30 protein-coding genes and 1 pseudogene are annotated in these 42,582 nt (G+C 57.9%); 29 read left to right on the top strand and 2 right to left on the bottom strand.

The genetic code is table 11. From position 1 onward, the window contains the following. From AC1EKE_RS07745 to AC1EKE_RS07675, 15 genes are all read left to right on the top strand, one after another. Positions 1-735, top strand: a 735-nt coding sequence (locus AC1EKE_RS07745) for a tetratricopeptide repeat protein (protein ID WP_480308930.1), incomplete at its 5' end; no start/stop codon positions are given. 168 nt (positions 736-903) lie between these two features. Then, complete coding sequence (locus AC1EKE_RS07740) at positions 904-2,457, top strand: Mfa1 family fimbria major subunit (RefSeq protein WP_296163716.1); 1,554 nt, start codon at positions 904-906, stop codon at positions 2,455-2,457. A 165-nt stretch (positions 2,458-2,622) separates the two neighbouring features. Further along, the gene (locus tag AC1EKE_RS07735) at positions 2,623-3,579 is read left to right on the top strand and encodes a FimB/Mfa2 family fimbrial subunit (RefSeq protein ID WP_296163682.1); all 957 of its coding nucleotides are present in this window, start codon (positions 2,623-2,625) and stop codon (positions 3,577-3,579) included. A gap of 8 nt (positions 3,580-3,587) precedes the next feature. Continuing rightward, entirely contained in the window at positions 3,588-5,324 is a 1,737-nt protein-coding gene (locus tag AC1EKE_RS07730; RefSeq protein ID WP_296163668.1) for a fimbria major subunit, read from the top strand. Positions 5,325-5,338: 14 nt separating this feature from the next. After that, complete coding sequence (locus AC1EKE_RS07725) at positions 5,339-6,820, top strand: hypothetical protein (RefSeq protein ID WP_480308929.1); 1,482 nt, start codon at positions 5,339-5,341, stop codon at positions 6,818-6,820. After that, the gene (locus AC1EKE_RS07720; protein WP_480308928.1) at positions 6,817-8,259 is read left to right on the top strand and encodes a hypothetical protein; all 1,443 of its coding nucleotides are present in this window, start codon (positions 6,817-6,819) and stop codon (positions 8,257-8,259) included. Before AC1EKE_RS07725 ends, AC1EKE_RS07720 begins: the two co-directional genes overlap by 4 nt. A gap of 100 nt (positions 8,260-8,359) precedes the next feature. Next, positions 8,360-12,379 (top strand): FimB/Mfa2 family fimbrial subunit, encoded by a 4,020-nt coding sequence (locus tag AC1EKE_RS07715; RefSeq protein ID WP_480308926.1) that lies wholly within the window; start codon positions 8,360-8,362, stop codon positions 12,377-12,379. A 668-nt stretch (positions 12,380-13,047) separates the two neighbouring features. Beyond that, a complete protein-coding gene (locus AC1EKE_RS07710) occupies positions 13,048-13,605 on the top strand; it encodes a four helix bundle suffix domain-containing protein (protein WP_480308924.1) in 558 nt (185 codons plus the stop codon). A 452-nt stretch (positions 13,606-14,057) separates the two neighbouring features. Next, entirely contained in the window at positions 14,058-15,407 is a 1,350-nt protein-coding gene (locus AC1EKE_RS07705) for a Na(+)-translocating NADH-quinone reductase subunit A (protein WP_480308923.1), read from the top strand. Between the two features lie 53 nt (positions 15,408-15,460). Continuing rightward, entirely contained in the window at positions 15,461-16,696 is a 1,236-nt protein-coding gene (locus tag AC1EKE_RS07700; protein WP_288966578.1) for an NADH:ubiquinone reductase (Na(+)-transporting) subunit B, read from the top strand. 23 nt (positions 16,697-16,719) lie between these two features. After that, complete coding sequence (gene nqrC / locus AC1EKE_RS07695) at positions 16,720-17,448, top strand: NADH:ubiquinone reductase (Na(+)-transporting) subunit C (protein WP_480308922.1); 729 nt, start codon at positions 16,720-16,722, stop codon at positions 17,446-17,448. 2 nt (positions 17,449-17,450) lie between these two features. Then, complete coding sequence (locus AC1EKE_RS07690; protein WP_070466798.1) at positions 17,451-18,077, top strand: NADH:ubiquinone reductase (Na(+)-transporting) subunit D; 627 nt, start codon at positions 17,451-17,453, stop codon at positions 18,075-18,077. Between the two features lie 46 nt (positions 18,078-18,123). After that, positions 18,124-18,741: an NADH:ubiquinone reductase (Na(+)-transporting) subunit E gene (gene nqrE / locus AC1EKE_RS07685; RefSeq protein ID WP_296164665.1), complete on the top strand. Its 618-nt coding sequence runs from the start codon at positions 18,124-18,126 to the stop codon at positions 18,739-18,741. Between the two features lie 46 nt (positions 18,742-18,787). Then, positions 18,788-20,041, top strand: a complete 1,254-nt coding sequence (gene nqrF / locus AC1EKE_RS07680; RefSeq protein WP_480308920.1) for an NADH:ubiquinone reductase (Na(+)-transporting) subunit F — start codon at positions 18,788-18,790, stop codon at positions 20,039-20,041. Positions 20,042-20,318: 277 nt separating this feature from the next. Further along, entirely contained in the window at positions 20,319-20,702 is a 384-nt protein-coding gene (locus AC1EKE_RS07675; protein WP_480308918.1) for an MmcQ/YjbR family DNA-binding protein, read from the top strand. Here AC1EKE_RS07675 and AC1EKE_RS07670 read toward each other — a convergent pair. Next, positions 20,696-21,901: an ATP-binding protein gene (locus AC1EKE_RS07670; protein WP_480308916.1), complete on the bottom strand. Its 1,206-nt coding sequence runs from the start codon at positions 21,899-21,901 to the stop codon at positions 20,696-20,698. The genes AC1EKE_RS07675 and AC1EKE_RS07670 overlap by 7 nt on opposite strands. 292 nt (positions 21,902-22,193) lie before the next feature. Here AC1EKE_RS07670 and lgt point away from each other — a divergent pair. The 7 genes and pseudogenes from lgt to AC1EKE_RS07635 all read left to right on the top strand — a co-directional run. After that, a pseudogene (gene lgt / locus AC1EKE_RS07665) lies at positions 22,194-23,012 on the top strand (prolipoprotein diacylglyceryl transferase); the annotation flags it as partial. Between the two features lie 245 nt (positions 23,013-23,257). Next, entirely contained in the window at positions 23,258-24,472 is a 1,215-nt protein-coding gene (locus AC1EKE_RS07660) for an FprA family A-type flavoprotein (RefSeq protein WP_296164559.1), read from the top strand. Positions 24,473-24,499: 27 nt separating this feature from the next. Continuing rightward, a complete protein-coding gene (gene nagB / locus AC1EKE_RS07655; RefSeq protein ID WP_296164562.1) occupies positions 24,500-25,291 on the top strand; it encodes a glucosamine-6-phosphate deaminase in 792 nt (263 codons plus the stop codon). A gap of 86 nt (positions 25,292-25,377) precedes the next feature. Further along, on the top strand, positions 25,378-28,266 hold the full coding sequence (locus AC1EKE_RS07650) for a cation-translocating P-type ATPase (RefSeq protein WP_480308915.1): 2,889 nt from the start codon (positions 25,378-25,380) through the stop codon (positions 28,264-28,266). 249 nt (positions 28,267-28,515) lie between these two features. Further along, the gene (gene gyrA, locus AC1EKE_RS07645) at positions 28,516-31,104 is read left to right on the top strand and encodes a DNA gyrase subunit A (RefSeq protein WP_480308913.1); all 2,589 of its coding nucleotides are present in this window, start codon (positions 28,516-28,518) and stop codon (positions 31,102-31,104) included. Positions 31,105-31,262: 158 nt separating this feature from the next. Further along, the gene (locus AC1EKE_RS07640; protein ID WP_296161826.1) at positions 31,263-32,495 is read left to right on the top strand and encodes a tetratricopeptide repeat protein; all 1,233 of its coding nucleotides are present in this window, start codon (positions 31,263-31,265) and stop codon (positions 32,493-32,495) included. A gap of 320 nt (positions 32,496-32,815) precedes the next feature. Further along, positions 32,816-33,454, top strand: a complete 639-nt coding sequence (locus tag AC1EKE_RS07635; RefSeq protein ID WP_296161839.1) for a hypothetical protein — start codon at positions 32,816-32,818, stop codon at positions 33,452-33,454. A gap of 206 nt (positions 33,455-33,660) precedes the next feature. Here the strand turns inward: AC1EKE_RS07635 and AC1EKE_RS07630 are convergent, their stop codons facing one another. Then, positions 33,661-33,867 carry a hypothetical protein gene (locus AC1EKE_RS07630; protein WP_480308911.1) on the bottom strand — a complete coding sequence of 69 codons (207 nt, stop codon included), beginning with the start codon at positions 33,865-33,867 and terminating at the stop codon, positions 33,661-33,663. A gap of 24 nt (positions 33,868-33,891) precedes the next feature. Between AC1EKE_RS07630 and AC1EKE_RS07625 the strand changes: the two genes are divergently transcribed. From AC1EKE_RS07625 to AC1EKE_RS07595, 7 genes are all read left to right on the top strand, one after another. After that, the gene (locus AC1EKE_RS07625) at positions 33,892-34,995 is read left to right on the top strand and encodes a DUF4837 family protein (protein ID WP_296161848.1); all 1,104 of its coding nucleotides are present in this window, start codon (positions 33,892-33,894) and stop codon (positions 34,993-34,995) included. Next, positions 34,992-36,104 (top strand): 4-hydroxythreonine-4-phosphate dehydrogenase PdxA, encoded by a 1,113-nt coding sequence (gene pdxA / locus AC1EKE_RS07620; RefSeq protein ID WP_480308910.1) that lies wholly within the window; start codon positions 34,992-34,994, stop codon positions 36,102-36,104. Before AC1EKE_RS07625 ends, pdxA begins: the two co-directional genes overlap by 4 nt. Then, the gene (locus AC1EKE_RS07615) at positions 36,101-37,075 is read left to right on the top strand and encodes a diacylglycerol/lipid kinase family protein (protein WP_480308908.1); all 975 of its coding nucleotides are present in this window, start codon (positions 36,101-36,103) and stop codon (positions 37,073-37,075) included. The genes pdxA and AC1EKE_RS07615 overlap by 4 nt, the downstream gene beginning before the upstream one ends. A gap of 15 nt (positions 37,076-37,090) precedes the next feature. Then, positions 37,091-37,678: a ribosome biogenesis GTP-binding protein YihA/YsxC gene (gene yihA / locus AC1EKE_RS07610; protein WP_296162552.1), complete on the top strand. Its 588-nt coding sequence runs from the start codon at positions 37,091-37,093 to the stop codon at positions 37,676-37,678. An 11-nt stretch (positions 37,679-37,689) separates the two neighbouring features. Beyond that, positions 37,690-40,065 (top strand): glycoside hydrolase family 95 protein, encoded by a 2,376-nt coding sequence (locus tag AC1EKE_RS07605; RefSeq protein WP_480308907.1) that lies wholly within the window; start codon positions 37,690-37,692, stop codon positions 40,063-40,065. 111 nt (positions 40,066-40,176) lie between these two features. Beyond that, entirely contained in the window at positions 40,177-41,097 is a 921-nt protein-coding gene (dapA, locus tag AC1EKE_RS07600; RefSeq protein WP_480308906.1) for a 4-hydroxy-tetrahydrodipicolinate synthase, read from the top strand. A gap of 78 nt (positions 41,098-41,175) precedes the next feature. Beyond that, the gene (locus AC1EKE_RS07595) at positions 41,176-42,396 is read left to right on the top strand and encodes an MFS transporter (protein WP_480308905.1); all 1,221 of its coding nucleotides are present in this window, start codon (positions 41,176-41,178) and stop codon (positions 42,394-42,396) included. Positions 42,397-42,582 lie beyond the last annotated feature (186 nt).

The following is a 42,582-nucleotide window of genomic DNA, read 5'->3' as shown; positions in this document are numbered from 1 at the left end:
GCCTCACCTGAGGGCAAGGCGCAGTATAATAAGGCACTCTCCGAGCGCCGTGCGAAGTCCTTTGCCGACTACCTCAGTCGCACCCACGGCATCAAGCGGACTGACATGACCATCGCCGGACGTGGTGAGGACTGGGCAGGCGTGGAGAAGCTCGTCCGTGAGTCCGACCTCAGCTATAAGGCTGACCTGCAGCAGATCATCGACAACTATGGCGGTGACGCCCGCGACCCGAAGGTGCGCGCCCTCAATGGCGGTGCCCCCTTCCGCGAGCTGGTGTCTGACGCCGGTCTCTATGCCAAGGTGCGTCGCACGGACTATGCCTTTGCCTACACCGTCCGGGGATTCAACCTCGAGGAGGCACGGGAGCGGATCAAGACCGCACCGAAGCTCCTCAGCCTTAACGAGATGTACCTCGTAGCCAATAGTTATCCGGTCGGCAGTGAGGACTTCAAGGAGGTCTTCGCCATTGCCGAGAAGTACTTCCCCAATGAGCCCGCTGCGCTGACCAACGCTGCCGCTGCTGAGCTCGTGAGCGGGAATGCCGCAGCCGCCCTCACCCGACTGAGTCAGGTCAAGGCTCCAACAGCCGAGACGCTCAACAACCGCGGTATCGCCCTTGCCCTCACCGGCAAGTACGATGAGGCGGAGAAGTGCTTCAGCGAGGCCATCGCCAAGGGCGACAAGCGTGCCGCCGACAACCTCGCCGAGCTCCGCAAGCTCCTCGAGAGCCTCTGATAGGGACTTATCTACCGGGCACAGCGGTGCCCGGTAGACTACTTGACATATATTAGGACTTCACATCGCACTGTCCGACTCGTCCGATAATAAGCGCCGTCCGATACGACTGAAATTACATTACTATATTACTAACAACAGTTTCTTTTTCACTAACTCAAAACAATTATGAGAAAAGTAACAACTACCGTTGCAGCGGCTCTCGTAGCTCTCAGCTTCGCTGCCTGCAACAAAACCAACAACGAGGCTACCCCTGAGGTCGCTCAGGGCAACACCTACGCCTCTCTCACCATCGGCGCCGGCAACGAGCTTCGTGCTGAGACTGACAATGTAGGTCGTGCCGAGGAGGGTGCTGTCAAGAGCATCTCTCTGATCTCTAACGAGCCTACTCTGGAGTTCACCACCCTTGGTACTGACTTCAAGCAGATAGGTGAGTACTACAAGACCAATGCATTCAAGACCAAGGCAGGATCTCGTGCCTTCGCTCTTGTACTCAACAAGGGTGGCATCACTCTGCCCGGAGTTGTCAACGCTGCTGCTGAGTTTGTTTCTGCTGATACAGAGACTGCTGCAACCTATGCTGATGACACCAAGGGCTTCGTTATGACCTCTAAGGTCGCCACCTTCGTCGTACAGCCCAAGATCAGCGAGGAGGATGTCAATGCTCTCAACGCTCCCGATGAGAATAAGAACGGCTTCCAGCTGAATGCTGAGCGCGTCGTGGCTCAGGGTATCGTCACCACTCCTCTCAACACCTCTGAGGCTATTACTACCACGGACAACCTCGGTGACCTCACCGGGCTGAAGTATGGTGGTGCCATGGGTGCTAAGAAGACCTACGTCTTCGGAAACTACGCCGGTGAGCGCAAGATGGGTGCTGCTAATAAGTATGCTAACTTCAAGTCTCTCGTAGATGGTGTAGTTACCACTGCAACCTATGACGATGACGCCACCACGGATAAGGCTAATCGTGAGAAGTTCCAGTTCGCTGAGCTGACTGACCGCGCTCTCGTTGCTAAGGTGGCTGACTACAGCACGCCTTTCGCTAAGGCCGGTTACTACTTCTTCGAGAACTCCGTTGCCAACCCTGCAGATGCGGCTAACCTCGGTGCACACCGTAACGCATATGCTAAGGTATACGGTGTATACACTCCGAAGGAGGTCATGACCATCAAGAATGTCTTTAAGGCACAGAAGGGCACCAATAAGTACTTTGATCCCGCTACCGCCGAGCCTAAGGATCAGGCTGACGGTGGTCAGGAGGGTGTTGTAGTGCAGACTCTCGTCAAGGCTGAGAGCTTCGCTCCCGGTACTTCCTTCTTCCTCGGTGAGACCGATGGTGTCTTCTACGCCAGCGCAGAGGCTGCTAAGCTTAGCGTTACCGCTCCCGGTCAGAAGTCTTACATGTACGAGAATGGTAAGTGCGTCTATCGTATGCCCTGGAACCAGGTCAAGAGTGGTAAGACCACTATCTACGCTGATACTCGCCGTAACAACATCTACGTCGTTAACGTTACTGCCTTCGAGAAGGTTGGTATGAACTACGACCCGAACGATACCGAGGATCCGAACATCCCGAAGCCCAATAACCCCGACGAGCCTACCACTCCTCCTGATGGTGGTGATCCCTCTTGGGACGAGGCTGAGACCTTCGCTGCATTCTTCACGCAGATCCTCCCCTGGAACGTTGTTGATCGCGACGTTACCCTCTCTAAGCACTGATCATCTCTCACGAGAGATCTTCCCGATTAAGTCCGGCGCTTAGCCGGCATAGGGCAGGCGGGCTTGACCGCCCACCTGCCCACGATATAGAGAATGACTCCCCCCATCCACTAAGGGAGAGCGAAGCTTTGAAAATGTAAGTGCATGGGAAACCATGAGACAGATATGAGGAAGAGACTTTTACCACTCACGATAGTTACCTCGCTGCTCGGAGTGATGGGATTACTCCTAACCGGGTGTCACCCCTGCGTCTACGAGGATCTGAGCGACTGTCCGCAGATCGTCAGGCTGCAGATGCAGTACGCTGTTCCGTGCGGGGGCTCTGTGCCCGATAAGTATGCCCCGCTTGCCAAGGGAAGGGACTTCCGTGTGATGGCCTTCCGCACCGATGGCTCGAGGGTCAAGCTGGAGCTACCCGAGCAGAAGACGCCTCCTACCACAGCGAACTCCTTCTGTGATGTGGTGGTGAGAGAGTATGGTAAGCTCACCTTTGTCTCGCTCCTTGCCGAGGACTTCACCCCCTATCGTCTCGATGAGGTTACCTCTATAGATCAGCTGCTCCTCGCCCTCGAGACGACCCCGCAGACGCACGCTGACCTGCCGGATATCTGGTACGGGATCAGTGACAAGTACGACAATACCGGCTATGCGTCCCGAGGTACCGTCACCGATACATTGGTGATGGGGATGGAGGAGAAGCTCCATACGCTCAATTTCTCCGTCAAGGGCCTCCCCGCCGGAGCCTACACCCTCGAGGTGACCACGCCGGAGAATGCCCTCCTCGCAAGTGGTCTCCCCCAGGCCGGTGAGGTGACCTACCGTCAGCCCCTTCACGTCGTCAGCGATGAGGTATTTGGTACAGTGTCGATGGATCTCTTCCGCATTGTCGCTGACAGAGCAGCGGAGACGAAGCTGGCACTGAGCGACAGCGAGGGTAAGGTCCTTTACGAGACCACCTTCGGTGACTACTTCCATCTCACCCCTCGGATGAAGGTCAACTTCTGCCGGCGCCCTATTGATATGATCGTCGAGCTTGAGCCTACCGACCAAGGGACCTGGATGATGGTCGCCGTCACTGTCAAGCAGTGGAACTTGGTTTACCGGAACGTGATACTGAAGTGATGACTGCCATGAGATATTTCGACCACTACATAGCGACCCCTCTCCTTGCGCTGACGCTGCTCCTCGCCTCCGGGTGTCGCAGCAACGTCTCCACAAGTGAGCCCGCGACGGAGAGCACCTCGTCGACTATGGTCACTCTCCGTACTTCGGTCATTGGCACCATGTCCCCTCGTGCTGTCTCGGAGAGTAATGCTGATCCGCTCAATGGGAGCGGAGAGGGAGCGGTCCATATGCTCAACCTCTGGCTCGCCAAGGAGGGCTGGATGCAGGCTACCCCCGACACGAGGAATGCACCCATCTACCAAGCGACGTTTAAGGTCAATGGGGTGCAGAATCCCTCTGAGAAGAGAGACTACACCATCCTCCTCAATGGTCACACCCTCCCCCTGAATACCCTCTCGCGCAGTGAGCAGACCACTATAGGTCTCGATCAGATCAGCCTACTGATGGATGAGAAAGGCTTCACCATGACCGGAGCTGTCAATCTCAGTGCCGATATCAAGCCCGATGTGGTGACACCGGCAAGACCGGGCGATAATGTCTTCCCCAAGGATGAGCCTCTCCCTGTCGAGCGTGTCGTCTCCAAGGCTCAGCTCTACAAGAAGTCCGGCTTTACCCCCACCGGGGTCCCCGGCACGATCGCCAACCTGCACTGGGCTGTCGCCGGTAGCGGCAAGCAGGTCTACCTCTACCGATATCATGCCGGTGAGCGCACCATGGGGATAGATGGCCTTTACGATGGACTCAGCACCGCCTCCGCTGAGAGCGGCCTGATGAAGCTCTCGGATGTGATCAAGAATCCCGATGACAAAGGCAACTTTGCCTGGAAGAAGCTGTCAGCAACAGCGAGCGGGAAGCAGTCTGTCGCCGACGGGATCTACTTCTACGAGCATGCACTCGAGGAGACCAAGGGGCAGAGCAAACCCTATCCCCGCACGATCGGCTACGACAAGGTCACCTATGCCAAGGTCTATGGTGACCTCGGCAAGATAAGCAAGGGAAAGAGAGGCGAGTTCAATGAGAAGGCCTTCCCCTACTTCTCTGCTATGAGTCGCGTGGTCTACACAGAGAAAGATGCACGGAAGCTCACGACATCTGAGTTGCCAAATGCGCCCGGTACCTTTAAGAGGAGTTTAGAGACTTGGGAAAAGATGAGGAAGCACGTTAAGGATGCTTCTTCGGAGGACTTTATGAAGGATCGCTGGTACTGGATCTGTGTCACGGAGATACCGAGTTGGGATATGGCGAAGAAAAAGGAGCTCTTCGATTCGTCACGCTTCTCCATACCTGATCTGATGGACTCTCACGAGGGAGATACGTTCTTCCTGATGCACGACACGCCCGGCACCTTCTACGTCGGAGCCAATGGCATCATCTACGATACGCTCCTCGCTGCCAGGGCAGATGGCAATAAGAGCGCCCGGAAGTATGCCGGTGGGCGGATGGTCTACCTCACGCCCCTCAATGCTCAGGGCGAGCCCAATAAGATCTACAACTGCGATACCCGACGCAATAACATCTACGACCTCGAGATACAGGGAGTCAATGGTCTGGGGTACAATTACGACCCGGTCGATCCCAAAGATCCCTACATCCCTAAGCCCGACGACAACCCCCTCGAGCCCGATCCCGATCCTGAGATCCCACCGATCAACAATCCGGAGATCACCATCAGGGTCAAGGCAACGGTGCTCAAGTGGAATTACATCCACCAGTCCTACGATCTGCTGGGCAAAACGAAATAACGAGTGAGAATAGCATGAATAGCAATCACAGCATATACACAGCCCCTCTCCTGAGGCGGCTCTGCCGGTCAGCGCTCCTCGCCACAGCCCTGCTCGTCCTCGGTGCGTGCCACAGCAGCTTGGTTCCCACCCAGGAGGAGATAGACGCCGCCTGCCCCCGCACCGTGCGCATCATGGCGGCGGTGGAGGGCTACGCCGGTACCCACACCGGCACTCGTGCTGTAGTGGTCAATACCAGCACCGCTACCGATACTTTTGAGAAGCTCACCAGGGATGCTGAGGGTGGTGAGAAGGCGATCCGTGACATCTTCCTCTTTGTCATCCCCGAGTTTGGCTCAGAGGCCTCGCAGGTGATCTATTACTACGGGTCAGGAGATGATAGTGGTATAACCGGAGATAAGCTTAATGGAACCAATGTGGTGGCCAAGTCCTTTACTACCAATAACGACGGAGAGGCGGTCATGGAGCTGGCCCTTAAGCCGGGTCGCTACACCTTTATCACCGTGGCTAATTCTGTTGCACTCCGGAATGCTGCAAAGGATAAGGGAACTGTGACAGTTAGTGCACTTATGGGTCTTACTCACAGCAACCGTACCTTTGTCGCTAGACCGGATCAGACAGAGGTCTACATTGGCAATAGTTCTAAGCATCAGGATTTCCCGATCCTCGGGCAGCAGGTGATCACCGTGCCCTCAGAGGCACCGACCAAGCCCTTAGAGCCGGTGATTAATATGGAGCGCATCTTTGCCCGGGTCGATCTCTTCCTCACCACGACAGAGAGTAAGGGCGGTGAGTACCTCCAGTCTCACAAGGACAAGAGTGGCACAGAGACCCTTCGTCGTCCCTCCGACTATCGACTCAAGGGGATGAAGATCCTTGCGACTACCACTGCGACTGGTACCAGTTACTCCTATCCCATCCTGCCCTCCGCCGGAGAGTACACCGCACTCGAGGAGGTTATCCGGTCTGTGGGCTATACCTCGCCTACCATACTTGCGGATAAGGGCATCACCTCTAACGGAGGATGGGAGGACGGAAGTAACCTATCCGAGTCCCAGGCGTGGCAGAATGTTATCAATAAGGGCACCAAGGGAGGCCTCCGGAAGCTCTGGCACACGCCACTCTTCTACACCAAAGTCTGGAATGACGCCGACGAGAATCCTTACCACCTCTACCTCCCCAGCCTCTATCTCGGGCAGGTAGGTGAGACCGAGGCAGGAGCCTCCTCTGTCCGTATCGAGCTGACCTTCAGGCGTCTCTCCGATAGTAAGGACTACGTCTACCGGATCCCGATCCACAACGAGACCGGTGCCTCAGACTACTACTCCATCCGCCGCAATACGATCTACGACATCGACCTCACCTTCTACGGCGACGAGCTGCAGGTACAGCAGAGTGGGGTGCTGGTTTATCCTTGGAAGCGTGTGGATCAGACGTTTGAGGTTAATCCAGACGATGAGGGTGTAGATCCACTTTGGAAACAAGATAAGCCATGAAGACAACACATATTTTCTCGTCTCTTGTAGTAGCACTCGCTTTCCCTCTGCTCCACTCTTGCCAGAAGAGTACTATCGACTTGGTAGAGCCGACGCAGGGTGAGGAGTTGAGTAGCACCTACAAGCTGGAGAAGCCCCTTACCGTCTCCTTCCTCGTAGGTCCCAATAAGCAGATCCGCCCTGTAGAGGCTGTCACGCGCGCTGTGGGTGACCTCAGTCGAGACTACACCCAGGATAAGGATAAGGCGACGGTGAATAGTGCTCCAAGTAAGACAGTGAGCGATAAGACCCCTGAGTATTATATCTATGGGGAGACAGGCGGCGCAAACGTCTATAAGTCTGACTGGATCCGGAACATTCACATCCCTGAGTTGCGCGACGAGGACTATAAAGTAACCGGAAATATTCCTGTCCCTTATCAGGGAGGCATCTCGTCAGGATCTCGCACAGATGAGAATAGCGAAGTCACCATCACCTTTTATAGCTTGCCTAAGGATGGTACACTCACTTTCCTTGCTAATTCTTACCTTAAGGCAGACTTTTGGAGTAAAGAATACGGCTATCTTGATCTGAGTAGCCCCTTTATTCCTGTGACGGAGACCAAGGCAATGTACTCAGCGACGTATCTTGCTCAGTGGACGGAAAGATTAGCAAAGACTGAGGATTACTTCGGTCCCGGTGCCAATGAAGGATGGAAGCCCGTTAATTATTCATACGATAGAGATCCGGATAAGTCTGTATTCGAGAGTGCCTACATCCCTATGTATGGGCGGCTCTACCATGTTGCTCCCTCAGCCAACAAAGATAAGCTCATAGGCTCTGAGAAGAAGAGCGATACCCCCAAGGAGATCAATACCATCTACCTTGAGCGCGCTGTAGCTGTTGTTACTGTGGGCTGGGATCTCCCCAGTCAGGTCTCCTCAGACTTTGATTATTTTGTGGATGAGGTGTATTGGGCTAAGATGCCAAATGTTGTCTCCATCGTCCCCAACAACTGGGATGCCATACAGACTTTTATGACACAAAACTTAGGTCCCTTGGTGCCTAAGGGCGAGAAGCAAAAAGTCATCCCTGCCTACTGGGACTACCGAAATAACTTATCTACTTGGAAGGGCGGAGGCGTCAATGATCGTGGCTATATGATAGCGGATCGTGTGGGATATAATGCTTTCTTTGTCCCTGAGAATTTAGGTGACAAGCCTAATACCATCTACGTGGTGCTCAGTCAGTTTGATCCTAAGACCGGCAAGGCTGCTGAGCAACGCGGCACCAAGGTCTTTGAGCTGCCCTACGGCGAGAAAGACCCCACGACCGGCCTTCTGGAGGTACACCGAAACACTTGGTACAACCTCCACATCAAGCTTAAGCAGACCCCGTCGGGTCCTATGCCGTACATTGTCGAGACGTGGGAGGATCAGCCGGTAGATATCCCCTGGTAAGCGATTATCCGAAGAGCCCATCGGCGCAGACACCACGGACCATCTATGGCTGTCTCGCTGATGATACATTGATATAATAATGATACATACATATACTGACATGAAACCCTTTTACTCGAGATATGTCGCTTCGCTGGGGGCTCTCCTCCTGCTGGCGCTCTCCCTTGTCGGATGTCGAGACACGCTACTGGATCGCACCCAGCCGGATCCCACCTCTCCGGAGCAGATCGGGGATGGCGGCAGTGATCGACTGGATGGCGCTGTCACGGTGTCTCTCACCTATGACACCCCTGCACTCAGGACTCCCACCACTCGCGCCGCACTCACCGTAGATCAGGAGAGTGAATTCAAGCCCGCCACCACCCGCGTGATGATCTTTAAGAGTACCGGAGAGTATCTCAGAGATGCCAAGGTGACAAAGATCACCCCCTCAAACGGGGACCATCAGCAGGGAGAAATCACCTTCCTCGCTCTTCCTGGAGAGGGACTTACCTTTGTCGTCCTTGCCAACCTATCTGAGGAAGATAAGGTGAAGAAGGTCTCAGGGACTAAAGCTGAGGTGCTAAAGAACTTTGAGTACACCGTCACCGCCGACACAGACTTCGCCAAGACGGGACTCCCTATGTGGGGCGAGCTCGCACAGCAGACTATCGATCCCGATGTCTCCGCTGTACAGACCATCGGCACCATCCACTTGCTCCGCGCAGTGGCACGTGTAGACGTCGGGCTCAATATGACTGCCAAGGACACCAATGGCAATGACGGAGACTTTGATGAGAAATCACAGACGCTCACCTCCGACATTGTCGACCCCAAAACCAAGAAGTCCATTAAGGTCCAGTGGAGCCTATTGGAGGTGAAGCTCTACAACGCAGCCAAGAACGGACGCATTGCTCCCGATGCCGGCAATTACGCACTCGATGGAGGTAAGCCCAAGGCCACAAAGGTTACCCGGCCCACCACTCCCACTAAGCACGAGGAAGCCCTTACATACACGGCGAAGAATGATCTCCTTATGCGCACCATCTACGTCCCCGAGACGATTAATCCCGAGCCGACCAGCGCCAGTGCCGGAGCATCGACTACCCCGGGGGATAAGGAGGTCTACCTCTCCCGCCCCTATCTGATCCTCAAGCTCTCCTACGAGCAGACTGATGGTACTGCTTCCGGGGAGACCTACTTCCGCGTTGACTTCCTCGAGAAGAACGGTAAGGAGGCTACTGCAAAGTATACCTACCTGTCGCTCCTGCGTAACTTCCGATACAAGGTCAATGTTATGAATATCGGTGGTCTCGGCTTCGACAGCGAAGACGAGGCCAAGAAGGGTCCGGCTGCCAACATCATGTACAACGTCGTGGTATGGGACGAGTCTACACTCTCCAATGTCGTCTACGACGGCCAGTATATGCTCGGCGTGCAGAATGATAAGCTGCTGTTTCACAAGAATGGCGGCACCTTCTCCACCAAGGTCCAGACCTCATGGCCCGGGGGCTTTAAGGTAGAGGGACTACCCGACTGGGTCAAGGTCAAGTCCATTGAGCCCAGCGACCCCAGTGCTACGGGTGACACCGATGAGAAGATCGTGACCTTCGAGGTGACAAAGTCCACGACGGAGCAGAGAGACTTCTCCGGAGCCTATATCCAGGCCGGTCGTATGCAGTGGAAGCTCGACATCACTCAGCTCAATACCCTTGACCTAAGGATAGAGATCTTCTCCGACCGCGAGTGTACCCAGGAGCTCCAGTACATAGAGCTCGATGAGCGAGGTAAGGAGACTCCCGACAATGACTACACGGTAGGGAAGATGAAGTTCTACGTCAGGGTCACACCTGCCGCACGTATCTCAGCTGTAAATGATGAGACCAGGGCACCCTTTACCTTCACCGGCGCTGATGCGACCTCACCCTCACGACCGCCTATAGAGACAGCTAAGGAGGTCTCCACGGGAGTCTATGAGTTTGAGGTCACCGCGGATCGTCTCAGCAACCCTAAGAATCCCTTCGAGACGCGGCAGAATAAGTACCACTTCATCACCGAGCAATCCGGTGAGAAGGCTGAGGCAACACTCGCCATCAGTCAGACGGAGTACAATATCGTCTTCTACGAGGATGAGGAGCTTACCAATCCTATGCTAGGGAAGGGCGATGCTGCCACCTACTTCATGAATGGCACGGACAAGCAGTTCTACGTCCGCAGCAACATCCCCTACATCATCTGGATGGATAATCAGATGATCGACGAGTCCGCACGGAGTGACGAGAATGCCAATGCCGACGGGTCCTCTAAGTTCGCCATCGTCACCGGGTACTATGATAAGGATGGTAAGTTCGTTAAGCTTGACTACGACTCAAGCAACACGATGAATAACTGGAGGAGCGTGAAGACAGAGGATGCCCCCACGCCAAATGGATCTCCGCTCAAGTTTAGGGCAGCAGAGGCCGATGATGCCCTCAAGATCATCTATGGTCACGTGATGTGGGTCGCTTGTACCACAATGAAGTCACTGGAGTGGAAGTTCCCGCTCTACAATAAGCAGCTGGCCAATCAAGATAAGGTCACTAAGATCCAGACCAATTTTGTCGCAGGCTACTTCCTCCCGGAGGCCAATTCCTATCCCATCACCTTAGGCGAGACCGGTCTGCTTATCCCTATTGAGAGGAGGATCAATCACGCAGCCCGCTATTACGAGGAAAACTTCGATACCCCCTTCGGATGGGTGGATGATAATTACCAGCACAAAAACGACAAGACCGCCAAGATCGACCCATTTGAGAATTGGGAGTCCTATAAGCAGCGCAATCAGCTCAATCGCCTCGATGACGACGACAATATCTCTCTGGAGGTGCTTTGGACAGACATCCAGAGCGTGACTGAGAAGGGGTCTGAGCCTGCACGCAACCCTATTAAGCAGGATGGTACTGCCCCGCTGAAGCTCTTGGTCCCGGTGGAGATAAAGGGTGAGCGATACGCCTATGTGCTGCCCGGTGATGATGGAGCTGATAACTACGGCAATCTCGTCTTCTGTGTCCGAGATAAGGACAAGAAGAGAGTGGATAACCACCGCGCCTCGCTCCTGGACCCGGCAGAGCAAGGCAAGGACGTTATCCTCTGGAGCTTCCACCTGATACTCTATCGCCCGGGGGAGATCCCCTTAGATAAGGGAGATCAATCGGCAATTGATCGAAAGACAATCACTTACTTACATAGGGATAGTGCCAAGGAGCCGCAGAACTATGGGACCGACTGGTCCTACGACGTGAAGGTATGGCCCTATGCACTCGGTGCCTTTGATATCCCGCAGGAGTGGAAGAATACAGCTGGTTTTGTACAAAACAATCGAAATCTACGAGATCTTAATTACAGACGCGTCGGAATGCACTACCAGTTTGGTCGTAAGGATCCATTCCCGCGCTATATCAATGCCATCGGAAGACCGACCCGGTTCGTTGGTCATAACGGAAGGACAGTGGACTTTAAGTTCCTTAAGTCAACCACGATCTCCCTGCGAGAGTCCATCGAGTATCCGATGGTCCTTGTAGGTAATGCCGGTGGTCACCAGTGGCTGACAGAGGGAGGCAAGACGCTCAATACCAATATAGCCCTCGGTGGGACCTCGTCCTTCGGCGCTTACGGCTTATGGGGCGGTGGCTCACCTGTGGGCAATGAGTCATCGTGCTCTCAGCGAACGGACATTATGCGCGTCCTGACTAAGACGGTCTTCGATCCATGCCCCTATGGATTCCGTATCCCGATCCCCGGCTACAGCTCCACCAGGATGTTCTGGGGAGACAATAGGGTAAATGCTGATCGAATGCGGATGAATAATGCTGTGTTTATGATGGATGGAACAGCAACTCGCATCTATAACACCTTCAATGGCACTATGGAGACCCTATTTGGTGTGTGGAGTGGCAATAGTACATCCGGGACAGGGCAGGTACCTTTTGCTGTTGCCACCTCGTACATTGCTCAGGCCCACTATCCTGTATTTATGTTCACATTCGGGACCGGTGCTCCGGAGGAGAGGTATCAGGCTGATATCCACAGAAGCTCCCCGGTCGTTGTGAGACCCTTCAATAACGTGCAGGAGAGCGACTGGGAGAAGTATATTAGTCGCTGATCAATAGCATCGGCTTATTAGCTGACTGAGAGCAGCCCTTCATCCACGAGGATGCAGGGCTGCTCTCTCATACAGGAAGCCCCCACCCGGAGCGCTCCTCGCTGCCTCTTGCGGAAAAGGCGTCCCGAGGAAGTGCTGCAGGGATACCCACGCCCTCGGGATGGGGAGGAGGCTCTATCCTATGAGATGCTTCAGGAAAGGGGTACCTGTGAGCTACGACAAAGCTTTTCCCTAAGCATCGTGATGGGGGCTCCCCACTCTGACGACTTACAGGGTGGGGAGCCTTTTTTTGTGCGGTCGCTCTCGGGTAAGGCTGGACTCTATCGGACGAGTCGGACGGCGCTGAGCTCTATCGGACGAGTGTGCTATCCTATCGGACAAGTCGGACAAGTCGGACAAGTCGGACAAGTCGGACGAATCGGACAAGTCGGACGCCAGCTCTCCCTCCCCGGGCGGTGTGGTGACACTCGGTCTGCGCTGCCTGGCTCCCCTCCCCGGCCCCCTCTCCGGCTCTCCCTCCCTGGCTCTCCCTCCCCGAGCGGTGTGGTGGCACTCGGTCTGCGCTGTCCGACTTGTCCGACTCGTCCGACTCGTCCGATAAGAGAGCGCGCACTCGTCCGATAGGACAGCGCACTCTATCTTGTGAGATATTTTGGTACCCTTGGGCTATGACAAAGTCTTTCCTTAAGCAGCGCGGGGGCTATCGTAGCCTGAAGGTCTATCGGGTGACCACCCTGATCTACAACCTCACCTACCACTTTACCCATACCTACCTCTCTTGCGGTGACCGATCCATTGATCAGATGGTGCAGGCGGCGCGCTCCGGGAAGCAGAATATCGCCGAAGGAAGCACCTCCGGGACCCACTCCTCCGAGACTGAGATCAGGCTCACCAGCGTCGCTAAGGCGAGCTTAGAGGAGCTTATGGTGGACTATGAGGACTACCTAAGGACAAGAGAGCTCACCGTGTGGGGTCCGGGTCACCCGCGCTATGATAGGCTGCGCGCCTATGCTCGCAGTGAAGGAATCTACAGCGACTGCCCGAAGATCTTTGAGCAGATGAGTGATGAGGAGCTCGCCAATCTCGGCATCACGCTGATACACCAGGCGACCTATATGCTGCGTCGCTTGGTGGAGCGCCAGCAAGAGATGTTCCTTGAGGGTGGTGGCATCCGTGAGCAGATGAGCCGCGCCCGCCGAGGTTACCGCTCTCCAGATAAGCTGTAGCTGGAGGCAGGGCAAGGCTGGACGAGGCTGGGCTCTATCGGACGAGTCGGACGAGTCGGACGCCAGCCCTCACTCAGCACGCCGGCATCCGTAGGATGCCCGCTCCATAGGCATCGGTCGAGGCACGAAGTGCCGACGACCGATGTATAGGCAGACGCAATATGCCTCGACCCCGCCAGGGGTCGCCGGGAAGGGGAGCTCAGCTCGGCGACCCCTTGTGGGGTCGTGGTGCTAAGGTAGGGCGCTATACATCGGTCACCGCTTCGCGGATGACCGATGCCTATGGAGCGGGCACCCCGGCAGGGGTGCCTTCTTTCATAGCGGTAAAACTCAAATGCGTCAGCCCTGGAGGGGAGGACAATTGGATATTTTTTTCTAAAATAAATAGGTACCTTTGCGTGTCATTGGTACAATAAAGACAGAAATCCAAAAAAATAGAGTAGCGATAGTATATGGCTCAAGAGATCAGTATCAAGAAGGGTCTCGACATACGACTGGCTGGCGACGCATCTGAGGAGGTGATCCCCTCCTCTGTCGGGTCGTCCTATGGCGTTAGTCCGACATCCTTCCCGGGGCTGCAGCCCCGCCTGTCTGTGCAGGTAGGCGATCGTGTAATGGCCGGCAGTCCTGTCCTCTACCACAAGTCCTGCCCGGAGATGGTCCTCGTCTCCCCCATCAGCGGCGAGGTGGTGCAGGTGGTGCGCGGTGCGAAGCGTAAGATCCTCTACGTCGAGATCAAGGCAGACGCCGACGTAACGTATAAGGACTTCGATGTGACGGACGTCACCTCGCGGAGCCGTGAGGAGATCCTCTCGCTCCTGATGCAGAGCGGTATGCTCGCTCTCCTCCGTAAGCGCCCCTACGATATGGTGCCGGACCCGACAGAGAGACCGCGGGACATCTATGTCACCGCCAACTTCACCGCCCCGCTCCTGCCCGATACGATGGCGCTCCTCGGAGAGGATAAGAAGTATCTCCAGATCGCTGCCGATGTGCTGAGTAAGCTCACAGAGGGCGATGTCTATATGGGCTATGCGCCCGGCGAGGCTCTGGGGCTGAAGGGCGTCCGCGAGTATGAGGTGAAGGGTCCCCACCCTGCCGGCAACGTAGGCGTGCTGATCAATCACACCCGCCCGATCAATCAGGGCGAGGTCATCTGGACCCTCTCCGTGACGGAGATGGCCCTGCTGGGACGCTTCCTCACCACCGGTCACGTAGACCTGACGAAGCGTGTCGCCTGCGCCGGCACCGGGATGGAGAAGAGAGGGATCACCGTCGTCCGTGCCGGTGCTCGGATCGAGGAGATCGTCTCCGACAAGGTCGCCCACACGCCTGAGCACCTCCGCCTCATCGACGGCGACGTACTCACCGGACTGCAGGTGACTGAGAGCCACCCCTTCCTCTCCACTCAGACCAATATCATCACCGCGATCCCCGAGGGGGACGAGACGGTGGAGCTCTTCGGCTGGATGGCACCAGGACTGGACAAGTACTCCGTCTCGCGGACCTTCACCTCCTGGCTCACCGGGAAGCGGAAGTATGCCATCGATGCCCGCCTCCACGGCTCGGAGCGCCCGCTGATGTTTAGCAACGAGTACGACAAGGTCTTCCCGATGGACATCTTCCCCGAGCAACTGATCCGCGCGATCATCACCTTTGACATCGAGCGGATGGAGCAGCTGGGTATCTACGAGGTGGTGCCGGAGGACTTCGCTCTGTGCGAATTTGTCGACACCTCCAAGCTGCCCCTGCAGGCTATCGTGCGCGATGGTCTGGACCAGCTCTATAAGGAGATGAATTGATCGATGGACCGGCGTGAGTGCTCACGCCACACAATCCCATAGTAGAGACATACATGAATTCTTTTAAGAAAAAGTTCGACAACTTAGCACCGAAGTTTGAGAAAGGCAAGCCGATGCACTGGGCGAAGTCGCTCTATGAGGGCTTTGGGACCTTCCTCTTCGTGCCCACGGAGACGAGTCGTCGCGGCGTCCACATCCACGACAGCATCGACATGAAGCGTGCGATGATCACCGTGGTGCTGGCGCTGATCCCGTGCGCCCTCTTCGGTATGTACAACCTCGGCTACCAGCACTTCCTCGTGACTGGTCAGCTGGTGGAGTACGGTTTCTGGAGCCGTCTCTGGTACGGCTTCCTCGCCTTCCTGCCCCGCTTCCTCGTCTCCTACATCGTCGGTCTGGCGATCGAATTTGCCGACGCGCAGATCAAGGACGAGGAGATCTCCGAGGGCTACCTCGTCACCGGATTCCTCATCCCGCTGATCGTGCCATGGAGCGTACCGCTCTGGATGCTCGCTCTGGCGATCGTCTTCTCGGTCATCTTTGCTAAGGTGGTCTTCGGCGGCAGCGGATACAATATCTTCAATGTCGCCCTCGTCACCCGTGCGTTCCTCTTCTTCTCCTACCCGAGCAAGATGTCGGGAGACGTCTGGGTACCGACCGGTCGGGCGCTCGGCTTTGGTGGCAGCGACCAGGTGGTGGACGGGTTTACCGGTGCCACCCCGCTCGGTCAGGTAGCCACCTGGACGGAGGAGACAGCCGGCACGCTCACGACAGCGCTCGGTCAGCCCCTGACCTCGTGGGACATGATCTCCGGACTGATGCCCGGATCGATCGGTGAGACCTCGATCATCGCCATCGCCATCGGTGCGCTGATCCTCCTCTGCACCGGCATCGCCAGCTGGAAGATCATGGTAGCTACCTTTGGTGGCGGCTTCCTGACGGCACTGATGTTCAATGCCATCGGCGCCACACCCGCTATGACCCTGCCCGCCTGGAGCCATCTGATGCTGGGAGGCTTCGCCTTCGGTGCCGTCTTCATGGCGACCGACCCGGTCACCGCCAGCCGCACCGAGACAGGTAAGTGGATCTACGGTCTCCTGATCGGCTTCTTCGCCATCTGCGTCCGTGTGCTCAACCCCGGCTACCCCGAGGGTATGATGCTCTCGATCCTGCTGATGAATGCCCTCGCACCGCTGATCGACTACTTCGTCGTGGAGGCTAATGTCAGCCGTCGCACGAAGCGCGCCAATAAGGCGGCCGCCGCACACGCCGAGGCGATCTCCAAGTAATCCCTGAAGGACGATAAAAGACTATGAATAAGGAAAACAACGGTTATGTGATCCTCTATGCGTCTGTGATGGTCATCCTGGTGGCCGTAGGGCTCGCCTTTACCTCACAGTCCCTCAAGGATCGACAGATCGACAATCAGAATATCGACAAGATGGAGCAGATCCTCCGCTCCCTCGGCATCTCCGGGGTGGCTAAGGATAAGGTGATCGACACCTACAATGCTACCATCACCGACGCCTACCTCGTCGATCGCGAGGGCAACGTCATCGAGGAGACCCGCGGTACCGGCACGAACGATCCCGCATTCAGCTACGACATCGCTGAGCTCCGCACTCCTGCCGAGCAGGAGAGCTACCCGGTCTTTGAGGCCTCGCTCGACGGACAGAAGGCCTACGTCATGGCACTCTACGGCGCAGGCCTCTGGGGTCCCATTTGGGGCTACATCTCCGTCGCAGGTGACGGGGACAACGTCCTCGGGGCTGACTTCAGCCACGCCAGCGAGACCCCCGGTCTCGGTGCTGAGATCACGCACGAGCCCTTCAGCGGACAATTCCGCGACAAGCACCTCTACCGTGACGGGAGCTTCACCTCCATCGCCGTCGTCAAGCACGGCAAGACGGATGAGAGTCGCGACTATGTCGACGGCATCTCCGGCGGCACGCTCACCTCTAAGGGAGTCAATAACATGCTCCTCGACGTGCTGACGCAGTATGAGCCCTTCCTCAATAACCTCAAGCAGCAGAATAACTGATTATGTCAAAGCTAAAGAATAAGGACATCCTCCTCGGACCGATCAGTGGCAATAACCCCGTGATCGTCCAGGTGCTCGGCATCTGCTCCGCTCTCGCGGTCACCTCGAAGCTTGAGCCCGCCATCGTGATGGCGCTCTCGGTGACGATCGTCGTCGCCTTCGGCAACGTCATCATCTCCCTCCTCCGCAAGACGATCCCCAACTCCATCCGCATGATCGTGCAGCTGGTCGTCGTCGCCGCCCTCGTGACCGTAATCAGCGAGGTGCTCAAGGCCTACGCCTATGACCTCAATAAGCAGCTCTCCGTCTTTGTCGGACTGATCATCACCAACTGTATCCTCATGGGTCGGCTCGAGGCCTTTGCTCTCGCCCACGGTCCCTGGCAGTCCTTCCTCGACGGTATCGGCAATGGTGTCGGCTACGGCATCATCCTCGTCATCATCGGCTTCTTCCGTGAGCTCTTCGGCTCCGGCACGCTCCTCGGCTATCAGGTGATCCCCGACAGCTTCTATGCCGCCGGCTATATGAATAACGGCCTCATGATCCTGCCGCCGATGGCGCTGATCCTGATCGCCTGCATCATCTGGGTCCACCGCAGCCGTCACCACGAGCTGTGGGAGGAGGAGTAAGCCCTAAGGCTCAAGTGTATCACATAGAGAACAATCGATTATCATTATGGGAGAATATCTAAGCCTTTTCGTCCGGTCGATCTTCGTGGATAACATGATCTTCGCCTACTTCCTCGGGATGTGCTCTTTCCTCGCCATCTCGAAGAGTGTGAAGACCTCCATCGGACTCGGTGCCGCCGTCATCTTCGTCATGACACTCACCGTGCCGATCAACTGGCTGCTCGAGAATTATATCCTGAAGCCCGGAGCCCTCTCCTGGCTCGGCCCGCAATTTGCCTCCGTAGACCTGAGCTTCCTCAGCCTGCTGATCTTCATCGCCGTCATCGCCTCCTTTGTGCAACTTGTGGAGATGGTGGTGGAGCGGTACAGCCCGGCGCTCTACAACTCACTCGGCATCTTCCTGCCCCTGATCGCGGTCAATTGCGCCATCCTCGGCGGATCGCTCTTCATGCAGCAGCGTGCCTTCCCCACCGTGGGACACGCCCTCACCTACGGCTTCGGCTCCGGCATCGGCTGGGCCCTCGCCATCGCCTCCATGGCGGCTATCCGCGAGCGGATGAAGTACTCCCGCGTACCTAAGGCGCTCAAGGGCCTCGGCATCGCTTTCATCATCACCGGACTCATGGCCTTCGGCTTCATGAGCTTCTCCGGTCTCGCCCTCTAAGTCCTCGTCAGAGATCACCCTTTTTACCCAAGGAAAAAAGAAAGAAATGCTACTTGCAATATCTACTACAGCGATCCTGACGAGTGTGGTCGTCTTCCTCATCGTCATCCTGCTCCTCGTCATCGTCCTCCTCTTCGCCAAGGCGAAGCTCGTGAAGGTCGGCAACGTCGAGGTGACGGTCAATGATGACAAGACCTACACCGTACCTATGGGCGGTACGCTCCTCAATACGCTCCAGAACCAGGGCATCTTCCTCTCCTCCGCCTGCGGAGGTAAGGGCTCCTGCGGTCAGTGCCGCTGCCAGGTGATGGAGGGCGGAGGCGAGATCCTCGCCACCGAGGTGCCGCACTTCTCCCGCAAGGAGATCAAGAACGACTGGCGCCTCTCCTGCCAGGTCAAGGTGAAGGACGATATGAAGGTCCGCGTACCGGAGTCAGTCTTTGGCGTCAAGGAGTGGGACTGCACCGTCGTCTCCAATCACAACGTCGCCTCCTTCATCAAGGAATTTGTCGTCGCACTGCCCAAGGGCGAGCATATGGACTTCAAGCCCGGTAGCTACGCCCAGATCACCATCCCCGAGTACGACATCAGCTACTCCACGATGGAGGTGGATGAGAAGTTTAAGGGCGAGTGGGATAAGTTTAAGCTCTGGCCCCTCACCGCGAAGAACGAGGAGGAGACCACCCGCGCTTACTCTATGGCCAACTATCCCGAGGAGGGCGACATCATTATGCTCAATGTCCGCATCGCCACTCCGCCCTTTGACCGGAAGAATGGTGGCTGGATGAAGGTGCCTCCCGGCATCGCATCGTCCTACATCTTCAACCTCAAGCCGGGTGACAAGGTGCGCCTCAGCGGTCCCTACGGAGACTTCCACATCAATGAGAACTCTGACGCTGAGATGATCTACATCGGTGGTGGTGCCGGTATGGCTCCCCTCCGTGCCCAGATCCTCTGGCTCTTCAAGACCGCCCACACGACCCGCAAGGTCTCCTACTACTACGGAGCTCGCTCCCGGATGGAGATCTTCTACGAGGAGGACTTCCGCGAGATTGAGCGGGAGAATGAGAACTTCAAGTTCATCATCGCTCTCTCCGCCGCCCCCGAGTCAGACCACTGGACCGGCTACACCGGCTTCATCCACCAGTGCCTCTACGACACTTATCTCAAGGATCACCCCGCTCCTGAGGACTGCGAGTACTACATGTGTGGCCCCGGTCCGATGACCGCCTCCGCGCTCAAGATGCTCGATGACCTCGGCGTACCGGACGAGCAGATCTACTTCGACAACTTCGGCTAATCCACAACGCCGACATCTGATACCCAACGAAAAGGGGGGCTGCGTCTCATGCCGAGACACAGCCCCCCTTTTGATTTATCTTCTGTAAGACCTTTGCGAAATGGTCTTTCGTCGAAAAAGCACCGCTTTTTCGGCAGGGACTTTGCAGAACAACCCAGATGCAAGGAACTGAGAGTGAGGGCGAAGGGAGTGTGCTTACGCACATGACCAAGCCCGAATCTCGAAAGTGACGCTGCAGATGGGGTATTATGCAAAGGTCTCTCTGTACCTTTGGGATATGCGAAGCGACTACTCATTCATCCCGGAACTGTGCCTCAGCCTCCCCGGCGCTATCGAGGAGTACAAGGAGGCGTGGGACGCCGTACTCTACCGGGTGCAGGGTCGGATCTTTGCGCTGGTGCTCGAGGACCACGACGGCAATCCGCTCCTCAACCTCAAGAGCGACCTCCGGGAGGTGGCACCGCTCCACGCCCGGTACGACGCCCTGATGCCCGCCTACCATATGAGCAAGAAGCACTGGACCTCCCTCCGGCTCGACCTCGACTGCCCGGAGGAGATCGTCCGGCACCTCATCACCCGCTCCTATGAGCTGGTAGTCGCGGGACTACCGCGCCGCGAGCGTGACCTCCTCGCACGCCTCTCCACCAACCCCGATCAGTAGAGCAGCCCGAACATCCAGAGCGGGATCCGACTGCCGGAGCCGATCTCCACATCATCGACAGCAAGGAAGCTATTGGGCTCATCCTTGATCTGACCGAAAGTCTTACCTGACCCTCCTACCTCAAAGAGGTACTTGCCATCGACGAGGAAGTCGCCCTTGGCGGGCATAGTCACGTTGCCGATCACCTGGAGCTGGTTGTTGAAGAACGTCTCTCGCCTATTTCCGAGATCCACCTTTGTGCCGAGCGCTGCCATAAGGTTGGTATTTCCGAGGTAGATCTTATCCGGGGAGGTGAGCCGCTTGTAGCTCTTTGGTGTCTTAGTCAGCGTAGAGATGATCTGTGCCCGCTCAAGAGCCTGCAGCATCCTTAGGCAGCTGTCCCTTGTGGACTCGAGAGAGACGACCAGACGACTGACATTAGGCACCATCGGGACGCTCTGAGCGATGATTGCCAGCAGCTTTTTTGTCTTCTCTATCGTTGTGTAGGAGACGCTCTCCACCGCCGGCATATCGCTCTCGATCACCAGTGTCGCCACTGCTGCAAGCCTCAGGAGATACTCCTCGCCCGCCTCGAGGAAAAACGGGTAACATCCCCGACTCAAGTAGTCGTCAAAGAGCTGCAGGATCGTCACCCGAGGAGTCAGATCCATCGCCAGAGAGACATGGTCCCTAAGTAAGTCCTCAAGCGAAAGCGCCGGCACCTCCAGAGCCTTGCTGAGGGAGAGAAACTCCCTAAAGGACATCACCGGCAGAGTGTAGAGCGACTGCCTCCGCGACAGGTCCGACTTAGAGTGGTCGATCTCCAGCATCGACGATCCAGTGTAGACGATATTGAGATCGGGATAGCTGTCGTAGATATTCTTGAGGACAATCGTCCAGTCGGGGTACTTATGCACCTCATCTACAAAGAGGTATCTGAGCCCACGACTGTAGAGAAACTCCACCAAGTCCGGGAGCGTATGGGTCTTAAACCACAGGTTATCCAGTGACACCCACAGGGCATCATCAACGCTCTCAAAGGTCCGCTTGATATGCTGGAGCAGAAGCGTGGTCTTGCCTGTACCGCGCGAACCTCTTATACCGATGAGACGGGACGACCAATTGATCTTATCGTGCAAGAAGCGGACAAATCCCATGTCCACAACGGAAAGTCTTCGATGATACACGTCCACTAAGGGGAGGATAGTCTGCTGATCCATAGGGAAAAGAACTGGTTAGTGATGCCACAAAGATACGAAATAGCTTTTCCAAAAGTGCTTTTTGGGTCAAAATTAGCTTTTCCAAAAGTGGTTTCCGAGAAGGCCCCGGCTGCATGAGCGAAGGGCGAGGGACAGGGCATACCGGATCCCATACGTTAGACAGGACGGATGCATTTGAGCTCTACTGCGTCACCCCCCGGGAGGGAGTGGTAGCATTTACGAAAACACTCCGAAAGTGGTATCTTTGTCGTGCTTAAAAATGCATTCCTCAATATTGATATAGATAACAGCTATGCTTGATGTCGTCACCTGGACACTGGACCCGATCCTGCTGGAGTGGAAGGGTCTTCGCGTCGGATGGTACAGTATCCTCTTTGCCTTCGGGCTGATCGTCTTCGGCTACGCCATTGTCAGCAAGATGTGGCGACGGGAGAAGCTCCCGGAGGACTGGCTGACCGCCCTCTTCTACTACGTCGTCATCGGCACGATCGTCGGTGCGCGACTGGGGCACTGTCTCTTCTATCAGCCGGAGTACTACCTCGCCAATCCGAGCGAGATCCTGAAGGTGTGGCACGGCGGACTGGCGAGCCACGGCGGTGTCCTCGGCATCATGATCGCGATCTACATCTACTCTCGCCATGTGACCCATCGGAGTATGCTCTGGACCTTTGACCGGCTCTGCGTCCCCGTGGGGCTGGTGGCGGGGATGATCCGCCTCGGCAACCTCTGCAATCACGAGATCTACGGCCATGCCACGGACGTGCCATGGGCCTTCCGTTTCATCACCAATATCGGTGAGTGGAGAGCGGGAGCGGAGCCGATATTCTCGGCGCCATCGCACCCGACGCAGATCTACGAGGCAGCCTTTTACTTCCTCGTCTTCGGGCTGATGCTCTGGCTCTACTGGCGGAGGGATGCTCAGAAGCATGTGGGACTGATGTTTGGCATCACGATGGTGCTGATCTTCACCTTCCGCTTCTTCATCGAGTATCTGAAGAATGACCAGGTACCCGATGAGGCGATGACCGGAATCGGCATAGCCAAGTGGCTTGCCATCCCGTCTGTCCTGGTCTCGATCGGCTTCATCATCGCCCTACTGCTGAAGGGAAAGAAGTACCGCACCCCGATCCTCTGGGTGGTCGGTGTGTCGCTGCACATGATCTTCTTCGGCATCCTCTACCTCCTCCACCGTCCCGAGACGTTGGCAGCTGTCTCCCAGGCACTCAATATCGGTCAGTGGCTCAGCATCCCGATCGTCCTCCTCGGTCTGTGGTCGATCTGGTACAGCCTCACCTGCAAGCGACCGGCGGATGGTCGCATCGTATAAGTTTCGTATCCACACTCACAAGATAAGCTATGGAACCCATCATAAAAGTCAATAACTCCACCTACTACCTCGGCGTCAACGATCGCCAGACAAGATTCTTCGAGAACCTATGGCCGATCCCCCACGGGATGGCGTACAACTCGTACCTGATCAAGGATGAGAAAAACGTCCTCCTCGACACCGTCGACATCACCTACACCGATCGCTTCCTGAGACAGATCAGGGCTGCTCTCGCTGGCGAGAGGCTCGACTACATCGTCATCAATCATATGGAGCCGGACCACTCCGGATCCCTCGGACTGATCCTGAGCCACTACCCGGAGGCAACCCTCGTCGTCAATCGTCAGAGCAAGAAGATGCTCGAGGGATACTTCGGCGAGGTGGAGCATGTCCTTGAGGTGAGCGAGAAGGAGACGCTGCCGATCGGTTCGCGTGAGCTGCGCTTCATCACCGCACCGATGGTCCACTGGCCGGAGGTGATGTTTACCTACGACCCTCTGGAGGAGACCCTCTACAGTGCCGACGCCTTCGGCAGCTACGGCACGGTGGACGGCGGGATCTTTGACTACCAGAGGAGCGACACGGAGCATCAGATGAATGAGTGCACCCGCTACTACTCCAATATCGTCGGTATGTACGGACCATTCGTCCAGAAGGCGATGAAGAAGGTGGAGTCTCTCCCGATCAAGCAGATCTGCTCCGTCCACGGGAGCATCTGGCAGGAGCGTATCCCGGAGATCCTGAGGCTCTACGATCAGCTTGCTGCCTACGGATCGGAGCCGGGTCTGGTACTCGTCTATGCGACGATGTATGGTCACCTGAGCGAGCTCGCCGACACGATTGCCCATGCCGCCGGGAGGGCAGGCGTGACGCCGGTGAAGGTCTACAACCTCGCCAGCCAAGACGTCTCCTACGCCATCAGCGACATCTTCCGCTACTCCGGTGTGATCATCGGCTCTCCGACGTACAATAACAGCCTTTACCCCAAGATCGAGGAGCTGCTCTCCAAGCTGGAGATGCGCAAGGTGTCTCCCCGCTTCTACGGTCACTTCGGCACCGGCTCCTGGAATCCCAACGTCGCCGGCAAGCTCGCTGACTTCGGTGAGCGGATGAAGTGGACCACTGTCGCCGACCCAGTGACGATGCTGATGTCCATGGCCGACGACAAGGAGGCTGAGGGTGTCCGTCTCGGTGAGGCGATGGCGAAGGCGATCCTCTCCGGCACCCCTGAGATAGCCAAGTAAACCTTTCATTCACACATTATATAACCTATGAGAGTAATTATAGAGCAGGACAAGGCAGCCATGTCCAAGTGGGCCGCCAATCACATCATCGAGCGCATCCGCGCCTTTGCCCCCACGGAGGATCGCCCCTTCGTCCTCGGTCTCCCCACCGGTGGGACCCCTCTCGGGACCTACGCCGAGCTTGTCCGGCGCCACAAGGCGGGTGAGGTGTCCTTCCGCCACGTGATCACCTTCAATATGGATGAGTACATCGGCCTACCGAAGGATCACGAGCAGAGCTACTACTCCTTCATGTGGACCAATTTCTTCTCCCACATCGACATCCTCCCCGAGAACGCCCACATCCTCAATGGTAACGCTGAGGACATCAAGGCGGAGTGCGAGCAGTACGAGGCTAAGATCAAGGAGGTAGGCGGCATCGACCTCTTCATGGGCGGTATCGGTCCCGATGGGCACATTGCCTTCAATGAGCCCGGCTCCTCGCTCACCTCACGTACTCGCGTCAAGAGCCTGACCACCGACACGATCATCGCCAACTCGCGCTTCTTCGACAACGACCTCAATAAGGTCCCCAAGACCGCCGTCACCGTCGGCGTAGGCACCGTGATGGACGCCCGCGAGGTGATGATCCTCGCCAATGGGCACAATAAGGCACGTGCCATCCGTGAGGCTGTGGAGGGTCCCGTGAGCCAGCGCTGGACGATCACCTGCCTACAGCTCCACCCCCACGGCATCATCGTCTGCGACGAGGAGGCATGCGATGAGCTGACGGTCGGCACCTACCGCTACTTCAAGGACATCGAGAAGGACAACCTCTGATCGCTCTTTTGATAAAATAATAGACTCATAGAAGGGGGGACACAGCAGACTCTGTGGTCCCCCTTCGCACTTAACGCAGCAGAGAGATGGATAAGAAGAGAGAGCTCAGGGGACTGACAGATGCGGAGGTACTTCGCAGCCGGGCGAAGCATGGCGCCAACGTGCTCACCCCGCCCGCCAAGGAGCCGATCTGGAAGCAATTCCTCGAGAAGTTTACCGACCCGCTGATCATCATCCTGCTGATCGCCGGTACGCTCTCCATAGGGATCTCCTGCTGGGAGTACTGGGGTCTGGACACCGAGGCGGGGGCATCGGTCTTCTTTGAGCCCATCGGGATCTTCATAGCCATCCTCCTCGCCACCGGCATCGCCTTCTACTTCGAGCGACAGGCGGACAAGGAATTTGCGATCCTCAATCAGGTCAACGACGACGAGCCGGTGGAGGTGCTCCGCAACGGCACCACGACGATGATACCCAAGAGGGACCTCGTCGTCGGCGACATCGTCCTCCTCGACACCGGCTCCGAGGTGCCGGCTGATGGGCGGCTCGTAGAGGCGGTCTCACTCTACGTCGACGAGTCGACACTTAATGGCGAGAGCGTCCCGTCGCTCAAGTCCACCCGCGAGGCGGACTTTGACCCCGGCGCCTCCTACCCGACCGATATGGTACTGCGGGGGACGAAGGTGATGGACGGGCACGGTGTCTTCCGGGTCACCGCGGTGGGGGACGAGACGGAGAATGGGAAAGTCTACGTCGCCGCCCAGATCGACGACAGCGTCAAGACGCCGCTCAATAAGCAGCTCGATGGACTCAGCCTTCTGATCACTAAGGTCAGCTATATCCTCGCCGGGATGATCATCGCCGGACGGATGATCAAGTACTTCGACTGGGAGCCGATCTCGTGGCTACTGGTGGTACCGACGGCCCTCTTCTTTCTCCTCGTGAGCCGAAAGTTTGGCCGCTGGCACTGGACGCTCAATACCGGCATCATCACCGGCTACTTCGCCATCCTGATGACCGGCTCCATCGCCCTGCACAATCAGCTGCTCCCCGGTGCAGACCTGACACTCCTCTTCTCCTACACCCTCCAGACGCTGATGATCGCCGTCACCGTGGTCGTCGTGGCGGTACCGGAGGGGCTGCCGATGGCGGTCACGCTCAGCCTCGCCTACAATATGCGCCGGATGCTCAAGACGAGCAACCTGGTCCGCAAGATGCACGCCAGCGAGACCATGGGCGCCATTACCGTCATCTGCACCGACAAGACCGGGACGCTAACGCAAAATCGGATGAGCGTCGCCGAGTCGCGCTTCTACGGGCTCGGCGCTGAGCAGACCCTCGGTAGCGATGAGGTGTCAGGGAGGATCAAGGAGGGGCTGGCGGTCAACTCTACCGCCGACCTCGATGAGAGCGATCCGGAGCGACCGGAGGTGCTCGGCAATCCCACCGAGGGGGCTCTGATCCTCTGGCTCCGCGACCAGGGGATCGACTACCGCACGCTGCGCAAGTCGGCCGAGGTGATCGATGAGCTGCCCTTCTCCACCGAGCGGAAGTATATGGCGACCTTAGTCCGATCTACCCTCCTCGGGTGCAAGGTGGTGCTCTATGTCAAGGGCGCCCCCGAGATCGTCTACCGGCTCTGCTCCCGCACGGAGAGCGGCGTGACGGAGGCAGAGATCCTGCAGCAGCTGACCGACTACCAGAGTCAGGCGATGCGGACGCTCGGCTTCGCATACAGGATCCTCGACGCCCCCATCCCACTACAGGGCGAGGGCGTGACCCTCGAGGGCCTCACCTTCCAGGGCATCGTGGCGATCAGTGACCCGGTGAGGGAGGATGTCAAGGACGCCGTGGAGGAGTGCCTCGGTGCCGGCATCGACGTGAAGATCGTCACCGGTGACACCCCCGCCACCGCCCGCGAGATCGGGCGACAGATCCACCTCTGGAGCGAGGACGATGGGGAGGAGAGCATCATCACGGGGAAAGACTTCGCTGCCCTCACCGATGAGGAGGTCGACGAACGGGTGACGGGGCTGAGGGTGATCGCCCGCGCCCGACCGATGGACAAGAAGCGGCTCGTGGAGTCGCTCCAGCGGCTCGACCAAGTTGTGGCGGTGACGGGAGACGGAACCAACGATGCCCCGGCGCTCAAGGCCGCCCATGTCGGACTCTCGATGGGCGACGGCACCTCGGTCGCCAAGGAGGCCTCCGACATCACCATCATCGACAATTCCTTCAGCAGCATCGGCAAGGCGGTGATGTGGGGCCGCTCGCTCTACCAGAATATCCAGCGCTTCCTCCTCTTCCAGCTCACGGTGAACCTCTCCGCCTGCCTCATCGTACTCGTGGGCGCGATGATCGGCACCGAGTCACCGCTGACGGTGACGCAGATGCTCTGGGTCAATCTCATTATGGACACCTTTGCCGCCATGGCACTCGCCTCGCTCCCCCCCTCCCCATCGGTCATGCGCGAGAAGCCGAGGGACCGAGATGCCTTCATCATCACCCGGCGGATGGGTCGGGCGATCATCGCTATGGGAGGGGTCTTCTTCCTCTTCCTCCTCGCCCTACTCTACCACCTCGAGCACGCCGATGTGACCGCCCTACGCGACCTCGTCACCACCCGACCGGGAGCGACGGACGGACTGACGCCCTACGAGCTGACGCTCTTCTTCACGACATTTGTGATGCTGCAGTTCTTCAATCTCTTCAACGCCCGCGCCTTCGCCACCGGGCGCAGTGCACTCCACTTCAAGGGCTGCCGGGGACTGCTCTCTATCGCCGGTGTGATCCTCCTCGGGCAGGTCGCCCTGATCGAGATCCCCGGGCTGCAGCGCTTTTTCAATACCGTGGAGGGCGGGCTGAGCCTCGAGGACTGGCTCCTGATCATCGGCGTCACATCGCTCGTCCTCTGGATCCCCGAGCTGGGGCACCAGCTCCGCCGCCTGGCACAGAGAGCAGGCAGGGCTGCCTGATCACCTGCACCCCCTCTCGATCGGGGCTGTGGTGAGAAGCGATCGCAAAGATACGACCTACCGGTGAGGCAAAGTCTCTCTCTGTCTCCATCTGTCCCTTTCTATGAAAAAATGCTTCCTCGGTATTGTGGGCAGATGCGAGGAGAGCAGTGAGAGGTGTGGGCAAAAAGTGGTATATTTGACCATTATATACGGGGTACGCCAAGTGACCGCCTGAGGGCGGTACCACCCCGACTTTAGACTAAGCAGATGAACGAAGAATTCAAAGACTCTGAGAATAGGATAATCAAGGTCGACCTGGAGCAGGAGATGAAGACCTCCTACATCGACTATGCGATGTCGGTGATCGTCAGCCGCGCCCTACCGGACGTGCGCGACGGCTTCAAGCCGGTCCACCGCAGGATCCTCTTCGGGATGAATGAGCTCGGCAATACGCCCGACAAGCCCTACAAGAAGAGCGCCCGCATCGTCGGTGACGTCATGGGTAAGTATCACCCCCACGGCGACATCTCGATCTATATGGCTCTCGTCCGCATGGCTCAGGACTGGAGTATGCGCAATACCCTCGTCGATCCCCACGGCAACTTCGGCTCCGTCGATGGCGATGGTCCCGCAGCGATGCGATACACCGAGGCTCGCCTCGCCCCGATCGCCATGGAGATGCTCGCAGACATCAAGAAGGAGACCGTCGACATGACGCCCAATTACGACGACTCCGAGTATGAGCCCACCGTCCTCCCGACACGGATCCCCAATCTCCTCGTCAATGGTGCCGCCGGTATCGCCGTAGGTATGGCGACAAATATGGCACCCCACAACCTCACCGAGGTGATGAATGGCGTCATCGCCTACATCGAGAAGCGTGGCGACGTCACCACGGAGGATCTTATGAAGTACGTCAAGGCTCCCGACTTCCCCACCGGCGGAGTGATCTACGGCTACAAGGGGGTCCGGGAGGCGTACGAGACCGGGCGTGGCAGCATCATCATCCGTGGCAAGGCGGTGATCGAGAGCTCCGGCAACCACGACCAGATCATCATCACCGAGATCCCCTATGGAGTGGTGAAGAAAGACCTCGTCAAGGCAATCGCCGACCTCGCCACCATCAAGCGCATCGAGGGCATCAGCAACATCCAGGACGAGAGCTCCGCCAAGACCGGTATGCGCATCGTCATCGACCTGAAGCGGGATGCCAATGCCGGCGTGGTACTCAATAAGCTCTACAAGATGACTGCCCTGCAGTCCTCCTTTGCCTGCAATAATATTGCCCTCGTCGATGGTCGCCCGAGACTGCTGTCGCTCAAGGATCTGATCGGCGAATTCGTCAAACACCGCCACGAGGTGGTGATACGCCGTACTCGATTTGACCTACGGAAGGCTAAGGAGCGCCTCCACATCCTCGAGGGGCGTATCATCGCCGCCGACAATATCGACGAGGTGGTCCACCTGATCAAGGCATCGGCCAATCAGACCGCAGCCATGCAGGCACTCATGGAGCGCTTCAGCCTCTCCGAGATCCAGGCGCGCTCCATCGTGGAGATGCGTCTCGGTCAGCTCACCGGCCTCGAGCTGGATAAGCTCCGCCAGGAGTATGACGAGGTGACGGAGAAGGTGCGGTACTACGAGCGGATCCTCTCCGACGAGGACTTCCTCTACTCGATCCTCATCGACGAGTGCCGCGAGATCGTCGACAAGTACGGCGATGACCGCCGGTCGGAGATCGTCTACGCCACCCCGGATATGAATCCTGAGGACTTCTATCCCGATGACGACATGATCATCACCATCTCGCACTACGGCTACATCAAGCGTACGCCGCTGGCTGAGTACCGCTCGCAAAATCGCGGTGGCACCGGTGCCAAGGGTGCGGGGACCAAGGACGAGGACTTCGTCGAGTTTGTCTACGGCGCATCCAATCACGCCCACCTCCTCTTCTTCACCGACCGGGGTCGCTGCTACTGGCTCCGCGTCTTTGAGATCCCCGAGGCGGCACGCAACTCCAAGGGGCGTGCGATCCAGAATATCCTCAATATCGAGAGCGACAACAGCATCACCGCCATCCTGAGGATCAAGAACCTCACCTCCGATCAGGACTTTGTCGACACCCATTACCTCAATTTCGTCACCGAGCAGGGCATGATCCGCAAGGCACGCCTCAGGGACTTCTCCCGTCCGCGCGCCAAGGGGATCATCGCCATCCGTCTCAAGGACGAGACCGACCGCGTCGTCTCCGTCATGCTCACCAACGGTCGGCACGACGTCCTCCTCGCCAGCCGCGAGGGTCGGGCGATCCGCTTCCCGGAGAGTCTCCTCCGCCCCATGGGCCGCACCTCATCCGGTGTGCGCGGCATGCGGCTGCAGTCGCCTGAGGACCGCGTCGTAGGTGCCATCAGCATCAAGGACCCCGAGGAGGAGTCCATCCTCGTCGTGTCGGAGAATGGCTACGGCAAGCGCTCACCCCTTGAGGAGTACCGCATCACCAACCGTGGTGGCAAGGGCATCATCACCCTCAAGGCGACCGAGAAGACCGGCAAGCTCATCGCCGTCCACTCCGTCACCGACGACCACGACATCATGATCATCAATAAGAGCGGTGTCGTGATCCGCGTCCACGTCTCCGACATCTCCATCCTCGGGCGAAATACCCAGGGCATCCGCCTCATCAACCTCAGCAAGAGGGACGACGAGATCGCCGATGTCTGCCGCGTACCGGCCGATGAGGACCAGGCGGAGCAGGAGGACACCTCCATCGGAGAGCGTGAGGAGGATGCCGACCCCACCACCCTCGACGAGCCGGAGGAGCTGGGGGACGATACCCCTGAGAGTGAGGAGGATTAAACGATCCACCCCCTTTCTCATCATAATAGTGTACTGAAGGATCAAGGAATATGCCTATGTAGGCAGATTTTATTACCTTTGGACCGACTCCTCGGGGTAGCCCCTGAGGGAGTTATGGTAAACCTTGAGAATAAATTAATAGCAAAGAATAGACAACCATGAGTAACAAATTACTTATCGGAGCGCTCTCACTCCTTATCGCTGTCCCTGCCGCCTTCGGTCAGGAGAAGCTGGTCAAGCAGGTAGAGCGTATGGCCAAGAAGGACGACGTCAATGTACAGGAGGCGCGTAACTTCCTCAAGCCCGCATTTGAGAACCCTGAGACTGCCAACGACGCCAAGACTTGGTGGGTCGCAGGTCTCATCGAGGAGCAGCAGGTGAAGCGTGACTACCTCCAGCTCTCACTCGGCAAGGAGATCAATCAGGACGCCTTCTATAAGGCCGTCGCTGATATGACCGACTACTACACCAAGGCTGACTCCCTCGACCGTCTCCCCAATGAGAAGGGCAAGGTAAAGCAGCACTTCGACAAGAAGATCTCTGAGTCCCTCGCCACCTACTACGGCTTCCTCGTCAATGGAGGTGCTGCCGCTATGGACGGAGGTGATGTCTGCAAGGCTCACGACTACTTCCAGAAGTTTATGGACGTGAAGAAGATGGACCTCTTCCAGGGGACCCCCACCGCTGAGCAGGACTCTATGTCGATGCAGATCGGGTTCTTCAACGCCTACACCCTCACTCAGTGCAATAAGGACGACAAGCAGGGCGCCATCGCCGCCTACGAGGCGATCAAGGACGTCCCCTTCCGTCAGAATGACGTCTACCAGCTCCTCGCTCAGTCCTACCTGCAGGCAGGTGACACCGTGGGCTTTATGAAGACGCTCGACGAGGGTGTGACCCTCTTCCCGGAGGAGAATTTCTACCTCTTCAATAAGATCAACATCCTCATCCAGCAGGGTCGTCACGAGGACGCCAAGGCTTACCTCGACAAGGCCATCGCCGCCAACCCCGACAACAAGCAGCTCTACTTCGTCCTCGCCAACGTCTACGAGCAGGGCTTCAAGGATATGGCAAAGGCTGAGGAGTCCTTCCAGAAGGCACTCGCCATCGATCCGCAGTACGCAGAGGCTATGCTCGGTCTCGGTCGCGTCTACTTCAATCAGGGTGCCAACATCCAGTCTGAGGCCAACTCGATCACCGACGAGGCCCAGTACAAGGCCAAGGTCGATGAGGCTAAGGTCTACTTCGAGAAGGCTCTGCCCTTCTTCGAGAAGGCTGTGGAGCTCAATCCTGACGACACCCAGTACCTCGTCGCTCTCCGTGGCATCTACTACAACCTCGGTATGAACGATAAGTACAATGAGATCGACCAGAAGATCCAGAATAAGTGATCTCTGATCTCTGACTAACATCCCTCCCGGCGGGACGGCACCTCAGTGTGTCGTCCCGCTTTTTTTGTGCCCCTTTTTTCCCCCTCCCTCTGACGAAAGTCTAATACCGATATTAGAGATCTCTAATATCGGTAAAAGAAATCCACCGAAGGTGACGGCCTTAATGCGAGTCCAGAAATTCCATCGTCCCTATGTGAAGAGAAGGTGCTGTCCCATACCCGCTGGTCGCCCTCCATGGGTGACGCTTCTCATAAATGCTACCCTTTTAGCTATTATTCCTTAGATTTGTCCTGTACGATAAGAATTCATCTCCAAGAGAGATGAACAGACTTCACGAGTATTTCAGCCTGAGTAAAATAATGATGAAAGCAATCAACCACCAAGCCTCTCTCCTCTGTATAGTGCTCCTTAGCCTATGCACGTCCTGCATTACCATTACGGGCCTGACTGATGGATACGATAAGCTCACAACTACCAATAAGGAGCATGTCTGCTACCTCAGAGACTCAAAAGCAGCCGGCGCCATTACCACCGGCACAATCTACTTGGTGTCAGCCGGTGAGCTGAAACAGATTATTGAGAAAAGCGATAAGCGGTACCAGATCGTCTACGAGTACAATCCTAATTGCCCATCCGACGTGTGTGTCCCGATATCCACCTTTGTCTCGCTCTGCGAGAAGTATGATGCCGAGCCGATCGTTCTGGTAAGGTATCTGGATAATGCTCTATTTGACCTCAGCGTGGGAGACATCCCTCTCTACGGGATTGACCACAGTATGTACAAGCCGAGAGCAGTGTACAAGTATGTCCCGCTCTACCTGACCGACCTTACAGGCCATGAGATAAAGGATGATGGTAGCGGCAACTTATTTGTTTTTGAGAAGGGTTCCTTTAAGATACGGACAGACATCAACAGCATAGGCAACTGGTACAATAGTGCCGGGGCAGATCTGCAGTGATACCACTGGTATATGCAGAGATCGGGAGGTTGGTCTATGGTCACAGACTGCGGTTTATTCCTAGAGCCCACTAGGTGTCACTCAAAACGAGGAGCACGTAGAGGGAGCGATACCCTATCAGGGTCGTATTATAATGACGGCAAACTATAGACCCGGAGTCATCGGCACTGCGTGCCTCGACACCCGGTCTAAAAAGCGATGATCCCTCAGGGGCTTCTCTCCTGCGGGATCCACCGATCACAGAGACGGAGCCTGCCGGGATCCATCACCTCATGGGCGACCTTCCCGTCGCCTATACGAAGCTTAGTCCTCAGGGTCGCCAATTGAGGGATCGCCGTAAGGCACCACTGATCTCCTCCGGAGAGCCGCCGGAGGTGTGGGGGCTTTTCGGTACATTTGTAGGTGGCAATCATTTCTCCTCCATATATAAATGTAGTATGACACGCAGATCTCTCACCTATATCGTGGCGCTGCTCTCAGCCCTACTCCTCCTCGCCTCCTGCAATGGGAAGAAGCGACGGAGCACCACTGGCGCCACCGGCAATGCCCTCAGCCTGATCGCCGTCGTCCCTGACGGCAACATAGACAATCAGGCGCTCCGGGACAGCATCACCTTCTACTTCGGGCAGCCGGTGACGATCCTGCCGCAGCCGGAGCCGATGACGGACATCTCCTTCGTGGAGGCGTCCAACTTCGTCTCCTTTGTCCGCCGGGTCCGCAACATCCTCTACGTCTCCATCGACCCGGAGACCTACAGTGGTCCCTCTGTAGGGCTGTCGCGCAATGACTATGCCTCCGGGCAGCTGATCATCCACGCCAAGGGGCGCAACCTCGACGACATCTACACCCTCCTGCAGAGCCGGGGGGATCAGCTGGTCCAGCTGATCTACACCGAGGAGCTGAAGCGCCGGCAGGACTACTTAGAGCAGACCTTCTCCAATCCCATCCGTCAGCTCATCGAGGACTCCGTTGGTGTGACGATGAATCCGCCCACGGGACTGGACTTCACAAGGGCACAGAGGGGGCTTGTCTGGGCATCCAATATGGATCAGTCCAAGCGGATCGACCTCGTCGTCTACTCCATCCCCTACCGCAATCCCAATACCTTCACCGAGGAGTACTTCACCGAGCTACGCGACTCGATCCTCGGGAGCATCATCACCGGGAAGTACCCCGGCAGCCAAATGACGACGACGAAGCGGGATGCTCCGCCCTTCAATTACTACCACGGCATGACCTACCTCGGGGACTACCGAGGCGAGCTGAGGGGGCTCTGGGAGATGACGAATGATATGATGGGCGGCTCCTTCGTGATGCAGGGGATGCTGGATAAGAGTGGGCGAAACCTGGTCATCGGTGAGGTCTTCATCTACGCACCCGGTGAGAAGCAGCGGAATATGCTGCTGAATGCGGAGGCGAGCCTCTACACGATCCGCCCGATAGGGGCAGACTTCAGGACACATAAGATGCCCAATACCATGGACGAACTTGTCGTCACCCCCACACCGGATGGCGTGGAAGAAGAGATACCGACAGAATGAGTAAGCCGGAAGATAAGAAAAGGAAAGAGCAAGCGCTCCACGAGACCACTCCGCGCGTCGGTCTGACGCACGGGGACTTCAATGGCATCGGCTACGAGGTGATCCTCCGATGCCTCGCTGACAGCCGGATGCTGCGCCTGATGACGCCGGTCCTGTATGGCTCCGAAGCGATCTACAATTACTACAGGAAGCGCTTTACCCTCGACCTGCCCGAGAGACTTCACCGCATCGAACACGCCGATGAGGCTCGCGAGGGAGAGATCAATATCATCGAGACCGACGCCACCGGCATCGACCTCCACGTCACCCCCGGTGAACCTACACGGGCTGCCGGGCTGCTCGCTGCTCGTGCGCTGAGAGATGCGGCTGAGGATCTGGTCGCCGGGCGGCTGGATGGGGTGGTGACCGCACCGATACACAAGGATATGACAACGGGGGCGGAGTTTCCCTTTACGGGGCACACAGAGTTCTTCGCCTCCTACTTCCCCGAGAGCCACCCACTGATGCTCTTCACCGAGCCGTCAGGGATGCATGTGGCGCTGGCGACGATCCACGAGCCCCTATCGGCGGTCCCCTCGCTGATCACGAGGGAGCAACTGATGTCCTCTATCGTGACGCTGGAGCAGTCGCTGATACGAGACTTCGGCATCGTCAAGCCCCGCATAGTCGTGATGGGTCTCAATCCTCATGCGGGAGAGAATGGTCTCATCGGGCGTGAGGAGCCGGATGTGATCGCCCCCGCCATCGAGGAGGCATGGCAGAGAGGGATACAGGTCTTTGGCCCCGTGGCTCCGGACGGACTCTGGGGGAGCGGCAGCTACCGCACCTTTGACGGCATCCTCGCGATGTACCACGATCAGGGGCTGATCCCCTTCAAGCTCCTGGCGATGGACACGGGGGTCAATGTCACCACCGGGCTCCCGATCGTCCGCACTTCGCCCGACCATGGCACCGCCTACGACATTGCCGGCCGAGGGATCGCCAATCCGCAGTCCTTCCGCTCCGCGATCTACACGGCCATAGACATCATCGCCAGCCGCCGCAGCTACGACCGGATCACGGCTGACCCACTGCCCACCAGCATCATCTCCGACGAGAGACGTCCATGAAGTACCTCCTGATCATCAATCCGGTCTCCGGCCCCGACGCCAATGCGATCGAGATGGCGTCGAGGGCGGTGTCTCTGCTGCTGGAGCAGGGGCACGAGGTGACCTGCTTCGTCACCCGGGAGCCGGACGATGCCTACCACCGCGCTCTCGACCCGGGAGACGCTGATGTCGTCGTGGTGATGGGGGGTGACGGGACCGTCAATGAGGTGGGTCGCGCACTCATCGGCACCGACACGGTGATGGGGATCCTGCCCAATGGGAGCGGAAACGGCCTCGCTCGTGAGCTCCATATCCCGATGGAGCTGGAGCCGGCGATCGAGGTGCTGCTACGCCATGAGGTGCAGCGGATCGACACCGGTCGGGTCAATGGGAAGCCCTTCCTCTGCACCTGCGGCATAGGGCTGGATGCGGCGGTGTCGGAGAAGTTCTCTGCCAGCAAGACCAGAGGCTTCATCAGCTACATCGCTGACACGGTGGACCTCTTCGGTCAGTACCATGCGGGGGACTATAGAGTCACCATCGACGGTGAGGAGAGTGAGGTGCATGCCTACATCGTCTCGGTGGCCAATGCATCGCAGTATGGCAACAACGCCTTCATTGCCCCGGATGCGTCGATGGTGGATGGCATGCTGGACGTGACGGCGATCGAGGAGTTTCCGGCCGCTGAGGCAGGCATGATCGCCTACCGGCTCTTCAGCGGCGACCTGACAGAGAGCAAGTACACCCGACAACTGCGCGGCCGACAGATCACGATCCGGACCGACAAGTCGGTCATCTACCACATCGACGGCGATGCGATGGAGGAGACCCACGAGCTCCGGATAGAGGCGGTGCCACGGAGCCTGAGCGTCTGCTCCGGCAGGCCTGAGGACCGAGACAAGACGATCTTTGACTTCCTCCACACGGTGCGCAGCAATGCCCAAAGGCTCAGCGCCGGCGTGGCAGACCTTTTTACCCCCAAGCAACGCTAAGCAGACTATATACAAGTGGACATACAAGAGGCAACATTCATCAAGAGCAGCCGCAGCGTGGCGGAGTGCCCCGATGATGATCGTGTGGAGCTGGCGCTCATCGGACGATCCAACGTCGGGAAATCCTCCCTGATCAATATGCTGACCCAGCGGAGGGATCTCGCCAAGACGTCCCAGACGCCCGGTAAGACGCAGCTGATCAATCACTTCCTCATCGACGACCGCTTCTACATCGTCGACCTGCCCGGCTACGGCTACGCCAAGGTGCCGAAGCCCATGCGGCAGCAGCTCGAGCGGATGATCGATGACTACGTGAGCCATCGGTGGCAGATGTCCTGCCTCTTCGTGCTGATCGACATACGCCACGCACCTCTCCGGATCGACCTCGACTTCATCAATCACCTCGGAGTGAATAATGTACCCTTTGCCCTCATCTTCACAAAGGCAGATAAGCTCTCCAAGTCGGCTGCCCGCCGCAGCGTAGACGCCTACCTCGATAAGCTCCGTGAGGAGTGGGATGAGCTGCCGCCCTACTTCGTCACCTCCTCGCTCAAGAGCGAGGGAAGGGAAGAGCTACTGGACTACTTCGAGTCACTCCTCTGAGTCCCATCCTTATGAGACTAAGAGATTACCTCCTACTGATCCTCGCGACACTCCTCTGGCTCCCTCTCCACGCTGAGGAGACCCCGCTGAAGCTCCGCTACGATCGCCCAGCCAAGGCCTTCGAGGCCATGCTCCCGATCGGCAACGGCCGGCTCGGGCTGATGACCGGTGGTGAGGTGCGGAGCGAGCGACTGATCCTCAATGAGATCTCCATGTGGAGCGGCAGTGTCGACAGTACTGCCTACGACATCGATGCGGTAAGCCACCTGCCGATGATCCGACATGCGCTCCTCGACGGGGACAATCTCCAGGCGCAGAGGCTGATGTACAAGTACTTCCGCTGCGGAGGCAAGGGGAGCGGACTCCCTGACGGTGCCCACTCGCCCTACGGCAGCTACCAGATGCTCGCCTACATGACCCTCAACCACCACCTGCCTAAGGGGGCGGAGACGGGCTACCGGCGCGAGCTGGACCTACGGACGGCGGTGACGCATACGTTCTTTGACCTCAATGGGGTGCGGTACAATCGCTCCTACTTCGCCTCTCGTAAGGACGATGTGCTGGTGATCCACCTCGGTGCGGATCATAAGGGGAGGGTCTCCTTTGACCTCTCTCTCTCCCGCCCCGAGGGGGGCACGATCGAGGGGACGGACGTGGGACTACGCCTGACCGGCTCGCTGCCGGACGGCTTTGGGGGCGAGGGGACCCGCTACGAGGCGGAGGTGCGCTGCATCCCTACCGGCGGCAAGATGCGAGTGAAGGGGAGCCGCCTCTCCGTCTCCCACGCCGATGACGTGATCCTCCTCGTCGCTGCTCGGACCGACCTCATCCCCGCCGGCGGTGTCGCTCCGGAGCCACCGTCAGACCGACTGGATGAGGTGGAGGACCTCGCCTACGAGACGATCTACAAGCGACATCTCAAGGAGTACAGCCGGCTCTTTGACCGCGTGAACCTCCACCTCGGGGCGCCGACGGAGGCAGCCGAGCGGACGACCGACTACCGCATCCGCCGCTATCAGGACAATGAGGACCCCTCCCTCGCGGCACTCTACTTCCAGTACGGCCGCTACCTGATGATCTCCGGCTGCCGTCCCGACAGCTGGCCGCTCAATCTCCAAGGGCTTTGGGGCGAAGGGATCCAGCTGCCGTGGAATGCGGACTACCACCTCAATATCAACGTCCAGATGAATTACTGGCCCGCCGAGGTGGCCAATCTCTCCGAGCTTCATCGCTCGCTGATCGACTTCACCACAGCCCTCCGGGAGAGCGGGCAGAAGACCGCCAAGCACTTCTACGGCGCCGAGGGATGGGTGGCGCATATGATGACCAACCCCTTCTACTACACCGCACCCGGTGAGGATGCCTCCTGGGGAGCGACGATGACGGGAGGGGCATGGCTCTGCCGCCGCCTCTGGGACCACTACGACTTTACCCGCGACACCACCTACCTCAGAGCGATCTACCCGACACTCCTCGATGCGTCCCGCTTCTTCCTCTCCACGATGATCCGGGAGCCGAGGGAGGGGTGGCTCGTCACCGCACCCTCCTCCTCGCCGGAGAATGGCTTTTACCTCCCCGGCGACTCGACCCACATCGCCTACATCTGCATGGGACCGACGATGGACACGCAGCTGGTCGGTGAGCTCTACCGCCATACGCTGCGCGCCGCCGAGATCCTCGGCACCTACGATCCCGACCTGACCCGGATGGCGAATGCCCTGCCGCTCCTCCCACCGATGCAGGTCAGCAAGGAGGGCTACCTCATGGAGTGGCTTGAGGACTACCGCGAGATGGACATCCACCACCGCCACGTCTCGCACCTCTACGGGCTCTACCCGGGAGATGCGATCACCACACGCGAGACGCCCGAGCTGGCCGAGGCGGCACGCGTCACCCTCCGGAGGCGAGGCGATGCCGGCACAGGCTGGAGCCGGGCGTGGAAGATCAATTTCTGGGCACGGCTCAAGGACGGCAACCACGCCGCCAAGCTCCTCAAGAGTCTCTTTGTCCCCGCCTTTGACGAAAAGGGAGAGCTGGTCAATATAGGTGGCACGCTGCCCAATCTCTTCTGCGCCCACCCGCCCTTCCAGATCGACGGCAACTTCGGCGGCACCGCCGGCATCGCCGAGATGCTCCTTCAGAGCCACGAGGGGGTGATCGAGCTCCTCCCCGCCCTGCCGGACCTCTGGCACAGCGGCAGCTACAGCGGACTCTGCGCCCGTGGTGGCGTGGAGGTGGACTGCAGCTGGAGCGAGGGGAAGGTGACCGAGGTGACGCTCCGCAACCGCCTCGCCGGCCCCACCACGGTGACCCTCCGCGATGCCACCCGCGACCAAGAGCAGCAGGTGACCCTCATTCCTGGCACGCCCTTCACCCTCCGTCCCTAAGCCCCCGATGATCCCTGTTTTCACCAATACCTATAGGTGGAGACGTGGCGCCACGAAGAGGAATATTTCTCTTACATTTGTCTCAAAGAAATCCATTAGAGTACGATAGCTATGCTTACCAAAAGGATCCTATACCTCCGCGGACTCGGGACGGCGATGGTGACGCCCTTCACCGATGACGCCTCCAAGAGCGTCGACTACGATCGCCTCCGCCTGCTGATCCGCCGCCAGATAGAGGGCAAGGCGGACTTCCTCGTCGCCCTCGGCACCTCCGCCGAGACCCCCACGCTCACGGAGGAGGAGCAGGACCGGGTCATCCGGACCTTCGTGGAGGTCAATCAGGACCGCCTGCCGCTCGTCGTCGGCGTCTCCTCCAATAGCACCCTCAAGGTGATCACCCGCCTCACCACGATGGACCTCACCGGCATCGATGCCGCTCTGGTGGTCTGCCCCTTCTACAATAAGCCCTCTCAGGAGGGGCTCTACCGCCACTTCCGCACCATCGCCGAGGCGTCGCCCATCCCGATCATCATCTACAACGTCCCCTCGCGCACCGGGGTGAATATGCTCCCCGAGACCACCATCCGCCTAGCCAACGACTGCCCCGCCATCGTCGGCATCAAGGAGGCGAGCGGCATCGTCGGGCAGATCGATCTCGTCCGGCATCGCGCGCCGGAGGACTTCTTCGTCCTCTCGGGTGACGATACCATCACCTATCCCCTGATGACTATGGGCATCGATGGCGTGATCTCCGTGATCGGCAACGCCTACCCCGCCACCTTTGCCGAGATGGTTCACCTGCTCGCTGAGGGGAAGGATAAGGAGGCGCTCCACACCCACCGGCTCCTCAAGGAGACCTTCCGCCTCCTCTTCGTGGACGGCAACCCCTCCGGAGCCAAGGCGCTCCTCAGCCTGATGGGGCTGGCACCCAACGTCCTCCGACTGCCCCTCGTGCCGGTGTCGGAGAAGACCCTCGCCGCCCTTAAGTCCGAGTACAGCTCCGTCAAGGCGGATCCCGCCTTCCGTGACTGAGGCGAGATGGTGTCCCTGCAGTGCGACCCCTTGCGGGTCGCACTGATAATTTCGTTTCCATAATACAATAACGACTATATGCAATCTACCTCTACGCTTAAGGGCAAACTGATCGTGATGAACTTCCTGGAGTACGCCGTCTGGGGGGCCTGGCTGATCTCCCTCGGCGTCTACCTCGGGACGCTCGACTTCACCGGCGGGCAGATCGGTGCTTTCTTTGCCACCATGGGCATCGCCTCGATCTTTATGCCGACACTGATGGGCATCGTCGCTGACAAGTGGATCCCCGACGAGCGGCTCACCTCGATCTGTCACCTCATCGCCGGAGGGCTGATGATCGCCGCCGCACAGGTGACCGACTTCACCTCCCTCTACACGCTGATCCTGCTGAGCGTCTGCTTCTATATGCCGACCCTTGGGCTCACCAATGCCACCGCCTACTCGGCACTCAACCGCGCAGGGCTCGACACCGTGAAGCACTTCCCCCCGATCCGCGTCTTCGGCACCGTGGGCTTCATCTGCGCGATGCTGGTGGTGGACAACCTCGGCTTCAAGACATCTGCGACACAGCTCTACATCTCCGCCGGACTCTCCTTTGCCCTCGCGGCATGGATGTTTGTCTTCCCCTCGAGCCGGATCATCCGCAAGCCACGGACCGGGGACGAGGGGCTGCTGGAGAAGCTGGGGCTGGAGGCCTTCCGCCTCTTCAAGCGGCACGACATGGCGATCTTCTTCCTCTTCTCCGTGCTCCTCGGCATCTGTCTCCAGATCACCAACGCCTTTGCCAACGTCTACATCACCGGCTTCGGTGAGGACCCCGCCTACGCCGGCACCTTCGGTGTGGAGCACTCCGGCACGCTGATCTCCCTCTCGCAGATCTCCGAGGCGCTCTGCATCCTGATGATCCCCTTCTTCCTCAAGCGCTTTGGCATCAAGGCGGTGATGATGATCAGCTTCATGGCGTGGGTGCTGCGCTTCGCCTTCCTCGGCTGGGGCAATCCCGGCGACGGGGTGTCGCTCCTGATCCTCTCGATGATCATCTACGGGGTCGCCTTTGACTTCTTCAATATCAGCGGCTCGCTCTATGTGGATAAGCAGACCACGCCTGAGCTGCGCTCATCGGCTCAGGGTGTCTTCCTGATGATGACGAATGGGCTCGGCTCCACGATCGGTGCCTATGCGGCGGGCTTTGTGGTCGATCGGGTCGGCTTCCCGGAGAGCTGGTTTATCTTCGCCGGCTATGCGCTCGTCGCCGGGATCCTCTTCTGGCTCCTCTTCCACGACCGCTCGGCCGAGTGACGACACTCGGTTGAGCTCACCCTCCCACTCTGTGATCTCTATCCTCTTGATAAAGAGGGAGATCACAGGAAAAACGGGGAAATTGTAAGGTAGAGATAGCACGTTACATAATCAATTCAAAAAACCTTTGTATATTTGCACTCAGAGGTACATGTTTTCCCTCAAAATTTTAGGGTTCTGCGGTTT

It is taken from the genome of Porphyromonas sp. C0041D3, from assembly GCF_056590575.1.
Note: the sequence above shows the minus strand (reverse complement) of the source record. Positions and strands in the feature narration are given on the sequence as shown.

Bases quoted from the DNA above. Each gene is read 5' to 3' on its own strand.
- AC1EKE_RS07740 (WP_296163716.1), top strand. From the start codon at position 904: ATGAGAAAAGTAACAACTACCGTTGCAGCGGCTCTCGTAGCTCTCAGC.
- AC1EKE_RS07735 (WP_296163682.1), top strand. From the start codon at position 2,623: ATGAGGAAGAGACTTTTACCACTCACGATAGTTACCTCGCTGCTCGGA.
- AC1EKE_RS07730 (WP_296163668.1), top strand. From the start codon at position 3,588: ATGAGATATTTCGACCACTACATAGCGACCCCTCTCCTTGCGCTGACG.
- AC1EKE_RS07725 (WP_480308929.1), top strand. From the start codon at position 5,339: ATGAATAGCAATCACAGCATATACACAGCCCCTCTCCTGAGGCGGCTC.
- AC1EKE_RS07720 (WP_480308928.1), top strand. From the start codon at position 6,817: ATGAAGACAACACATATTTTCTCGTCTCTTGTAGTAGCACTCGCTTTC.
- AC1EKE_RS07715 (WP_480308926.1), top strand. From the start codon at position 8,360: ATGAAACCCTTTTACTCGAGATATGTCGCTTCGCTGGGGGCTCTCCTC.
- AC1EKE_RS07710 (WP_480308924.1), top strand. From the start codon at position 13,048: ATGACAAAGTCTTTCCTTAAGCAGCGCGGGGGCTATCGTAGCCTGAAG.
- AC1EKE_RS07705 (WP_480308923.1), top strand. From the start codon at position 14,058: ATGGCTCAAGAGATCAGTATCAAGAAGGGTCTCGACATACGACTGGCT.
- AC1EKE_RS07700 (WP_288966578.1), top strand. From the start codon at position 15,461: ATGAATTCTTTTAAGAAAAAGTTCGACAACTTAGCACCGAAGTTTGAG.
- nqrC (WP_480308922.1), top strand. From the start codon at position 16,720: ATGAATAAGGAAAACAACGGTTATGTGATCCTCTATGCGTCTGTGATG.
- AC1EKE_RS07690 (WP_070466798.1), top strand. From the start codon at position 17,451: ATGTCAAAGCTAAAGAATAAGGACATCCTCCTCGGACCGATCAGTGGC.
- nqrE (WP_296164665.1), top strand. From the start codon at position 18,124: ATGGGAGAATATCTAAGCCTTTTCGTCCGGTCGATCTTCGTGGATAAC.
- nqrF (WP_480308920.1), top strand. From the start codon at position 18,788: ATGCTACTTGCAATATCTACTACAGCGATCCTGACGAGTGTGGTCGTC.
- AC1EKE_RS07675 (WP_480308918.1), top strand. From the start codon at position 20,319: ATGCGAAGCGACTACTCATTCATCCCGGAACTGTGCCTCAGCCTCCCC.
- AC1EKE_RS07670 (WP_480308916.1), bottom strand. From the start codon at position 21,901: ATGGATCAGCAGACTATCCTCCCCTTAGTGGACGTGTATCATCGAAGA.
- AC1EKE_RS07660 (WP_296164559.1), top strand. From the start codon at position 23,258: ATGGAACCCATCATAAAAGTCAATAACTCCACCTACTACCTCGGCGTC.
- nagB (WP_296164562.1), top strand. From the start codon at position 24,500: ATGAGAGTAATTATAGAGCAGGACAAGGCAGCCATGTCCAAGTGGGCC.
- AC1EKE_RS07650 (WP_480308915.1), top strand. From the start codon at position 25,378: ATGGATAAGAAGAGAGAGCTCAGGGGACTGACAGATGCGGAGGTACTT.
- gyrA (WP_480308913.1), top strand. From the start codon at position 28,516: ATGAACGAAGAATTCAAAGACTCTGAGAATAGGATAATCAAGGTCGAC.
- AC1EKE_RS07640 (WP_296161826.1), top strand. From the start codon at position 31,263: ATGAGTAACAAATTACTTATCGGAGCGCTCTCACTCCTTATCGCTGTC.
- AC1EKE_RS07635 (WP_296161839.1), top strand. From the start codon at position 32,816: ATGAACAGACTTCACGAGTATTTCAGCCTGAGTAAAATAATGATGAAA.
- AC1EKE_RS07630 (WP_480308911.1), bottom strand. From the start codon at position 33,867: ATGATTGCCACCTACAAATGTACCGAAAAGCCCCCACACCTCCGGCGG.
- AC1EKE_RS07625 (WP_296161848.1), top strand. From the start codon at position 33,892: ATGACACGCAGATCTCTCACCTATATCGTGGCGCTGCTCTCAGCCCTA.
- pdxA (WP_480308910.1), top strand. From the start codon at position 34,992: ATGAGTAAGCCGGAAGATAAGAAAAGGAAAGAGCAAGCGCTCCACGAG.
- AC1EKE_RS07615 (WP_480308908.1), top strand. From the start codon at position 36,101: ATGAAGTACCTCCTGATCATCAATCCGGTCTCCGGCCCCGACGCCAAT.
- AC1EKE_RS07605 (WP_480308907.1), top strand. From the start codon at position 37,690: ATGAGACTAAGAGATTACCTCCTACTGATCCTCGCGACACTCCTCTGG.
- dapA (WP_480308906.1), top strand. From the start codon at position 40,177: ATGCTTACCAAAAGGATCCTATACCTCCGCGGACTCGGGACGGCGATG.
- AC1EKE_RS07595 (WP_480308905.1), top strand. From the start codon at position 41,176: ATGCAATCTACCTCTACGCTTAAGGGCAAACTGATCGTGATGAACTTC.